The organism is Ensifer sp. ENS06 (assembly GCF_014852205.1).
Taxonomy (GTDB): domain Bacteria; phylum Pseudomonadota; class Alphaproteobacteria; order Rhizobiales; family Rhizobiaceae; genus Ensifer; species Ensifer adhaerens.
This window is the reverse complement of sequence record NZ_JACVBC010000006.1, coordinates 1-54,839: the sequence shown is the minus strand read 5'-3', so window position 1 is coordinate 54,839 and position 54,839 is coordinate 1. Positions and strand designations below refer to the sequence as shown.

Here is a 54,839-nt window from a genome sequence, read left to right as displayed (position 1 = left end):
TGGGCGCCGTCGTCACGCTGCATCTGCCGGGGACACCAGGCGATTTCCTGACCTTGCTCGCTGGCGGCGAGCTCGTTCACCAGCACCTGATCATTTCCGGCCACGGCGACGAGAACGGCTTCGTCTTTGGCGAATACATCGAGGAAATCGACACCTCGATGCTCATCGAGGGCAGCCTGCCGCCCGCCGTTATCGCCGAACATGCCAGGCTTGACGGCAAGATCGTGCTCAGCACTTGCTGCGAGACCGGTGGCAAGCGCTATGGCGATGCCTTTGTCAAAAAGGGAGGGGCGGCCCTCTACGTTGCGCCTGACGGCTCGCCGGAGGGAGCGGACGCGCCGCTTTTCGTGCATTGCTTCTTCCATGCGTTGCTGGCGCGCAAGCAAGAAGCAAGGGCGGCGCTGGAAAAAGCCCGCTCCTATGACCAAGCAGCAGCGATGTTCGTCGGCCATTGGGGGAGGCGCTGATCTCCGCCTGCGTCCGTGCGCTTGCTTTTGCTTGATCGGCACCTGCGCCCGTAGGATAGTGCGCCTTCGGCGCCGGTGCGTCTGACGGTGCGCCGAGGCGGTTCTGCCCCGCGGTGGTGCCGGTCAATCTGTCATCAACGGGGTGGTTCCGATGAGTGACAACGAGGTTGCCAGAAAAGTCAAAGTAAGGGTGAAGCCGAAGCTCGATCGGCCGAAGCTTTACAGGGTCATGCTGCTCAATGACGATTACACGCCGCGCGAGTTCGTAGTCGGCGTGCTCAAGGCCGTGTTCCATATGAGCGAGGAGGCGGGCTACCGGGTGATGATGACGGCCCACAAGATGGGGAGCTGCGTGGTGGTCGTCTGCGCCCGCGACATCGCCGAAACCAAGGCCAAGGAAGCAACCGATCTCGCCAAGGAAGCGGGTTTCCCGCTGCTTTTCACCACCGAGCCGGAGGACTAGCAGGCCTCATGAATGATGGGCGGCGGCCGGGGAAATGCCCGGCGGCCATCGGCCTGCCTCATGGCTTCCTGTGCAGGCGAAGCGGCTTGCTCGCTTCGCGCTCGATCGTGCCCTTGGCTTCGAGATCGAGCTGTACAGCCTTTAGCCACCAGCCCGCCTTCGCTCCGCCGGGGAAAAGGTCCTGTGGCAGCAACGGCAGCAGCTGCTCCTTCGCGTCCGCCACGGTCAGGCCCGGTGCTGAGGGCGGCAGCACCGCGAGCAGGGCTTCACGCATCGCCTCATATTTCACCCGGTCGACGCGGTACTTGTGGCCGGGCGAGACGATGTTTTCGATCTCGATCTTCTCAGCCTGGGATGCCATTGGCCTCGCCTTTCACATAGTCGATCTTCGGCGCCTTGAATCCCATCGCCGCCCAGGCGGTCAAAAGCCGCCACATGAAGCGGCCCGAATGTGTCTTGTAGCTCGGCAGCGTGTCGGCAAACTCGACGCCGGCCTTGCGATCCTTCGTCATCGTGCGCATTTCGAGCGGCGGCTGTTCGTCCGGGGCAAAACGCTGATTGTAGACGCTCAGCCAGTGACCGCCCTTGAATTCCAGGAACATGGCCGAGTTGCAGCAGCTGGCGATGACCCGGCGCGTCGGCGCTTCCGGCGTCAGCCGGTGTTCGCGCAGAAGGTCGCTGCCCCTGACGCAGCGGATCCGGTCCTTGCGGTAGAGCGCAAACCGCGTCGAGCCGTCGGCTTCCATGACCGGCGACGCCTCCGGCAAGGCCTCGAAACGCTCACCGGCGGTGCGGCAACTGGTGCAGTAGCAGGCGGCGCCGACGATCGGCTCGCCGGCGGCTTCAAAGGCAACTAACCCGCAGCGGCAGGCGGCAATGCGATGTCTTTCCTGTGGTTTGGCCATGGCCATCTCCTGATCCGACTTCACTAACTAGACTGGACCGTCCAGTTTGATTTGTCAATCCGACTGGCCTATTCTGTAAGCCAAGTGATTTGGTGAGATACGGCAGGGGGAGGGCAGGTTTGAGCAACGGCGCAAAGACGCGCATGGAGCGCACCCGCAAACTGATCGTGGCTGCAGCCAGTGATCTCTTTCTCAAGCACGGCTTTCTCGGCACTAACATGGACGAGATCGCCGCGACGGCGGAGGTGTCGAAGCAGACGGTTTATTCCCATTTCCAGAACAAGGAGGCGCTGTTTCTCGAAGTCGTGCGCAGCATGACGGGGGGAGCAGGCGACGAATTCCAGGAGCAGGTGGCCGATCCCGATGGCGACGAGCGGATCGAGGACTTCCTGCTCGACTATGCCACGCAGTTGCTGACGATCGTGATGACGCCGCGGCTGATGCAGGTTCGCCGTCTCGTCATCGCCGAGGTGGAGCGGTTTCCGCAGCTTGGCGAAGCGCTGCACGAGCGCGGGCCGATGCGCTCGATCCGGCGGCTGGCGGTCGCCTTCAGGCGCTATGGCGAGAAGGGCGACATTCGGGTGAAGGACGCCGAGGTCGCCGGCGGGTTCTTCAACTGGCTGGTCATGGGCGGGCCGGTAAATGACGCCATGCTGCTCGGAGACAGCGCCATTCCGACGCCGGAGGTGCTCCGAGCCCATGCGGCGGAGGCGGTGCGGATCTTTCTGGCGGCCCATAGGCCCGGGTGATGGATGGATACGGACTGCGCTGAGGCGCGCCGCCTTCACGGCAAGTGGGCGTCCCACCATTTGAGCACGCGCATCGCCTTGAGCGTCACCCATCGCGAAGGGGCGTCGACCCCGTCATCGACGTCGAACCACACCCGTCCGGCGGGGCGCCAGTCGAGTGGCCATGCGCCGTTTTCGAGCCGCCTCGAACGCAGATGGCCGATCGCTTCGCTGAGCCGTGGATCAGGTGCCGCACCGTAAAGGAGCGTCGCGGCGCGAAAGTAATCGAGCGCTCGCAGGATGTCGTATCGCCAGCGGCTCGGGTGGCAGAGGCACAGGAAGCGTTCGTCGGCGGCTTTGCCCGTGCTCAGGCGGCGGAAGAGATGGCGCTTGAGCAGATAGTCCTCGCCGGCCCGGCGCGCCGCCTTGGACTGTGGCGTGCCACCGGTCGCCCTTTCGAACGCAAGCAAGCCTTCGAGCACGTTGATGGTGGTGGCAAAGGAGGACCGGAGCGAACCGTTTGCCCGTTCGCAGTTCCAGCCGCCATCGGCCTGGGCCTCGCCGACGAGCCTGTCGACGATCCGCGAAACGTCGACGCCGAAATAGGCGCCGTCGGCAACGGTGCGGCCGTTGATGCACTCCTCGACTTCGCCTTGCCAATAGGGCTGGCCGCCTTCGTCCCAGCGCGAATTGGCGCCGATCAGGTCGACGGTTCGTCGGGCCCGATCGGACGAAGGGTCGAGACCGAACTCCCGCAGCTGCGACAGCGAAAAGCACGTTGCCGTCCAGGGCTGGCCGTGCTCGGTCCACTCGTGCGCGTCGAAACCGGCGGGAATGAAGGCGCCTGCCGCCCATTGCCCATCGTCATCCTGATGCGAGAGAAGCCTGGCGCCCCAGCCTTCGGTCTCCACCTTGGCCCGTTCGGCTTTCCATAGAGACTCTGGGGCGTCCAGCAGGTCGCGCATCACCTGCCAGCGAATTGCGGGATCCGATGCGAGAAGCCAGTCAATCACCGGGTCGGTCACGGGCGTGCTCCAGGCTTGTGCCATCGGGTCGATCTGACCCGTTTCGACTGCACAAGCTAGGGCGCGTTCCGGATTGGGGAAGCTAGTCGTTCTTCGAGCCGAACATCTTCTTCAGCATGTCGGCCATTGGGCCGGTTGCCGGCAGCTTCTTCGGCTGGGCGGAATTGCGCGCCTGGCGGATATGTGATTGCGCGCCCTGCTTCTTCGGGGCTTCAGCCTTTTCCGCCTCCGGCTTGCCGCCGGTCGCGAGCGCGATCTTGTTCAGAAGCTGGGAATCCTCGCCGCGCACCAGCATGTCGGCATTGTCGGCGATGGCGTCGAGCAGGGGCACCAGCCAGGCCTGGTCGGCCTTGGCGAAATCGCCGAGCACATGGGCATGCACCAGATCCTTGACGCCGGGATGGCCGATGCCGAGGCGCAGGCGGCGATAGTCCTTGCCGCAATGGGCGTCGATCGACTTGATGCCATTATGCCCGCCATGGCCGCCGCCGACCTTGATGCGCGCCTTGGCGGACGGCAGGTCGAGTTCATCATAGATGACGGTGATGTCCTTCGGCTGCAGCTTGTAGAAGCGCATGGCCTCGCCGACCGCTTCGCCGGACAGGTTCATGTAGGTCTGCGGTTTCATCAACAGAACGCGCTCGCCGCCGATGTCGCCCTCGGCGATCTCGGCCTTGAACTTCTTCGACCAGGAGGAAAAGCTGTGCCGGCGGTGAATGACGTCAACCGCCATAAAGCCGATATTGTGCCGGTTGGCGGCGTATTTCGAACCTGGATTGCCAAGCCCTACGATGATCAACATGGTGCTGCGCATTCATGATTTCGGGGTGATGCCATCCAAAAACACCGCACCCCCCGGAAGTCAACGCCTATTTCTCCGCCTGCAGGCTGGCATTGGGCTTGAGCCCATATTGCTTGAAGATCACATCCTGGGTGCCGTTGCCGATCAGCCGGTCGAGTTCGTATTGCATGGCGGCGACGATATCGCGGGGAAAGTCGCGATGGCAGGCGATGCCGTAAAGCTTGCCTTCCAGCACCAGCGCGGCCTCCACCGGTTTGCCTTCGCTGCGCATGCTTTCGAAGGTCTTTTCGGACGTCATCAAAAGATCGACCCGGCCGGCGAGCAGCTTTTTCAGGCTGGAGTCGAGATTGGCCGCATAGTCGATCTTGGGGAAGCGGTGCTCCTTGAGATAGGACGCCGAAAAATCCTCGCGCTGCGTGCCCACGGTATATTGGTGCGCGTCCTCCAGCGATGCCGGCGCGATGGCGGATCCGGCCTGCCGGACCATGACCATGTGGTCGATCAGCAGCGGCTCGACCCACTGGAAGTTTCGGTCGCGCTCGGCGTCGTGGCCGGTGGTGAAAACACAATAGGCGGGATCGGTCTCGGCCAGCATGAAAGCCCGCGCCCAGGGTAGAACCTCGATCGTATAGGGCAGCTTCAGGCGCTCCATGATGAGCTTGACCTGGTCGACGGCCGCACCGCTCGGGCCGGCCCCGGTCGAAAAGTTGTAAGGCGGATACTCCTCGGTGACGAACTTGATCGTCTGAGCCTCGGCCGTCGTTGCAAGACCAAGGAATAATGCTGCGATCAGCGCCTTCACATCCTTTCCTCCTCTTCTGCGTCCGCCTTGCGACGGATCTTTTCTATCCCCGGCCTGTGCCCGACCTTAGGCCCTAAAGCTCTCCCGCGCCCCAGGGAACCAGGTGGGTGAACTCATGCCCGCATGCTGGGTGCGGAAGCCGCTTTTGCCTCGGAGTCGCTTTCGAGCATGGCCAGCATCCGGTCGACCGGCATCGGCCGGCTGAAGAGATAGCCCTGGCCGCAATCGACGCCGAGCTTGCGCAGCAGCTGCCACTGTTCCTTCGTCTCGATGCCCTCGGCAACGACGGTGCAGCCCATCTGGTGCGAGATCGTGCGGATGCCCTTGATCAGCATGCGGCTCTTGCGGCGGATATCGGCGGTGCCGGAGCTCAGCGACCGGGTGAAGGACTGGTCGACCTTGACGATATCGACCGGGAAACGGTTGAGATAGCTCAGCGACGAATAGCCGGTGCCGAAATCGTCGAGCGCGATGCGGCAGCCGAATTCGTTGAGCTGCTTCAGCACCGAGTGAACTTCCGGATTGTCGAGCATCAGCACCGCTTCGGTGATCTCGACGACGATCCGGCTCGGCGAGATATGATGCTTCAGAAGCAGGGCCGCGAGCTTGTGCGGCAGCGTCAGTTCGAACTGCAGCGGTGAGAAGTTGACAGCGAGATAGGTGTTCTGGGTGCCGTCGAGCTCGGAGATCGCTGCCAGATGGCGGATTGCCTTTTCAAGGATCTGGTCGCCGATGCGGGCGATCATGCCGGTTTCTTCGGCGATGCCGATGATCTTGCCGGGCGCCATCAGGCCCTTTTCCGGGTGGTTGAGGCGCATCAGCGCCTCGAAGCCGGCGATCTGCCCATCGGCGAGGCTGACGATCGGTTGCAGCCAGGCTTCGAAGTGATCGTCCTTCAGGCCGGCTTCGATGCACTGCTCGATCTCGTGGCGCTCGCGCGAGGCGTCGAGCATGCCGGCGTCGAACACCTGCAGGCCATTCTTGCCGTCGTGCTTGCGCGCATACATCGCCATGTCCGCCTTCAGCAGCAGGTCGGAGGCGTTTTCGGCATGAGTCGGGTAGACGGCGATGCCGACGCTGGCGCTGACGAAAAGCTCGTTGCCGGCGATCGCCATCGGTTCGTGCAGCGCCGTGACGATGCGCTCGCCGATCTCGGCCGCAAGGTTCCCGGCGTTCGGATCGGAAAGCAGGATGGCGAATTCGTCGCCACCGAGCCGGGCCATGATGTCGCCGGGCGGCAGGGCGGCCTGTATGAGCTCGACCGTCTGGCGCAGCACTTCGTCGCCGGCGGCATGGCCGAAATTGTCGTTGATCCACTTGAAGCGGTCGAGGTCGATGAACAGGCAGCCGAGCTGCATGCCGCATTGATCGGCCTCGGTGATCGCCTCGTCGAGCGCGGCCTCGAAGCCCTGGCGGTTCAACAGACCGGTCAGGTGATCGGTGATCGCCTGGGTGTGGTTGCGGCTTTCCGCCTGCTTCAGCGCGGTCACGTCGGTCATGACCGAGAGCGACAGGCTGCTCTCGCCGGTTGCCTTCGTCTCCTGGATCAGCACGGTCATCGCTTCGCCATCCGCCTTGCGGAAGGGAACGGTCACTTCGCGGATGGCGTGATCGGCAACGGCGATCGTCTTGGCGTGGCTGCGATAGGTTTCGTGCCAGTGCGGATCGACGAAATCGATGAAGTCGCGCCCGACGACGTCGTCGCGGCTGTAGCCGGTGGCCAGCAGCCAATAGTCGCTGACGGCGAGCAGGCGCCCGTCGACATCCAGCGAAAACAGCATCGCCGGCGTCAGGTTGTAGATGTCGGTGACGCGCTCATGGGCGTTTTTCAGCTCGGTCTCTTCGCGCTCGAGGCGGTCCTGCATCTCGTTGAAGTTGGCGGCGAGTGCGCCCATTTCATCGTCGGAGGTCCAGTCGACGCGGTGGCGAGACCCGAGCCGGCGCGTAGCCTCGATCGCGGCGGTCAGGCGCATCAGCGGGCGCATCACCGTAAAGCGATTGCCGACGAGCGCAGCGGCAAAGACGATCGCGACCGCAAAAAGCAGGATGGCGAGAATCGCCAGTTCGTCCTTGCTGAATTGCGACAGCAGACCCGGCGTCGGGACCCTGACTTCGATGCGTCCGACCTCTTTCATGCCATCGACCGACTGATAGGAAATGGGCAGGATGAGGACCCGGTCCTTGGTGCTCGGCAACACGCCGCCCAGCGGCATCTGCGCGAGGATCGATCCGGACTGGTCGCGGATGGTGACGGAGAGGATGTCGGTGCCGTTTATCAGCGAACGGGCGATGTGCTTGATGGCGTCACTGTCAAAGTCCCAGATGGGCTTGCCGAGCGCCTCGGCGCTCGCGGCCATCAACAGTTCGATGTTGTGCAGGCGCTCGCGTGCAATGCGGTCGCTGGAGATGCTGAGAAAGAGTGCAAGCAGCGGGGCAATGAAGACGAGCATCGCGCCGCAGACAATCGCAATAAACCGGTTCTCCACGGAGTGCATCATCGCATGCACGCCTCAGAAGCAGCTGCCACCCATCTCATATCAGAATTCTCTTCAGACAAGCCCATTTTCCCCGTCAGAAGAACATCATCAAAATCTTAAATGTTGCTGAAATCGCTTCATGATAATTCGTGGGGCGCGGCATCGATGCGGCCGAGTGCCGGCGGGCAGCCGCCAATGCAAAAAGCCCGCCCCAAACGAATGGGACGGGCTTTCGATGAAGTGCGGCGGGACCGGCTTTTGCCGGTCGCCCAGAGGCCAATCAGGCTTCTGCTTCGCCTTCGGCTTCTTCCTTCACGCCACCGGCCGGTGCAACGATCGTTGCAATGGTGAAGTCGCGATCGGTGATAACCGGGGTCGCGCCCTTCGGCAGCTTGATGTTGGAGATGTGGATGGCGTCGCCGACCTTGAGACCGGAGAGGTCAACGGTCAGGAATTCCGGAATGTCGTTAGCCGAAACGTTGAGTTCGACGTCGTGACGAACGATGTTGAGAACGCCGCCAGCCTTGAGGCCCGGGGACTTCTCTTCGTTTTCGAAGTGAACCGGAACTGCAACGGTAACCTGGCTGTCCTTGGAGACGCGCAGGAAGTCGACATGCATCGTGAAGTCACGGACCGGATCCAGCTGGTAGTCCTTCGGCAGGACGCGGATCTTTTCGCCGTTGACGTCGATGGTTGCAACGGTGGTCATGAAACCGCCGGCGTGGATCTTCATCGTCACTTCCTTGGTGGAGAGCGCGATGGAAAGGGGGGCCTGCTTGTCACCGTAGATGACAGCCGGGATAAGACCGTTGCGACGAAGTTCACGGGAGGACCCCTTACCAACCCGTTCGCGCGTCTCGGCCTTGAGCTCGTAGGATGCGTGGCTCATGGATAGACCTTTCTGTGTCTAATGCTGGAGAGTTCGACCGCCATGCGGAAGAACTGAAGCCGCAAGGACTTCATCCGCGTTGCCTCCAAGGGTGTCTACGCGGACGGGCGCTCCATAGACGAGATCCCCCGCAAATGCAAGCTTTGCCGCGGTTTCAGCTCTTTTTACCGGTGAAACGTGCGAGCGCCAGCATGGCACCGCCGGCAATCAGCCCCCAGAAGGCGCCAGAAACACCGCCGAAGCTGACGCCGGACGCGGTCACGAGGAAGGTGATTGCGGCCGCCTCACGGGTCTTCGGGTCCGTAGAGGCGGCCATGGCGGAGCCGGCGAAGGCACCGACGAGGGCAAGGCCCGCCACAGCCTCGATCAGGATCGACGGCGCAAGGCTGACGAAGGTGGTGACGACGCCGGCAAGCAGGCCGAAGAGGATGTAGAAGGCACCGGCATTGATCGCCGACCAGTAGCGCCGGTTGCGATCCGGATGGGAATCGCCGCCGGCGCACATGGCGGCCGTGATTGCAGCCAGATTGACCGCATGGCCGCCGAAGGGGGCGCTCAAAATCGAAAAGACGCCGGTCGTCGCAAACAGCGGTCCCGGCTCCGGGTGATAGTCGTTGACCTTCAGCACGGCGATGCCGGGAATGTTCTGCGAGGCCATGGTGACGATGAAGAGCGGCAGGGCGATGCTGATCATGGCCGCGACGTTGAGCTGCGGGATCACGAATTCCACGGTCGGTACCAGCGCCGAGGAGAGGGCGGAAAAGGCGCCGGCCGGGATTTCGACGCCGAAGGTGATGACCAGCACGAAGGCGATCAGCGCGGCGGGCACCGCATAGAGCTTGTTGATGCTGCCGACGAGTGCCCAGGCGAGCAGGATCGGTAGGCCGAAAAGCGGATTGAAGGCGATCGCCTTGACCGGGGCAAAACAGAGGCTGAGCAGCACGCCGGCCAGCATCGCATTGGCGAGCGGCGCCGGGATGGAGGAGACCAGGCGGCCGAGCGGTTTCCAGAGGCCGGCGACGACGACGAGCAGGCCGCAGACGAGAAAGGCGCCGACAGCGGCATTAAAGCCACCTTCGACGATGCCGGCGCTCGCAAGCAATGCGGCGCCCGGCGTCGACCAGGCAATGCTGACCGGTAGCCGCGTCACGGCGCTGATGACGATCGCGCAAAGGCCCATCGAGATCGACAGCGCCATCAGCCCGGAGGCAGCCTGCGCTTCGCTGGCGCCGACGCCGATGAGCCCATGCAGCACGACGGCAAAGGAACTGGCGAAGCCGACGAAGGCGATCAGCAGGCCCATGAACAGGCTCTGGAGCGAAAAGTCACGAAGCATGGCGGCAACCGGCTGTTGTGAGGTTGAGTCGCGGCAATTTGATCCTTTCGCGTAGCACATTCGGGCGTTCTGTCGATATCGGCGGCGTGATCCACGGATCAAACTCGTTGACAGGCGCCGGCTCTCGAACCTTCGTCTGGCTGGACCTTCGCGGAAAACGACGGCTATAGTGGCCCCCGTGGATGCGGCCTGCTTGGGAGATCGGCCGTGACGACATTTCGCCGGACGACGCTTTCAGGGAGGAAGCCGATGGCTGCCGTCAGGGAACATTCGGACTATGTCTACAAGGTTGCGCACCAGCCGTCGGCGGCTGCCAGTTCGCCGATCGCCGCGTCGTGGCGCCGGTGCATGACGCTGCATGGGCTGGCACCCGAGGAGGGGCGTCAGCCGCTCAGACTGTCCGGCGCGGAGTTCGAGCTTGCCCGGCAGAGGTCGGCCGAGCTGATCCTGGAAGCGGGCGGTGAACTCGACCGGCTGTTCGCCACCGTCGGCCGGGCCGGCTGCTGCCTGCTTTTGACCGACGACAAGGGCGTGGCGCTGGAACGCCGCGGCGCCGTCGGCGACGATGCCGATTTTCGCGATGTCGGGCTCTGGTCGGGAACTGTCTGGAGCGAGGCGAGCGTCGGCACCAACGGTATTGGCACCGCGATCGCCGACGAGCGCGCCGTCGTCATCCAGCGCGACCAGCATTTCCTCAGCAGCAATATCGGCCTCAGCTGCACCACGGCGCCGATCCGCGACCATCTCGGCCGGTTGGCCGCGGCCATCGATATCTCCACCTGCCGCTCGGACGCCTCCGAAATGACCATGTCGCTCTTGTCGCAGGCGGTGCGCGACGCGGCCGCGCGTATCGAGGCAGGCCTTTTCCGTCGCGCCTTTGCCAGCGCGCGCATCGTGCTGGTCCCGGTCGATCGCGCCGGGCCGGCGCTTCTCGCCGTCGACCGCGACGACCTCGTGCTTGGTGCAACGCGTGCAGCCCGGCAATGGCTGGATCTCGACGACAAACGCATTGCCGCCGGAGTTCCGGCCTCTGACCTTCTGCGGGAAGATACGTCGGGTGATGCCGGCGAGCTTCCCGATGCGGAGCGTGCTGCGCTTCGACGGGTGCTCTCGCGCGCCAACGGCAATGTCTCCATGGCGGCCGAACTGCTCGGCATCAGCCGCGCCACGCTTTACCGCAAGATGAAGCGGCTTCAGGTCAACTGACCGCACAACATCTCGATCTGCCCCTCACTATGGCCCTCTCCCCGCATACGGGGAGAGGGGACGTGCCTTACGGCGGTCTTCGTGCTTGGGTGACTACGTTGATTGGGACGTGGGGGCTGCCGCTTGCCCCTTCTCCCCGCTCGCGGGGAGAAGGTCCCGGCAGGGGGATGAGGTGCAGCTTCCGATCGTGTCCGTTCCCGTTTGCTGCGTTGCAGCACAGTAGCTGGCGCCTGGCTGTCTCAATTCTGAAACAGATCGCGTCGCGGGCGATCACGCCTCACTATCGAAGACAACCGAACCGCTCCACGCTCCTCCTCACAGCTCCATTGCTGGGTCTCAGGGAGGAATGAGCATGCTGCATCAGAAGATCGTCGAAAGCCCGTTCAAACAGAAATACGGCAACTTCATCGGCGGGGAATGGCGCGAGCCGGTGGCCGGCCGCTACTTCGACAATACGACGCCGGTGACCGGCGGTGTGCTTTGCCAGGTGGCGCGTTCGGATGCCGCCGATATCGAGCTGGCGCTCGATGCTGCCCATGCCGTCCGCGAGAAATGGGGCCGCACCTCGGCCGCTGAGCGTTCCAACATCCTGATGAAGATCGCCGGCCGGATGGAGGACAATCTCGAACTGCTGGCGCGGGCCGAGACCTTCGACAACGGCAAGCCGATCCGCGAGACCATGGCCGCCGACATTCCGCTTGCCATCGACCATTTCCGCTACTTCGCCGCCTGCATCCGCGCCCAGGAAGGTTCGATCGGCGAGATCGACCACGACACGGTTGCCTACCACTTCCATGAACCGCTCGGCGTCGTCGGTCAGATCATCCCCTGGAACTTCCCGATCCTGATGGCCGCCTGGAAGCTGGCGCCGGCACTTGCGGCCGGCAACTGCGTCGTGCTGAAACCGGCCGAGCAGACACCGGCGTCGATCCTCGTCTGGGCGGAGCTGATCGGCGATCTCCTTCCGGCCGGCGTGCTCAACATCGTCAATGGTTTCGGTCTCGAAGCCGGCAAGCCGCTCGCCACCAGCCCACGCATCGCCAAGATCGCCTTTACCGGCGAGACGACGACCGGGCGGCTGATCATGCAATATGCCAGCCAGAACCTTATTCCGGTGACGCTGGAGCTCGGCGGCAAGTCGCCGAACATCTTCTTCGCCGATGTGCTCGCCGAAGACGACGACTACTTCGACAAGGCGCTCGAAGGCTTTGCCATGTTCGCGCTGAACCAGGGTGAGGTCTGCACCTGCCCGAGTCGGGCGTTGGTGCAGGAGAGCATCTATGACCGCTTCATGGAACGGGCGGTAAAGCGCGTCGAGGCGATCCGCCAGGGCAATCCGCTCGACAGCGCCACGATGATCGGCGCGCAGGCGTCGAGCGAACAGCTCGAAAAGATCCTCTCCTATATCGACATCGGCAAACAGGAGGGCGCCGAGGTCTTGACCGGCGGCGGGCGCAACGTGCTCGAAGGCGAGCTGTCGGAAGGCTTCTACGTCAAGCCGACCGTTTTCCGCGGGCACAACAAGATGCGCGTGTTCCAGGAGGAGATCTTCGGGCCTGTCGTTTCGGTCACCACCTTCAAGACCGAGGCCGAAGCGCTGGAGATCGCCAACGACACGCTCTATGGCCTCGGGGCCGGTGTGTGGAGCCGCGATGCCAACCGCTGCTACCGCTTCGGCCGCGAGATCCAGGCCGGGCGTGTGTGGACCAATTGCTATCACGCCTATCCGGCGCATGCGGCCTTCGGCGGCTACAAGCAGTCCGGCATCGGCCGCGAGACGCACAAGATGATGCTCGATCACTACCAGCAGACCAAGAACATGCTGGTGAGCTACAGCCCCAAGGCGCTCGGCTTCTTCTGATCGGATCTGCCTTCCCCGCCGCCCGGGGAAGGCGACAGGAGCGGGAGGGAGGGTGTTCTCCCCTTTCCCTCTCGCTCGATCAACGGCTGAGGCGTGCTCTCCACCCGCGCCTCAGCCGGCTTTTTGCAGAATGCTCTCGAACAGTGAGGCTCGCGAATGTCCACTGAACTCATAGGATCCAGCGGAATCGGCGAACCCCGCGTGCTTGCAACCGATGCGGCGCTCGGCTTCATCGCCGAAATCCGGCGGGATCACCCCGATATCCTGTTTCACCAGTCCGGTGGCTGCTGTGACGGCTCGTCGCCCATGTGTTACCCGGCCGACGACTACATCGTCGGCGACAACGACGTGAAGCTCGGCGAGATCGGTGGGGTGCCGGTCTATATCAGCGCCAGCCAGTTCGAGGTGTGGAAACACACGCAACTGATCATCGACGTGGTGCCGGGCAGGGGCGGCATGTTCTCGCTCGACAATGGGCGGGAAAAGCGGTTCCTGACGCGCTCGCGCCTGTTTGGCGGCGGCGAAGCCTGTGCCGTGGTTTTCCGTGGACGGTGAGCTGCGGAACTATGTCCGCTCCCGCATGACTTTTGCCGCCAGGTCCAGAAAGGCCCGCAGTTTTGGCTGTGTCTGGGCCTTGGCGGGGAAATAGATGAACAGACCTGGCGACGTCGGCAGATAGGCTTCGAGCACCCGTTCGAGGCGGCCGCTCGCAACGGCGTCGCGCACCGAAAGATCCGGCAGATAGGCAAGCCCGGTGCCGGCCTCCGCCATCTCCATGAGCATCTGAAAATCATTGACGGTGAGGGCGCCCGGAGCATCGACCGAGACGTCGCGCCCCTCGCGCTCGAACTCCCAGCGGTAGATCGTGCCGGATCCCGGATAACGATAGCGGACGGCTTCGTGGCGCGTCACGTCCTCGGGTGTCGACGGCCGCCCGTGCTTGACAAAATAGGAGGGCGAACCGACCACGGCCCACGTGATGTCAGGCGTCAGCCGCACGGCAATCATGTCGCGCTCGACCGCTTCACCGATGCGGATGCCGGCATCGAAGCCGTGTTCAGTGATATCGACGGCCGCATCGTCGATGGAGACTTCGACGGAAACGTCCGGATAGGCCTGGCGAAACCGCGGCAGGAGCGGCGTCAGCACCAGCGGGATGGCCATGCGCGGCACGGTCAGCCGGAGATTGCCCATCGGCCGGTCGCGAAAATCGCCGAGCAACTCATAGGCGTCGGCGATCTCGGTGGCGGCAGGACGTACGCGCTTCAGGAAGGCGAGGCCCGCCTCGGTCAGAGCAACGCGCCGGGTGGTACGCACGAAAAGCTGGAGGCCGAGACGGGCTTCGAGCGCCCTGATCGTCTGGCTGACGGCATTGGGCGTGACGCCGAGCGTCGCCGCTGCTGCGGTGAAGCTCTTTGCCTCTGCCACCGCCAGAAACTCTCTCAGTCCGTTGAAAGGGTCGTTCGCCATCCGTCGATTATGAAGCAGTTCTTCCAAGCCTATCAAGAGAGCGGTGGTTTTTCATAGCAATCCACTTCGGCATGATCTGTCCAACGGCAACCTGTCTTTCAGAGGATGGAGATCGACATGCAATATACGACGCTTGGAAATACCGGTCTGGTGGTTTCGCGCCTCGCCTTCGGGGCGATGACGTTTACTGCCGGCGACCGCAGCCTCGGCGCGGTCTACAAGACCGATGCCGAAGCTGCCGACGCCCTCGTCGGGCAGGCGCTCGATGTCGGCATCAATTTCTTCGACACCGCCGACGCCTATGCCTCCGGCCAATCGGAGCGGATCCTGGGTGCGGCGCTCAAATCACGTCGCGACGAGGTGGTGATCGCCACCAAGGTCGGTTTCCGCACCGGCACGTCGCTCAACCAGGCCGGTCTGTCGCGCCGTCACATTCTCCGGTCGGTTGACGAGAGCCTGAAGCGGCTCGCAACCGACTGGATCGACACCTATATCGTCCACAAGGAAGACCCGCATACGCCGCTTGAGGAAACGCTCGCAGCGCTCGACGCGGTCGTGCGCTCCGGCAAGGTACGCTATATCGGCTTTTCCAACTGGTCGGCCTGGAAGGTGGCAGCGGCCCTCGAAATCCAGAAGGCCAACGGACTGGCACCTTTCACCCATGGCCAGATGCACTATTCGCTGCTCGGCCGCGACGTCGAGCGTGACGTCATTCCGATGATGCAGCGCTATGGGCTGGGGCTGACGGTGTGGAGCCCACTCGCCTCGGGTTTCCTTTCGGGCAAGTACACCCGCGACAATCTCGGCGATCCGGACAACCGCTATTCCGGCTTCGACATCCTGCCCTTCGACAAGGAGCAGGGCTTCAAGCTGGTGGAGCGCATGCGCGGCATCGCCGGCGAACATGGGGCGAGTGTCGCCCAGGTGGCGATCGCCTGGCTGCTTTCGAAGAGGGCGGTGACCAGTGTGCTGCTCGGCGCTTCCAAGCCCCACCAGTTGAAGGACAATCTTGGCGCCGCCGATCTCGCTCTGACGGCGGCGGAGATCTCGGCGCTCGATGCCGAGACCGTGCCGGCGCCTGTCTATCCCAACTGGTTCATCGACAATCTCGTCGACCAGCCGCTGGCCCAGGCGTTCGGGCAGTAACCGCGTCCCGCAACGAAAAACGCCGGCGCGTATGGCGCCGGCGATTTGGAAATTCGGGCGTTCCGGACGACCTCAGTCGAAGAGGCTCGATACCGACTCTTCCTGGCTCGTGCGGCTGATGGCTTCGCCGAGCAGGCCCGCGGTCGAGATGACGCGGATGTTGTGGGCTGACTGGACGGCGGTCGTCGGCTGGATCGAGTCGGTGATGACCAGTTCCTTCAGCATCGACGAGGTAACGCGGGCAACCGCGCCGCCGGAGAGAACGCCGTGGGTGATGTAGGCGGTGACGCTGGTCGCGCCGTTCTTCAAAAGCGCCTCGGCCGCGTTGCAGAGCGTGCCGCCGGAATCGACGATGTCGTCGATCAGCAGGCAGTCCTTGCCCTTCACGTCGCCGATGACGTTCATGACTTCGGATTCACCCGGACGGTCGCGGCGCTTGTCGACGATCGCCAGCAGACAGTCGAGACGCTTGGCAAGCGCACGGGCGCGTACCACGCCGCCGACGTCCGGCGAAACGACCATGACGTTCTTCAGGTCGTAGTTTTCCTTGACGTCGCGCGCCAGGATCGGGATCGCATAGAGGTTGTCGGTCGGGATGTCGAAGAAGCCCTGGATCTGGCCGGCATGAAGATCGAGGGTCAGCACGCGGTCGGCGCCGGCTTCGGTGATCAGGTTGGAGACCAGCTTGGCTGAGATCGGCGTGCGCGGACCGGGTTTGCGGTCCTGGCGGGCATAGCCGAAATAGGGAAGCACGGCAGTGATGCGGCGAGCGGAGGAGCGGCGCACCGCGTCGATCATGATGAGCAGTTCCATCAGGTGATCGTTGGTGGGAAACGAGGTCGACTGGATGATGAAGACATCCTCGCCGCGTACGTTTTCGCCGATCTCGACGAAGATTTCCTGATCGGCGAAACGGCGTACCGTCGCTTTGCCGAGAGGCAGGTTGAGATAGTTGCAGATCGCTTCGGCCAGGAGCCGGTTCGAATTACCTGCGAAAACCTTCATTGACGGACCGCCTTGAGCTGGCGCGGTCACCGTCCGGTACTTTTCCGGCAGCGGTGTTTTCCGCGCAGATTCCGAGAGCCATTCCAATCGCGGTCATTCTTTGCGGATGGCCGCCGTTCAGAGCTGATCGGCCGCTTTTTAGCGAGACTGAACTTGAATGCAAGGGGAATGCTGCGCCGCGAAGGCCAATATCCTAAAAACTTTGTGTCAACCGGCTTGAGATTGCCGCCATTCGAGATAGGCGTCGATGGTTTTCGTCGCAATTCCCTGCATGGTTGTGTCCGGAACGCCACTCCACAAATCCGTGCCGCCGCCGGGAACCTGATCCTGTCCTTGGATGCGGTGCAGGCGGTTGCCACTGCCGTCGAGCACGTCCCAGACATAAACGACCGTCGTCTTGTCGCCGTCCTTCAGCGCCGAGAAATAGCCTTTGAGGATGTGCTCGCTGCTGGCGTCCGCCGAGCCCTTGATCGTCAGGCCGCGGGCGCGAGCGTCGGCACCGAGCTGTTTGGAAAGCGGTGTCACCGCCTGGACCGGAGCGCCGATGATCGGCAGGAAGCGGATCGTGCCGCTCGCGGCTGCACTTGCCTTCGGCAGGGCGGCGACGGTCGGCTGGCTCTGGATTTCTTCGGCCGCGGCCGCCGCCTGCTGAACGGGCGTGTGCTGTATTGGCGCCTGCTCCACCGGTGCCTGGCGGCTCTCGATCGTGTTCTGGACGGGCTCGGAACCGGCGGCAAGCCGGCTTGCCTGTCCCTCGAAGGTGCCGGCCGGATCGGTGTAGGTCGCGTCGCCGGTGGCATAGGCCGTCGGTGTGTTCGACGGAGCCGGCTGAGGCGAATAGGCGGTGGTCTGGCTGACGGGTTCGCGCTGCACCGGCGCCATCGCCGTCTGCGTCGACATGGCGTCGAGGTCGGATTGCGTCACCGGCGGCGAGCGGAAAGTTCCCCCGCCGACGTCAACCTGTGGCGTCAGCATCTCGGTGCTGTTGCAGGCGGCGAGCGCAATGGCGAGGCCAAGAGCTACGATGGGCGTGGTGAGCTTTCGCATGTTCAAACCGTCCGTCCGTTTCTTCGCGGCAGTTTCCTGAAACGTCTCCTGTCGTCTGCCAGTACGAACGCAAGTCTAGGCGGATTTCCCTAAGCAGAAATGAAGTCCAGGCCGTAACGCGACAGCGCGCGCGGCGTGTCTGTCGTGGTGAGGTAGGTCTGGCCAAGCGTCATGGCGGTGCCGCTGTCGGAATCCATGATGATCATGTGCACGAACAGCGACATGTTCGGCTCGATCTCCTGGGGATTGCCGAGGTGGAACATCTGCTGCTCCATCCAGGAGGGGGAAAAGCGGGCGCCGAGCGAATAGCCGCAGGCGTTCAGCCGGTGGCGGGCAAGGCCGCGTTCGTCCATGATCCTGGCGTGCACGTCGAAGACGGTGCCGAAGGTGTTGCCGGGGCGAAGCACCATCTCGATCGCCTGGATGGTTTCGCGGCAGGCGCTGTAGAGTTCGCGATGGCGATTGGTCGGCTCGCCGATGACGACGGTGCGCATCATCGCCGCATGATAGTGAGCACTGACGCCGGCCCATTCCAGCGTAAGCTGGTCCTGGCTGTCCAACAGGCGCCGTCCGGACTTGTAGCGGCAGAGCAGCGCATCGGCGCCGGAGCCGATGATGAACTCGTTGGCCGGATAGTCGCCGCCGCCGGCAAGGATCGTTCCCTGCATCGCGGCCAGAATGTCGGCCTCGCTGCCGCCAGGACGAATGAGGGGCAGGGCGGCATCGAGCGCGTCGTCGGCAAGGCTTGCGGCCTTTTCGACATGGGCGATTTCCGCCTCGCTCTTGATCAGGCGCAGGCGGCCGACCAGATGCGAGGCGTCGATCAGCTCGCCAAAGGTCTGTAGCTGCCGGTCGATCAGCCGCGCGGCGCGGCCGGTCATGCCGTGGGTGTCGTATTCGATGCCGATGCGGCAGCCGAGCAGGTCGAGTTCGCTCAAGAGGTTCTTGAGATCCATGGTCGGGTCGGCATTGGCCCGGTCGACCCAGATCTCGATACGCTCGATGTTCGATGTATGACGGGCCTGGCGCAGGTCGGCCGAGCGCGTCAAAAGCACCATCGAGCCGTCCTTCTTGACGACCAGCGTCTGGAAGAAGCAATAGCCGAAGGTGTCGTAGCCGGTCAGCCAGTACATGCTCTCCTGGGCGAAAAGCAGCACCGCGTCCAGCTTCTCCTCGCGCATCTTCTCCGTCAGCCGCTCGAGACGGCTTGCATATTCTTCCTGGGCAAAGTGAAGCGCCATGTCAGGTCCCTCGTATGCAAATGGCGGAAATCTGTCGGCCGTAATCCGGTTCCTGCCTGTGGGTCGTGCGCCGATAGGAGAAGAAACGCTCCTCGTCGGCATAGGTACAGATGTCGAGATTCTCGGCGGCAACGCCCGCTTCGACCAGCCGTTTGATCGTCAGCCCTGGCAGGTCGAACATGGCATGGCCGTCGCGCTCCGAAGGCCGGAAGAAAGTGGCGTAGCTTTCGTTCGCCGCGACGAAGCGTTCTACGAACTCGGAGCCGACCTCATAGTTCCGACGGCTGATCGACGGGCCGAGGCAGGCGACGATGCGCTCGCGCTGCGCGCCGAGCGAAACCATCGTGTCGATGGTGCTTTCGAGCACGCCGCCGAGCGCGCCCTTCCAGCCGGCATGCGCGGCACCGATGACGTTGGCTTCGGCATCGGCAAAGAGGATGGGCCCGCAATCGGCCGAGAGCACGCCGAGCACGATGCCCGGCGTTGCCGTCACCAGCGCATCGGCCTCGGGGCGGGCGCCGTCGTAGCTTTCGTCGATCACCACGGCGTCTGGGGAATGGACCTGGTGCACGGTCGCCAGGCGCTCTGGCGAGGCGCCGAACCAGCGGGCGACGCGGGCGCGGTTCTCGTTGACATGGGTACGCTCGTCCTTGGAGCCAAGCCCGACATTGAGGCCGCGATAGATCCCTTCGGAAACGCCGCCCGTTCGGGTGAAATAACCATGGGCGATTGCCGGTCCGGCCTTCTCGCTGAAAAGCGAGCTTTGCACAGGAGAGAGCGCGGCGTCATGCTGCATTGGTATATTCGCCTTTGCTTTATCAGGAAAATCAATGGGTTTGGGGGCGCGCTCCGGCCCGGCGACTGGCTCTTGATTTGCCGGCGCGATGTTGACCCGCGACGGCAGGGCTGTCAATTCCCGAACGGCAGGGGTGCCGTCGGGTGGAGGTTCAAGCCTTCGGTTTGCGGAACGGCGAGAGCGGCACCGGCGGGCTGCTGACGGCCAGGACCTTGAACAGTTCGCCCATCTTTCCGGCGCCTGCGCCGGCAAGCCTCTCGACATCCTGGCGGATGGTTTCCTGCGTCAGCGCATCCTTGTCGCGGCCAAGGGCCGCGGCGCGTTCCAGAAGACCGAGACCGACCAAAAAATCGCCCTGGTGGGCAAGACCGTTGATCTGCACATCGTCCGTCTTGGCGCGGCGGGCGAGTTGCTCGAAATCGACGTGGCTGGTGAGATCGGCGCGGCCGGGGCTGGCGAGCGGCGGATCATATTCGTGATCGCGCACGGCCTGCAGCGTATCGCCATAGCCGGTGGCCATATGGCCATAGTCGATGATCACGGCGGTGCCGCCGCTGATCTTCAACCGTTCGCAGAGGGCCGACATGACAGCGTCGCGGGCGGGAGCAATCTCGAAGATCGTGCCTTCGGCAACACCCTGCGCCGGCGTCGGAAGAAGCTCGGGATCGATGCCGGCAACGCCGGCGGCAAAGGTCAGTTCGTCCGTGGCATCAAGCCCGACCATGCGCTCGCGGAAGCCTTGCGCCGTGCGCACGAACTGCCGGATCGGAATGGCGTCGAAAAGCTCGTTGGCGGCAAGCAGCAGGAAGCCTTCCGGCAGGGTCTCGAAGCTCGTGTGCCATTCGACCTTGTGACCATGGGCGGCGAGCGTTTCCGACTGCACCTTGCGCAGCCGTTCGCTGGTTTCGACGAGATGCACGCCGGCGGAAGCATAGAGATCGGGTGCCAGGCGGCGCACGACGCGCAGCATGTCGGCCATCATCGTGCCGCGGCCGGGGCCGATTTCAGCAATCACGGCACCCTCAGGCTTGCCGTGCTGCTGCCAGGCATGGACGAGGAAGATGCCGATCATCTCGCCGAAGAGCTGGCTGATCTCCGGCGCCGTGGTGAAGTCGCCTTCCTTGCCGAAGGGCTCGTGCACGCGGTAGTAGCCGTGCTCCGGATCCGCCAGGCAAAGCGAGAAATAATCGGTGACGCTGATCGGCCCGTGGGTCTTGATCAGCGCCTTGATCTTGTCCGCAAGTGGTGTCGTCATGCCTTCGTCCAATTCGCGGGGCGGCGGCCGGAATCGCCGCGCGCCCTTGCCCCATCCGCTCTCAGGTGGCTGCGCGCCGCGCCCGGGCAATGGCCCAGATGCCGGCGAGCGCCATTGGCAGCGACAAAAGCATGCCCATGGTCAGCCAGCCACCGACAAGATAGCCGATCTGCGCGTCCGGTTCGCGGAAGAATTCGACGAAAATGCGGCTCAGGGCATAGCCGAGCACGAAGATGCCGGTGACGAGCCCCGGGGATTTCAGCGCGTGACGGCGATAGATGAACCAGGCGAGGACGGAGAGCAGGACGATACCTTCAAGGGCGGCCTCGTAGAGCTGGCTCGGGTGGCGGGCGAACGGACCGCCGGTCGGGAATACGATCGCCCAGGGCATCGACGAGAGGCGGCCCCAGAGTTCGCCGTTGATGAAGTTGGCGATACGACCGAAGAACAGGCCGATCGGGACGACGGCGGCGACAATGTCGAACAGGCTCCAGATGGCGATCTTGTTCTTGCGCGCAAACAGGATCATGGCGAGTGTCGTGCCGAGGAAGCCGCCGTGGAACGACATGCCGCCGTTCCAGATTTCCAGCGCGCGGATCGGATTGGCGAGCACTGAGCCGAGATCGTAGAAGAGAATGTAGCCGATGCGGCCGCCGAGCACGATGCCGCCGGCGGCCCACAGCAGGAAGTCGTCGAGCTGCTGCAGCGTGATGGCCGGCTTGTCGTCCCGCCAGAGCGAGGCGTTCATTGCCAGGCGCCGGGCGTAGAACCAGCCGAGCAGAATGCCCGCCACATAGGCGAGCCCGTACCAGTGGATGGCCAGCGGGCCGATCTGGACGATAACGGGGTCGATTTCGGGGAAGGGGAGGATGGCGAGGCGGGTCGCTAATGTTTCCAATTTATTGTTCTCGTGCCGGGCCGGTTGTTTCGGCGGACCATGGCGAGCGATTTCACCTCGGTCAAGGGCGGCAATGCGCGCCCCGGACACAGGGTCGTGAAGGGAGCCGTGATGGCGCGCGTGATTTTTCTTGCATCGCGCGGCCGGTGACCCTACCTGAAACCCATGGACCGCATCGCGCCTTTAGAGGCGATGGCTGATATGGAGATCGCGACGATGAGCACAGGCACCAACCGCATCCTGGATGACTTTGCCAAGCTGATGACCGATGCTGCCGGCGCCGCTCAAGGCGTGCGCCGCGAGGTTGAAACGGCCTTCCGGGCGCAGGCGGAGCGGGCGCTGAATTCGCTCGACGTCGTCAAGCGCGAAGAGTTCGAAATGGTCAAGGAAATGGCCATCAAGGCGCGTGAGGAAAACGATGCGCTTCTGGCCCGTATTGAGGCTCTCGAAGCGCGTCTCGTCGATACGGGCAAGTAACGCGATTCCCTTGAAATAACGGCATTTCAGCGTTTTTACTTCGCCCGCGGACCTCATCTGCGGGCGTTTTGCTGTGGTTCAGCCGCATAGGTCTGAAACGGCATGATGGGTGGTTAATAAAACCTGAAAAGTTTTCCACCTGTGGACACTGCCAAAAAACCCTTATGGCAGAGTCAGTTAAGCTCAACCGCTTCATTCACATGACAACGTGGACGCGATTGTTCACGGCTATTTTTGGGCCGAGGGGCTGGCAGCCTGACTCCGCCATTATACACTGATTTTAAATGATGATTCGAAACGAACCACGTAAGCTCCGGGCAGGGTAAGTCAGCCAGGATGGATGTGAGTTCAGCAATCATACGTGTTTGTAATCGGTGTTGGGTTTGCGGCGTTGCGTCTTGTGAGCGTGATGACGCATGCCCGTGCCACACCTATGCAGGGTGATGCATGAGCCTTTTGGAAATGGAAGTCGAGCGCCAATCCAACCCGGTCGATATGATCGAGTTCGTGGCTGCCAATAACGACTGGTCGTTCGAACGATCCGGCGAAGACGAAATCGCCATGACGGTCGAAGGCAAGTGGGCGGACTACCACGTTTCCTTCTCCTGGATGGAGGAATTCGAGGCGCTGCACCTGGCCTGTGCCTTCGACATCAAGGTGTCGGAAAGCCGGGTCAACGAAGTCATCCGTCTGCTCTCCCATATCAATGGGCAGGTGCTGATGGGCCACTTCGATCTGTGGCGCCAGGAGGAAGTGGTGATCTTCCGCCAGTCGCTGCTGCTCGCCGGCGGCGCCGAGCCCACCAACCAGCAGGTCGAAGTTCTGCTTTCGAGCGCACTCGACGCTTGCGAATCCTATTATCAGGCGTTTCAATTCGTCGTCTGGTCCGGCATGGACGCGCAGCGCGCCGTCGATGCCGTCCTGTTCGAAACGGTTGGAGAAGCCTGATCATGACGAACGCCGCTTCCGGTCCCATCGTGCTCGTCGGCGCCGGCAATATGGGCGGCGCCATGCTTTCGGGCTGGCTGAAGAGCGGCGTTAAAGGCGCAGACGTTCTCGTCGTCGATCCCGGCCCGCCGCCGGCCATGGCGCAGCTGATCTCCGACAACGGCGTGACGCATGCGACCTCGGTACCGTTGGGTGTCCAGGCGGGTGTGATCTTCCTTGCGGTCAAGCCGCAGGTGATGGACGCCGTCTTGCCGCCGCTGAAATCTCTCGTCGGCCCGGATACCGTCATCGTTTCGGTTGCTGCCGGCAAGACGCTTTCCTTCATCGAAGCCCATCTCGGTGCCGCGGCGACCGTGCGCGCCATGCCGAATACCCCGGCCATGATCGGCCGCGGTGTCACCGGCGCCTTTGCCAATGCCCGCGTCAGCGATCAGCAGCGCGCTCAGGTTCATGGTCTCCTGAAGGTCAGCGGTCCGGTCGAATGGGTCCGCACCGAAGCCGAGATCGATGCGGTCACCGCCGTTTCGGGCAGCGGTCCGGCCTATGTCTTCTACCTCGTCGAATGCATGGCCGAGGCGGGCCGCAAGGCCGGCCTTGAAGCGGACCTCGCCATGCGGCTCGCGCGGGAAACCGTCGCTGGGGCTGGCGAACTTTTGCACCAGTCGCCTGACGAAGCCGCGCGGCTGCGCCAGAACGTGACCTCGCCCGGCGGCACGACGGCTGCGGCACTGTCCGTGCTGATGGCCGACGACGGCATGCAGCCGCTGTTTGACAAGGCGATCGCTGCGGCGCGCAAGCGCGCGGAAGAACTCGCAGGCTGAATATTGAATGCGGCTGGCCCCATGTTGGGCCGGCATGGCGCCTGGCCTAAGGGTTTCGCGCCGGGGAAGCGCCGGCGCAGGCCCCATGATCGCGGCTTGGCTGGCGATTGACGAGACTTCTCCAGATTGTGCCGATCACGCGGCGGCAGAGGTCGCCGATCGCAATGCTGCGTTGACGGCGAGCCCAGGAATGCAGCTCATAACTCATCGGCAGACTGCTGCTCGGCTGCTTGCCCATTTCCGTTACCCCTCAAGCTTCGCTGTCTGAGTTCCGGTCCAAGCTACAGCCTGTCGCTCGCGGCGATAATCCATGTTAAATTCCGTTTATCTGTGACGAAATGGAATAGATGGATGGATCGACCGGAAGCCATGGCGGTGTTTCTCGCTGTCGTCGAGGAGGGAGATTTCTCGGCGGCGGCGCGACGGTTGCGCATGACGCCATCGGCGGTCAGCAAGATCGTCGGCCGGCTGGAGGCGCGCCTTGGCGTACGCCTGCTGCAGCGCTCGACGCGCAGCATCAGCCTGACGAGCGAAGGCAGCGCCTATGCGGAATCGAGCCGCCGCATCCTCGGCGACATGGAAGATGCGGAGGTTGCGATCCAACCGGGGGCGGTGCCGCGCGGGCGGTTGCGGGTGAGCCTGCCCAGCGCCTTCGGTCATCGCCTGATCGTACCCATGCTGCCTGATTTCATCGAACGGTTTCCGGAGATCGACCTGGAACTCGATTTCAGCGACGCGGTCGTCGACCTCATGAACGGTGAGGCGGATGTTGCGCTGCGGGTCGCGGAACAGAGCGACAGCACGCTGGTGACGCGGCGGCTCGCACCAAACCGTCGCGTCATCTGCGCTGCACCCGCCTATCTCGAGCGGCACGGCGCGCCGCAAACGCCTGACGACCTGCAGCGGCATGTCTGCCTTGCCATCACCGCCCGCGGCCGTCTCAACGTTTGGGAATTTCAGGATGGCAACGGCCGGCGTGCGATCCGTGTTCGTGGCTCCGTCGAGGCCAACAGCACCGAAGCGCTCCGACGGCTTGCGCTCGCAGGCATCGGCATCGTGCGCCTTTCCGAACTGCTCGTGGGCGGAGATATCAAGGCGGGATTGCTCGTGCCGCTTCTGACCGGCAGCAACTACGCCGAGGCAGAGCCGATCACGGTCGTCTATCCGCACCGGCGATTCTTGCCGCCACGCGTGCGTGTTTTCGTCGATTTCCTTGCCGAGCAGTTCGCGCGCCGCCCATGGGAGGAGGCCAGATTTCGCGGGGAGCCCGCCGAGGCCGCCGTGCTTCCGAAATCTCGCCTGATGCTTTAATCCACCTCCTCGGATGAGATTTCACATAGGGAATGACGATGGCTGAAACTATTGAATTTGCTGATTTCGAGCGCGTGGACATTCGCGTGGGCACCATCGTCGAGGCCGAACCGTTTCCGGAAGCGCGCAAGCCGGCCATCAAGCTGAAAATCGATTTCGGCCCGGAAATCGGCATAAAAAAGTCATCAGCGCAAATCACGGTGCATTATCGTCCGGAGGATCTCGTCGGGCGGCAGGTGCTGGGCGTGGTCAATTTTCCGCCGCGCCAGATCGGGCCTGTGCGCTCTGAAGTGCTGACGCTGGGCTTTGCAGACGAGGCCGGTGCGATCGTGCTGGCTGCCACCGAACGGCCGGTCCCCAACGGCAAGAAATTGATGTGATCCCCATGAACATTGCTTTCGAAGTGATCCCCGAGCGCGTCAAGGTGTCCTGCCTTTGGCGCGCCGCCGATGCCGCGCGCGACTGGCGCGCAAGTCATGTGCTGTCTCTGCTCGATCCCGAATTGCCGGATGCCAACGTGCCCGTGATTGCGGACGCCAGCCACCGGGTCGTGCGCATGCGCGACCAGGAAAACCCGACCGCCACCCAGCATTTCCCGGATCTGGTGCTCGAAGTTTTTGAGGCGATGCGCCCGGCGGCTGAGCATGCTGAGAGCCGCATTCTCGTGCATTGCCATGCCGGCGTCAGCCGCTCGACGGCCTTTGCCTATGGTCTGATTGCGCATCAACTCGGCGCGGGGCGAGAGGACGAAGCCTTCCGGGCGCTCTTGACGATCACCCGCAAGCCCTGGCCGAATCGCCGCATCATCGAGATCCTCGATGCCGCCCTTGGCCGCGGCGGCCGACTGCTCGCGCCGCTCGATGTCATGCGCGCCCGTCATCCGCGCCGTATCGACGCCTGGCACCGTTTCAACGAACGACGCGGCCTGACGTCGATCTACCAGCGCTGACGGGCTCAACTCTCCGGCAACAGCATCTCGGCGTAGCGCTTGAGTGAGCGGTTGTAGCGGGGGAGGTGCCGTGACAGGCTGGCGAGCGCGAGCGCGGCCGCCTGTTGCGCCTGGCCAGTATCGACGAGGCAGAGCGCCAGGAAGGCGACGACCGCATCGTCGAGTTCGTCCGATGGCTTGTCCCGCTCGGCGGTGAGCAGGGCGACACCTTCTTTGGCGCGGCCGAGATTGCGCAGGGTGCTGGCGAGCTGGATGGTGGCCCGTCGGCGGCGAATTCCCTGAAGACCGGTTTCCAGCGCCTGCCGGTAGAGCGGCTCCGCCTTCATCTCATGGCCGGTCGAATCCTGCGCCGAGGCTCTTTCGAACAATCCGATGGCATGTCCTGCCGGCAGTTCGGCGGCAAGGGCATCGATGCGGGCGATAAAGGCTTCGCTATCTGTCGGGTCGAAGGTTGCCCAGAGTTCGGCCAGCCGTCGCTCCCAATCAGCCCAATCGATGGCGTCTACCATGGCCCGTTCCCCTTAGCCCATTCGCGGCCAGAAGTGGCCCGCCCGCGCGGGAACGTCAAGCCGGGACGCGCACCGTTGCCCTGAGGCCGCCGAGCGGGCTGTCGCCAAGCGTGACGTTGCCCCCGTGGCTGCGGGCGATATCGCGGGCGATCGCCAGCCCGAGGCCGGTGCCGGAACTGTCGAGATTGCGGGCTTCGTCGAGGCGGAAGAACGGCTTGAACACATCCTCGCGCGAACGTTCGGGAATACCTGGGCCGTCATCGTCGACGGTGATGGTGAGCCACTTGGCACTGTGGCGCGCATCGATCTTGACAGTGTTGGCGTAGCGGTAGGCGTTCGAGGCGATGTTGGCGACGAGACGGGTGAAGGCGTTTGGCCGCACGCGGATATCGTCTTCCCCCTCGACGGATGTGGTCAGGGTCTTGCCGAGCAGTTCGGCTTCAGCGGCGAGCCGGGTCATCAGGTCGCTGAGTTTCAGCTGGCCGACGTCCTCCTCCGCTTCGCTGCGGGCGAAGGCCAGATAGCCTTCCAGCATGTTCTGCATGTCATCGACGTCCTGGTTCAGGCCTTCGAGATCGGGGTTGTTGCCGGCAAGCGCCAGCTGCAGCTTGAAGCGGGTGAGGATGGTTCGAAGATCGTGGCTGACGCCAGTCAGCATCGCGGTGCGCTGCTCGATCTGGCGTTCGATGCGCTCGCGCATCTGGATGAAGGCGAGGCCGGCGCGGCGGATTTCATCGGCGCCGCGCGGCGCGAAGTCGTCGATCTTCTGGCCCTTGCCGAAGCTTTCGGCCGCCTTGGTCAAGGCCAGGATCGGGCGGATCTGGCCGCGCAGGAAGAGCACCGCGATCGTCAGCAGCACCAGCGAGGCCGCCACCATCCAGACGAGGAAGATGTGGGTGTTGGAAGCATAGGCCTGGTTGCGCCGGGCATAGACGCGCAGGATGCGGCCGTCATCGAGCTTGATGCGGATCTCGACGAGCTTGGAGTTGCCGACCGTATCGATCCAGAAGGGGCGGCGGACCTGGTTGGAAATCTCTTCGCCGAGGATCTGGTCGAGGATTTCGAAGAAGGGGCTGGGGCGCGGCGGCGGCAGTTCGCCGGGCGGGTCCACGGAGATGCTGAGATCGAGCTGATCGCGGGCGATGCGGATGATCTCGGAGATGTCGCGGTCGGCAGGGAAGGTGTCGATAAGATCGACGATCGCGGCAATGTCCCCGGTGACGGCGGCCGACAGGCGCTGCGTCACCAGCTGCCAGTGGCGCTCCATGAAGATGAAGGCGACCACCGACTGCAGAAGCACCATGGGAATGATGACGATCAGCAGCGAGCGGGCGTAAAGCCCCATGGGCAGGCGACGGCGCAGCCAGCGGGTGAACCGCCTCCAGGCATTGTCGTTCGCCCCGGATGCGCCGTGCTCTATGCCGTCAAAGCTTGCCATGGTTTGCCGCGCTCATCGGAAAGGCTGCCATTTCAGTCCACGCTCAGCCGGTAGCCGATGCCGCGCACCGTCTGCAGCCAGACGGGGTTGGACGGGTCGTCCTCGATCTTGCGGCGCAGGCGGTTGATCTGCACGTCGATCGTGCGCTCGCCGACTTCGGCATCGTCGCCGATCAACTCGTGGCGCGGGATGGTTTCGCCGGCACGTTGCGAAAAGAGTGTCATGATCTCCTGCTCGCGGTCCGTCAGGCGGATGTGATCGGCGCCACGACGCAGCTCCTTGCGCACCACCGAGAAGGTGTAGGGACCGAAGATCACCTGGTCGACCTTGGGGGCCTGGGCCGGCTGGTTGCGGCGCAGGATGTTGTTGATGCGCAGCACCAGTTCGCGCGGGTCGAAGGGCTTCGACAGATAATCGTCGGCGCCGGCCTCGAGACCCTCGATGCGGGAGTTGGATTCCGCCAGCGCCGTCAACATCAGGATCGGCACGGTCTTGATTTGCCTGAGGCTCTGGGTGAGCGAAATGCCGCTTTCGCCGGGCATCATCACGTCGACGATCAGAAGGTCGAAGTCGAGGCCGACGAGCTTGCGTCGGGCTTCGTCCGCATCGGACGCGGTCGTCACGCGAAAACCCTGTTCGACCAGGTAGCGGTTGAGCAGATCGCGGATGCGCCGGTCGTCGTCAACGACCAGAAGGTGAGCCGCATCGTCCGAGACAGTCGCTTTTGTCGTCATTCCACGCTTCCCAAGTTGCAGGTCAGACCCGCGCTACGGCGGGCGTCAGTCTGCGGCGTTGTTCTTCATCCCGGCGAGAAAGCGCTTGACCGTTTCGCGCGCGCCCGGACCGGTTCTTGCCAATGCATCGGCTATGCGGCGGGACTGTGGCTCGGCAAGCGCACGCGCCAGTGCCTGGCCTTCTTCCGTCGTGTAGAGCATCCGCTGGCGCCGGTCTTCAGGGCCGGTTTCCTGGCGAATATACCCGGAGTCGATCAGTTGCTTCAGCACCCGGGCAAGGCTCTGCTTGGTAATCTTCAGCGTGTTCAGGAGGTCGGCGACTGTCATGCCCGGCTCGCGGTCGACAAAGTGCACGACGCGGTGGTGCGCCCGTCCGAAGCCGCTCTTTTCCAGGATCGCATCCGGGTCGGAGGTGAAGTCGCGATAGGCGAAGAAGAGCAGCTCGATGATCTCGAAATCGATCGTATCGTCATCGGCGGCGGCATCGTTCAGATACCGGGTGTTCTCTTTGGATTGGCCGGCCACGCGGTCATTTCCTTTCAGCCTGATTGCAACTTGCGAAACATTCGAAAAAATATGTCAGCTTTGTTGACATATTTTTACCATAGCATTAGCGTCCATGCTCGGTAAGCGAGACATTTGGCGTTGGCAACATCTGAAAGGATATGCCGTGCCGTTCCGATCGCAAATCCAAAATCACGAAATTGAATTTTCCCTCAATCAGTTTGCCGATAGACTGAAAGCAGGGCGATAATCAACTAAGAATGGCGCGCATGCGCCGGAGGATGACACCATGGCAGCGGTTCCTTTTGATCAGTTGGACGGACAGATCTGGTTCAACGGCGAGTTCGTCGCGTGGAAGGATGCCAAGATTCACGTGCTGACCCACGGCCTGCACTATGCCAGCGCGGTCTTTGAGGGCGAGCGCGCCTATGGCGGGCGCATCTTCAAGCTGACCGAGCACAACCAGCGCCTGCATCAGTCCGCCGAAATCCTCGGCTTCAAGATCCCTTATTCGGTGGAGGAACTGGACGCAGCCAGCGTCGAGCTTCTGAAGCGTCAGGGCTTCTCCGAGGCCTATGTGCGGCCGATCGCCTGGCGCGGCAGCGAGAGCATGGGCGTTTCGGCGCAGAACAACCGCATCAACGTCGCCATCGCCATCTGGCAGTGGGGCAGCTATTTCAACCCGGCCGAAAAGCTCAAGGGCATCCGGCTCGATATCGCAGAATATCGCCGCCCGGATCCGCAGACGGCACCTTCGAAGTCGAAGGCCGCCGGCCTCTACATGATCTGCACCATCTCCAAGCATGCGGCCGAGGCCAAGGGCTATGCGGACGCGATGATGCTGGATTACCGCGGCCGCGTGGCCGAAGCGACCGGTGCCAACATCTTCTTCGTCAAGGACGGCGTCATCCACACGCCGGTGCCGGATTGCTTCCTCGACGGCATCACCCGTCGCACGGTGATCGAGCTTGCCAAGCGCCGCGGCTATGAAGTGGTCGAGCGGGCGATCATGCCGGAGGAACTGTCTGGTTTCAGCGAATGCTTCCTCACCGGATCGGCCGCCGAAGTGACGCCGGTTTCCGAAATCGGTCCTTACCGCTTCACGCCGGCGACGATCTGCGAAACGCTGATGAACGACTACATGAAGGAAGTCTATCCGGTTGCCGCGGCAGCCGAGTAACGGCATCCGGAATGCTCTCGAAAGCAGAAAAGGCGGCCCCCGGGCCGCCTTTTGTCTTGCTACGGATATGATCGCAGAGTTAGGCGGTCTTCCCCAAGAATTGCCCGACGATTCCGCTCAGTACGCCGCCGCCGACAAGGCCGCCGATGGCTTGCATGGCGAGACCGGTCGCGGCTGCTTCTCCGCCGAGCATCTGAATGAGGAACCCGCCGCCAAGGCCTCCAATGGCGCCGACGATGGTCCGTGCGACGACACCGAATGCCTGCTGCTTCAACACTGCGCTGGCCGCGTTCCCGCCGGCGGCCCCCGCGATCAATTGGGTAATGATAGGCATTAATGCTTCCATTGATCCCTCCGTGTCGTGGCTCGTCGTGGACGCGCCACTAAAAGCCGATGAGCCGGCATCAATAGGTTGAAGCCTATTCCGGATTATTGTCAATTTGAGTGAAATGACGTTGCGGCGCCCGCTTCGTAGCCAATTGAAATGGCTCGATTTTAGGCAGAGGCAACCTCTTACAGGCAAAGCGGGAAAACGAAGCCGGCGGCGGGGGCGGCTGGAGGGAATGACCTTGCCGCGCATGATTCGTGCCGTCGGGAGAGCGAGGGAGGGTAATGCAGGCACGTCGGGAACCCCCGGCAACCGAACGATTGCCGGGGGTCTCGATTGTTAGCGATAGACGTAGACGATGCGTCGCGTTGCCGGCTCGACCAGAACGGGCTGGCCGTTGATGCTGACATAGTCGTAGCTGTAGTCGGGAACGCGTTGAACGGCCACGGTCTGTGGCAGTTCGGCACCGACGACGACTTCACCATCGAGATAGACGGTCTCGCCGGGGTTGGACGTGACGTAGGTCCGCACATTTTCCGGCGGCACGATCGGGTCGATCTGTTCGACCGGGCCGATCAATTCGTCGCCGCTGCTGACGATCACGGGGTCATTGGGCTGCACTTGGTAGGTGACGGCCGGAATGGCCAGGTCGGACCGGCGCTCCTGGACCACGACGGCAGAACCGCCAAGATCCGTCGTCAGATACTGGGAATAGACCCAGCCGCGCACGCCGCCGACGTCAATGCGGCACCACTTGCTGCCTTCGATGCAGCCGTCGATAACCGCGGTGCTACCGCGGGTCGCAAGGCCGACTGTCGGATATTGAGGGCCCGGACCTGTGCGGATGTTAAGGTCCGTCACCGTGGTCGCGGTCATGGCTGCAAAGGCGGACGGCGTACCGATCGCCAACACCAAACCCGCGGCCGCAGCGGCTCGCAACAGGGGGCGGGTAAGCTTCACCATCGTGTTTCTCCTTATATTGACGAGGGCCAAACGCCAGCAAGCGCGCGGATGTTCCCCCGGGAACGTCACGAAATGTGACGCTGTGACATTCTCCAGCCGTTGCCGAGGGCAGGACACGCCAGGAGAGCAGGCAACGGGAGAGGGACAAAATGCAGAATGCTCAGCCGGATCAGAACAACGTCGCCGCGCGCAGCCTCAAGCCGGTCGTTCGGATCGTCGTCGCCGCGGAGATCGCGATTTCGGCGCTGCTGATGACTACCGTGCAGTGGCCGGCACCCCAGCAGCTGTCTGCACCGCAAATAGCCTCGCTTCGCTGATTGGCGCTGTCACCGCCGCCAATTGCCGCTATAGGAAGATGACGAGATCCTAGAGCGCGTTGCGATCTTCCAGATTCGCTTCCTACGCTTTAGGTTCTGGATTTGTCGCATGTCGTTATCGCAATACCGCTCCCAAACTTTTGCGCGACATGCTCTAGAGAGGCAGACGCGCATGTTACAGGCGGGCATCATCCCGGTTACCCATTTCGAGCAGAACTGCACCGTGCTGTTCGACAGCGAGACCAAGGAAGGCGTGATCGTCGATCCCGGCGGCGACGTCGATCTCATCCTGCAGACCATCCGCGAAAACGGCATCACGCTGAAGGCGATCTGGATCACCCACGGCCATATCGACCATGCCGGCGGCGCCAAGGAACTGAAGGACGCCCTCGGGCTCGAAATCATCGGTCCGCACAAGGACGACCTGCCGCTGCTCGAAAGGCTCGAAAGCCAGGCGGAGCGCTTCGGTCTGGCGATGAAGGTTCAGAACGTCATTCCCGATCGCTGGCTCGAAGAAGGCGACACCGTCTCCTTCGGCGACCATGTCTTCGAAGTCCTGCATTGCCCGGGCCATGCGCCGGGACACGTCGTCTATTTCAACCGGGCGCAGAACTTCGCCCATGTCGGCGACGTGCTCTTCCACGGCTCGATCGGCCGCACCGACCTGCCCGGCGGCAATCACCAGCAATTGCTCGATTCGATCCGCGACAAGATCCTGCCGCTCGGCGATAGCGTCGGCTTCATCTGCGGACATGGCCCGGGCGGCCAGATCGGCGAGGAGCGCCGCACCAATCCTTATCTGCGCGGGCTCTGAGCCCCCGCACACGCTCACGAAAAAAGCCCATGTCTCTATCAAGACATGGGCTTTTCGATTCTTACGCCGAACCTGATTAGCCGGCGGTGCAGAAGTAGCTGCGGCCGTCGTAGCCGCGGAAGGTGCCGCTATCCGGGTTGAACGAGCGGTAACGCTGCGCGCAGTAGCGGTACCAGGACGGGGTCCAGGGCTCGAGCGAGCGGTAACCGCCACCATAGCTGTCAACGACGACAGGGCGTGCCTGGTAGACCGGGCGAGGGCGGTAGGCCGGACGTGGCTCGTAATAGTCGTATTCCGGTTCCGGATCGATGTAGACGCGCTCGTTGTAGCCGCCGTTGTAACGCGGCTGCGAAGCGATCGCGCCGCCGATCAGAGCGCCGGCAACGAGACCTGCTGCACCAGCTGCCCATGCATCGTCATTGTTGTGGTGATGCCTGCCGCCTGCCTCGGCGGCGCCAAAGGTCGGGATGACCATAGCGGCTGCGGCGATCGAGAGAACGGCGGCTTTGATGAACTTGTTCATTTGGCTTCAATCCTTCGCATGGACCGGATCAACCCGGCCTTCATGATGGAGGAAGGTTAACGCGGCCAAACTGAACCGAGCCTGAACAAAAAAACCCGGCAAGAATGCCGGGCTTCAACTGGAATCTGTCAGCAGATAACGGCGTTAGCCGGCGATCTGCAGGTTGACCGCCTTCGGGCCTTTGCCGCGGCGATCCGGTTCGGTGTCGAAGCTTACCTTCTGGTTTTCCGTCAGACCGGTCAGGCCGGAAGCCTGGACCGCGGAAATGTGTACGAAGATATCTGCACCACCGTTGTCAGGCTTGATGAAACCAAAGCCCTTGTCGGTGTTGAAGAATTTTACAGTGCCAGTTTCGGCCATGCGTCAGGTCCTTTTCTCTCCACCCGTTTGACGGACGGGTAGCATTGCAATGTGCCCGGATGGGCGTTGGCAGGCAGTTCTCGACGTTTGAGGAAAGGGTCCTGGTTACCGCAGCCAGCCATTGGAAGGGCCGCATCTCTGCTTCCCATCGGTCTGGCCGCCCGGAGTTTTTGCGTCTCCGGCCCGCTTTTATTTCAAGATCTTCCCATGTTCGCAGATTGCCCGAACGAAAGTAAGATTGATGGGTTTATTTTGAATTGGCAAGCAAAACTTTTCGGGATTGGTATTGCGTCTTGTCATTGCTCAAAAATCGGTCATTTGCGGCTTTGTGGGGCGTTGCGCAAAATATATCGCAAGCTGTTGAAATCACAGCTTTTTGAAAACAATTGCTGCAAAATTGAGTGGTTTTCGCCGATTTCTCGTGCGCGGCGCGTAAAGCAGGCCAATCGCTTAGGATGCGTGCCGTCGGCAACTCCCTGATATGTTTGAGGCTTCTCACGTCGGCGGTTTCTTACGTAGATTTCTTGCAGAAAATCTAGAGCTATCGGGCCGGGTCGAAAACGCAGGGCAAAGCTACGCCTTCGTTGCGAAGCAACGGGCCTATTGCCTGAACAACAGCAAGTAAAGCCTCAGTCCAGCGTCTTGGCGGTGGGGTGCCTATAGTTTCTTGAGGAGCCCTCAGGCAGGTGCTGCGGCGCGGCGGCCCTTCGTCAGTTCCGGCACGATCTCTACCGTCAGCATGGCGGCAAAGATGATGGCGCAGCCGGCATAACCGATCGGGGTGATGACTTCGCCAAGCAGGAGAACGCCGAAGAGGGCGGCAAAGAGTGCTTCGCTCGATAGGAAGATGGCAGCCTGCGGCGCCGTGGTGTAGCGCTGCCCGACGACCTGAAGAATGAAGGCAAGGCCGCTCGAAAAGATGCCGGCATAGAGGATCTCGAAGAGCGCGCCCTCTATGGCAGCGAAGCTCAGCGGCTCGGTCGTGACGGCGAGGGCGAAGCCGAGCACGGCGCAGACGGCGAATTGCGTCATCGACAGCAGCATCGGCCGGCCGCTGCTTGGGGCAAACAGGCCGATGAGCAGCAGTTGCACCGCCCAGAACAGAGCGCAGACCACGGTCAGGTAGTCGCCACCCGTCAGCGTCGACAGCGTGCCGCCGCTCAAGAGGAAAATGCCGAACAGCGCCATCGACGCCCCCGGCCAGATCACCCAATGCGGCTTGCGGCGCAAGAAGATCACCGTCAAGACCGGGACGAAGACGACGTAGAGACCGGTGAGGAAGCCGGAATTGGTGACGCTGGTGTCGAGCAGGCCGAATTGCTGCGTCACGGCGCCGGCAAAGAGCGCCAGGCCGATGAAGATGAAATTGCGCACGGTCGTCAGCTTGATCGGTTCCGCCGCGCGTTTCGTTTCGATGATGGCCAAGGGCATGGCGACCAGTGTCGCGATCGCAAAACGAAGCGCGATGAACCACAGCGGGCTGATCGCATCCATTGCCGTCGACTGTGCAACGAAGCCGGCGCCCCAGATGGCGCCTGAAATCAAAAGCAGCAGATTGGCCTGAATGCGCGGCATGTCGTTCTCTCCTCGGACAGGCGCGTCTAGCAGTTGCGTTTTCGCCGGGCAAGGCTCATCGTCGCCACGGTTGGGCGGAGTTGTTGTCGATGGAAACGGCCGGAGACACGGTGCCGGGAGAGGGCGCCGAGGAGGGGGCTCAGCTCCTATCACCCATCGGAGATCGGCGACCATGAGCGATGCCGGCTATTCCGGCACGCCGCTCGGGCCCAAGCTGGGGCTGAAAGACGGGCAGCGGGCCCTGCTTCTTCGGGTTCCAGCCGGGCTCGATGCGATCAGCGGTTTTTCCGGCTTTCGGGCCAGCGAGACCGAGATCGGCACCGTGGCCGCGCGCGACATTGACTATGCGCATGTGTTTGAAACGGAGCGATCGGCTTTGGAAGAGCTCGCGCCGAAGCTGGCTGCGAGATTGAAGCCTGACGGCATGCTGTGGGTCTCCTGGCCAAAGAAGGCGTCGAAGCGGCCGACGACACTGACCGAGGACGTTTTGCGTGAAATCTTCCTGCCGCTCGGCCTTGTCGACGTGAAGGTTTGCGCGGTCGATGCCGTCTGGTCCGGGTTGAAATTCATGTTCCGGCGCGAGGTTCGCGATCGGCTATCGTGAACGTGCGGCGCGCGCCGGCTATTGCGTCGCCGCCTTTGAGACCCTGAGCACGGCGCCGTCTTCCTCGTCCGTCACCATCAGCAAGGCGCCGTCGGGTGCCACGACGACGTCCCGGATGCGGCCGAATTCGCCGTCGAACAGCCGCTCCTCGGAGCCGATCGCGCCGCTGTCGTCGCGTTCGAGCCGGGCGAGCAACTGGTACTTCAGCGCCGCCACCAGAAGATCGCCATCCCATTCGGGAAACATCTCGCCGCGATAGACGGCAAGCGCGCCAGGCGCGATCGAGGGATCCCAATAGAAGAGCGGCTGATCGAGGCCTTCTTTCGCCGTGCCTTCGCCGATCTCGGCGCCGGAATAGTCCTTGCCGTAGGTAATGACGGGCCAGCCGTAATTGTGGCCGGGCTTCGGATTGTTGATCTCGTCGCCGCCGCGCGCGCCGTGCTCGACCGTCAGAAGCGTGCCGTCCTTCGGATCGAAGGCGATCCCTTGAGGATTGCGGTGGCCCTTCGACCAGATCTCCGGCAGGCCGCCGGTGCCGCCGCCATAAGGGTTCGATCCGGGAACGCTGCCGTCGGCATTGATATGCAGGATGGCGCCGGCATGATCGCGCGGGTCCTGCGCCCGGTCGCCTTCGCCGCGATCGCCGATGCCGAAGAAAAGGCTGCCATCGGGAGCGATTGCGATGCGCGAGCCGAAATGCTGGCCCTTGCCGGTAAACTTGCTCATCCGGAAGAGCTCCTTGACGTCGGTAAGCCCGGTTCCGTCGGCGGCGAGCTTTGCCCGTAGGACGACGGTGCCGTAGCCGCCTTTGCCGTTGGCGGCCATCGTCAAGTAGAGCGTCCGGGTTTCTGCAAAACGGGGATCGAGCGCGATGTCGAGCAGGCCGCCCTGGCCACGCTCGGCGACCTCGGGCACGCCCGTCAGCGGTTTCGAGAGCTTGCCGTCGCGCAGGATCCGCAGCCGACCCGGCCGCTCGCTGACGATCAGGCCGCCATCGGGGAGTGCCTCGACGGACCAGGGGTGTTCAAGCCCGGTCGCGAGCGTCTCGACACGCACGCTACCGTGCTCGCTCGGAAACTCGCGGGCATCCTGTGCCCCGGCGCTCGGAGGAGCAAACGTTGCCAGCGCAACGGACACGGCCAGGATTCCGACCGCACGCGACCGTTTGCCCGCCCGTCCCGATGTTCCAGCGCCCGTATGCCCCATTCCGTTTCTCCCGCACCGACTCGTTCAGCAGGCAAGCTGGGGCGATCGACGGAGCGGTTCAAGTCACATCCGATCAAAAGCGGTTTATTTCGAGATCGAGCCCGTCGTCAGCGGTACCGGACGCTGTTCGCCGATAAGTTCTGCATCGACGATGTAGCGCATCGGTCCCTGCTCGATCGCGTCGAAGGGCCAGCAGGTGGCGAGCGCCAGATGGTGGCCGCTGGCGGACGCGTTGATGCCGCTTTCGTCCCAGCGGGCAACCCGGCTTTCGCCGGCCCTAAACAGGAAGCGGCGGCCGTCCTTGCGGGTCAGCACCAGAAGGTCGCCGGGGTTGACCTCCTTCAGCCAGCGAAAATGCGTGTCGCGATGGGCGGCGATGACCGAGGTACCTTCGTCGCCGGGGAGCGGCGTCGTCGTCAACCAGGCGGGCCCGAAGGCCAGCGCTTCGCCGCTTGCGCCTTGGAGCACGATCGCCGAGCGGTTGATCCGAGGCGCCGAGATTTCCGCGGCCGTCTGGAAATCGGCCCAGGGCCAGGGCTTGCCATCCGGGTTGCCGTGCAGCTGCGCCTCGAAGGTACGCTTCAGAAGCACCTGCGAGACCTCGGCCTTGGCCTTCATGTAGAAGCCCTTGCCGATCAGAAGCAGACCGGCAAGGGCAATGAGCGAGATGATCGCGAGCACGATCGTTTCGACCGCCGAGAGGCGGGCGAGAAAGCCCGGCCGTGGCTCGGACTGATCCTTGTCAGCGGCCACGGCGGCGCACTCCGGCAAGCACGACGGCGGCGATCGGCGCCCGCCAGTAGACAAAGGTCGTGCCGGCAAGCAGAGCGAAGACGAGCAGCATCAGGCCGATCAGGATCTGCTTGTCGGCCTCCGTTGCCGTCTGCGGCAGGGCGACCTGGTTGTTGGCTTCCGCGAGCAGACCTGCCGCCCGCGCCGTCGGTGCGGCCAGCATGCGGTCGGCCGTGACCATCGCAAGCTTGGTTCGGCTTTCGAGCGCGGCGTCACGTTCGTCGACTTTGCCGGGGACAGTCTCGACAGGGGCTTCGCCGAAGACCTTTCCGAAGTCCCAGCCGGCGGGGAGATTGAGCGGCAGCTTCGTTTCGCTCAGGTTCTCGCTGGCGGGCCGCGACGGCGTCGCGTCGACGGCAACGAGGCTGGTCACGCGGGAGACCAGATGGTGGGCAAGTGCCACCGTCTCGATCCGCTTGTCGAGGGTCGCGGGGTCGGCGATCGTCGACGCGCTCGCTTCGAGGTCGTCGATCTTGCGGCGCGCCCAGAGCTTGGCGATGCCTTCGCCGGTCGAGGCCTTGGCGATGTCCATCTCCACCCGCCAGGGCTGGTCGCCGGCCTTGCCGAGGATCTGCAGCTTGCCTTCGGGTGCGGTGCCGTCGAGTTCGGCCGTCAGCACCACAGGCTCGCCGCGATAAAGATCGGGCATCGGGTTGGGGGTGATGTCGCTCGCCGAGGCGCCCTCGAAGCTCGCGGCGATATCGGTCATTGCGGGGCTCTCGAGCTTGGTGAAAAGCTCGCCCATGCGCGCGGCGACCTCGCTCTCCGAGCCGATCAGCGTGAAGGTGCCGCGGCCATATTCGGCCGCCTTGGTCATGAAGTGGCTGTTCGGAGCAGAGCCGATGCCGACGGTGAAGACGCGAGCCTCGCCGCGGTTCTTCTGGATCTCCTCGAAAAGCTGCGTCTCGTTGCCGATCGCGCCGTCGGTCAGGAAGACCACCTGGCGAAGCGCGCCGGGCTGTACCGATCCTTGCGTGCGGAGGGCCGCTTCCAGCGCTGGCAGCATCTCGGTGCCGCCATCGGCTGTCAGGCCGCGCACATAGGCGATTGCGTCCTCCCGCTTGTCCGGTGTCGCTTCGACCAGCTCGGGAAAGTGCACCGACATGGTGTCGTCGAAGCGGATGACGTTGAAACGGTCCTCGGGCTTCAGTCTGGAGATCGCGAGCGCCAGGCTCTCCTTGGCTTGCTCCATCGACGGGCCGGCCATGGAGCCGGAATTGTCGATGACGAAGACGATCTCGCGCTTGACCGGCTTGGCGTCAGCCTCGTTTGCTGCTGCCGGCGGGGTGACAAACGAGAGCAGATAGGTCTTGCCGCCGACCGTTTCGCGGAACAGGCCGGCATAGGGGCTCTTGCCCTCGATCGCCTTCCAGGTGAGCTCGAAGTCGCGATCGGCAGGCACGCTGTCGCCCTTCAGCGTCACGCGGCGGCTGAGATCGTCAAGATTGGCGATATCGACGTCGTGGTAGCCTGATTTCACTTCGCCGAGCGGGAAGCCGGCCTTGAGGTTCACCGTCAGTGTGACGGGGTTGATCCTGGCGTTCTCTTTGGGGTCGAGGACTGGCGCTTCGATCTTCTCGCGGTCGGGGACCGGGTCGCTGACGGCATAACCGGTGCGGCTGTCGAGATCGACGGTCTGAACGATCGGCTGCGGGTTGTAGCGCGGCGCCACGACCATGGGGAAACGCAGCGAATAGAGGCCGTTCGATTGGCGGACCGCGCTCTGGTACTCGATCTGCACGACGACCGTTTCGCCGGGACCGATATTGGCGACCTGGTTGGTGAAGATGTTCGGGCGCTGCTGTTCGAGAAGCGCTGCCTTCTTGCCCTCGGCCTTTGCCTGCTCGTAAATCTCCCTGGCCGCCTCACGCGCCTTGATCTCACCCTCGATGAAGCGGTCGCCGATCTGCATCTTCAGCGTGTCGACGGCCGAATCCTCGGGCAGGGGAAAGACATAGGTGCCCTCAACCCAGCCCTTGCTCGGGTTCTCGAAGCGCTGGGTGACGCGGGTGCGCATGATCGGGCCGTTGACGTCGATCTGAACGTCGGTCGCAAGGCGCGGCGCCTCGACGAAATAGCCCGGCTCCTTCGACGGAAAGAGCAGGGCGCCGGTGCCGATGTCGTTGGGGCGAACGTAGCCCGCCAGCTGCCGCGGCTTGGCATCAGCAGTTTGCGCGGTCGCCTGGGTCATCAGGCCGATGAACATCAGGATGCAGGCGGCAAGGGCCGCGAGCGCCAGGTACATGCCCCAGCGTGCTTCGTTCTGCCGTGTCTTCATGGAAGCGATTTCGTCGTCGAGAAACATTGCATAACCCCCGTAATGCGAATGTGTTCGGATCATCGAAGGAAATGCCCGGAAACCGGCTGTTGCTGGACGGAATTGCGGCGTTCCGCGACAGTTGTGGTGGCTAAATTATGGCATTTGAAAAATTGCGGGATTGCGCTGATTTTTTTGAATAAATCGCGATCACCAACCGTTTCTGACCGTTACGTTTCGTGGCCGTTCGAACGGGTGCCACAATCCGTTTTGTCGGCGCTCGACGGACGGTGATGCATCGCTCGGTATCGCGACCTCCGATCGACGATGCTGATCGCATTCATGAAACTTTGTCATGGTGACGCTTTTTGCCCGCGTTTCCGGCGTTTTTGCCTATCCGGCGCTTGCAAGACCGGGCGTCTTTCGACATAGACCTAACCGCTATGGAGCCTGCCTTTTCGTTCCGTAGCGATCACCTCGTCTCGAAACGATCAGGACCTTCACCCATGGCCTTCCTTGCCGATGCCCTTTCCCGTGTAAAGCCTTCCGCCACCATCGCCGTTTCGCAGAAAGCCCGTGAGCTGAAAGCGAAAGGCCGCGATGTCATCGGCCTTGGCGCCGGTGAGCCGGACTTCGACACGCCCGACAATATCAAGAAGGCCGCCATCGACGCGATCAACCGCGGCGAGACGAAGTACACGCCGGTCTCCGGCATTCCGGAACTGCGCGAAGCGATCGCCAAGAAGTTCAAGCGCGAAAACAAACTCGACTACACCGCCGCTCAGACGATCGTCGGCACCGGCGGAAAGCAGATTCTTTTCAACGCCTTCATGGCGACCCTGAACGCCGGCGATGAAGTCGTGATCCCTGCACCCTACTGGGTTTCCTACCCGGAAATGGTGGCGCTGTGCGGTGGTACGCCGGTGACGGTTTCGACCAAGCAGGAAAACAACTTCAAGCTCAAGGCCGAAGATCTGGACAAGGCGATCACGCCGAAGACCAAGTGGTTCATCTTCAACTCGCCGTCCAACCCGTCGGGTGCCGCCTACAGCCATGCCGAGCTGAAGGCGCTGACCGACGTGCTGATGAAGCACCCGCATGTCTGGATCCTCACCGACGACATGTACGAGCACCTGACCTATGGCGACTTCAAGTTCGCGACCCCGGTCGAGGTCGAGCCCGGTCTCTATGACCGCACGCTGACGATGAACGGCGTCTCCAAGGCCTATGCCATGACCGGCTGGCGCATCGGCTACGCCGCCGGCCCGCTGCAGCTGATCAAGGCCATGGACATGATCCAGGGCCAGCAGACCTCGGGCGCCACCTCGATCGCCCAGTGGGCGGCCGTCGAGGCGCTGAACGGCACGCAGGACTTCATTCCCGAAAACAAGAAGATCTTCGAAGGCCGCCGCGATCTCGTCGTGTCGATGCTGAACCAGGCCAAGGGCATTTCGTGCCCGACGCCCGAAGGCGCCTTCTACGTCTATCCGTCCTGCGCCGGCTTGATCGGCAAGACCGCGCCGTCGGGCAAGGTCATCGAGACGGACGAAGACTTCGTGTCGGAACTGCTGGAATCCGAAGGCGTCGCCGTCGTCCACGGTTCGGCCTTCGGCCTCGGCCCGAACTTCCGCATCTCCTATGCGACCTCGGAAGCCCAGCTCGAGGAAGCCTGCCGCCGCATCCAGCGCTTCTGCGCCGCCTGCAAGTAAGCGCGGGCGACCGTCTTTCAAAAAAAGAACCCGCCGGCAACGGCGGGTTTTTCGTTCGTAAAGCGATTCAACCGTTGGTCATCCTGATTCAAGTCAGCCGGCTAAGGCCTTGAAATCAGGGCTCATTCTCAGGCGCCGGGAACCTCATCGTCGCCAACGATGCCACCCTCGCTTTCGAGGATCGAGAGGCGGCGGGCCTCGGAGCGGGTGAACTTCAGCCGTACGCCGATGCCGCGTTCGCCCTCCGGCAGAAACACCGCGCCGGCATTTTCGAGCGCATGCTTCAACGAGAGGATCACGGCGTCGCCGGGTTTCTCCAGCTTGCGCTCGAACTTGAGGATCGTCTCCTCGTCGACGCCGGAAAAGCTCGAAAGCATTTCGCGCGAAATTTCGATCAGCGCCCGGGCGGCGCGGCACTGTGGACCTGTAATCATCGTCACCTCCAGTTGCGGTGAGGATGCGCGAAGGGTGGCCGAGGGTCAACAACAAGCAGATAGCCCGCGGCGTTTCGACCGCGGGCCATCTGCTTGTTGTTTGCTTGCGGCGCGCTGGCGAGCATCATCGGCGTGCGCTTGCATCCGGACCGCTGGGGCCGCCCTCTATTTGCCCCGCATCGCCTCGATGAGGCCGGAGGCCTCGTCGCTGCCAAAGCCGGCGGCGAGGCGCTTTTTTGCCAGCCTTTCGATCGGCTCCATGAAGGTCGGATCGATGCCCAGGCTGCGGCTTGCGGCAACGATGTTGGTGATCGCCACCGATTGCATTGAGAGGTTCGACATCACGTCGCGGCCGTGGTCGCCGCTGTCGATCCGTTCGGCATAATCAGGCAGCGCCGTCATCATCGCGGCAAGCCAGGGCTCGACCAGCGGCAGGAACTGCTTCGCGGTGAAGCCGACGCTGCCGGCGAGCGCCGTTGCGTGCAGATAGCCGCCGAAGAGACCGTACATCGCCGACAGCAAGGCGAGGTCGCTGACCGCGGCGAGAACAGGATCCTCGCCGAGATAGTGGCTCTGGCCGAAGGCGGCCAATTGCTCCCTGGTTTTTTCGAAAGCATCGGCGCTACCACTATAGAGAATGAAGGCATCCGGTGTGCCGATCATCGGCGGCGTCGCCATGATTCCTCCGTCGAGATAGCGTGCGCCGTACGCTTCAAGGCGGGCCGCGACCGCCCGGACTTCATCCGGGCGACCGTTGGTGAGGTTGATGACGGTCTTGCCTGCGAGCATGGGGCCGACATCTGCCAGCGTCGTTTCGACGGCGGCGTAGTCGGTGAGGCATAGGATGAGGATATCGCTGGCCGCAATGGCTTCGGTGACCGTTGCTGCCCGGCGAGCGCCGCGGGCAACCAGCGCGTCGGCCCGCGCGGGCGTACGGTTCCAGACGGTGGCGGTGTTGCCCGCGTCGATGAGGGTTTTGGCAAGTGCCGTGCCCATGGCGCCGAGGCCGATGATGGAGATGGATTTGGATTTGGATTTGGACATCGTGTTTCTCCGCTCCTGGTTCCCCGCTCTGGCCCGCTTCAGGCTGCCGGCGACAATTGCTGGCCGAGGCCACCGTCGACGGTGAGGCGGGCGCCGGTGGTGAAGGTGGCATCGAAGGCGAGAAACAGCACGGCGCGGGCGACTTCGTCCGCCGTGCCGTTGCGGCCCATCGGGGTGATCGCATCGCCGAGCGCCTTGAACTCGGCACGTTCGGCGTCGGTGACGCCCGCCACGCCCTTGGTCGGCGTATCGATGAAGCCGGGGCTGACCGAGTTGACCCTTATGCCGCGCGGCAGAAGCTCGGCGGCAAAGACGGAGGCAAACGAGATCAGCGCCGCCTTGCTGCCACTATAGACCGCCATTCCCGGATGGCCGCCGACATCAGCAACCGACGAGGTAAAGACGATCGAGCCGCCGTCGCGGATCAGCGGCGCCAGCCGCTGAACGGTGAAAAAGGCACCCTTGGTGTTGATGGTGAACTGGCGATCGTAGGAGGCCTCCGTCACCTGGTCGAATGGCTCGAGCAGCGATGTGCCGGCGTTGACGTGCAGGAGATCGATCGAACCCAGCTTCTGCCCGACCGTCGCCCCGAGCACAGCGATCTCGCCGAGATCGGCGACATCTGACTTTACCGCATGAACGCGGTCGCCGAAGCGCGCTGGATCCGGGCGAGGTTCTCTTCGTTGTTTCCGGTCAGAAGCACCTCGGCACCGCCGTCGACGAGCCGCTCGACCGTCGCCAGACCCATGCCATGCGTGCCGCCGATGACGACGGCTTTCTTGTCTTGATAGATACCCATTGTCTTTTCCTTCGATATCAGGCTTCGATGAGGAAGAGATAATTTCGTGGACGATATTGCGTAAGACGGGCAAACGTGGATGTATCGTCCACGTTTGTAGACATTGGAGGCCCGCGATGCGCAATCTCAACGACTTCATCGTCTTTGCCCATGTGGTCGATCACAAGGGGTTCGCGCCGGCGGCGCGGGCGCTGAACGTGCCGAAATCGACGCTGAGCAAGCGCGTGGCCGAGCTGGAAAAGACGCTTGGCGTCCGGCTGATCAACCGAACTTCGCGTCGCTTCACCGTGACGGAGATAGGCGAGGATTTCTACCGGCATGCCTCGGCGATGTTGATAGAGGCGGAGGCGGCAGAAGCCATCGTCAAGGGGCGCCTTGCCGAACCGAGCGGAACGGTGAGGATCACCGCCTCTGTGCCGACGGCTCAGATGATGCTGGCGGGGCTGCTGCCGCCGCTGGCGCAGGCCTATCCCAAGATGCGGGTGATGCTGCACGCGACGGACCGTTTCGTCGATGTGGTGCAGGAGGGCTTCGACATCGCGGTGCGCGATCACTTCGCACCGTTGCCCGATTCCGGCATGGTGCAGCGGCGGGTGGCAAACGATGCCATCCTGCTCGTGGCAGCGCCCGCCTACCTGGAAAATCGCGGGCACCCGCGCGAACCGAGCGACCTTTCGCGCCACGACGGGCTGCTGGCCTCCCTGACCTCGGAGGGATGGACGATGCGCAACGACGCGGGCGTGGTCGTCAGGGTGCGCCCCATGCCGCGGTTCCTCGCAGACGAATCCAACGTGTTGCTCGAGGCCGCCGTCTCCGGTCTTGGCATCACCGCGCTACCGAGAAAGATCTGTCGGGCGGCAATCGAGGCTGGAAGTCTTGTGCGTGTGCTTGCCGATTGGGAAGCAGGCAGCGTGACGACGACGCTGTTGATGCCGCATCGGCGCGGGCAACTGCCGTCGGTTCGCGCCGTCGTCGACTTCATCGTCACGCATCTGCCAGGAGAGTGAGGCTGGGCGGCAGCGAAGGCGCATGCTCGAAAAGAAAAGGCCCGCTCGGAGCGGGCCTTCGAAGCTTGTCTCGATCGGTCGTTTAGCGCTCCGCGAGCGCCGGTTCGCCCTTCTTCTCGCGCACGAGGTTCATGAAGCGGCGGAAGAGATAGTGGCTGTCCTGCGGGCCGGGGGAGGCTTCCGGGTGGTGCTGGACCGAGAACACCGGCTTGCCGGCGACGCGCAGGCCGCAATTGGTGCCGTCGAAGAGCGAAATGTGAGTCTCATCAACACCCTGCGGCAGCGACTTCGAATCCACCGCGAAGCCGTGGTTCATCGAGACGATCTCGACCTTGCCGGTGGTGTGGTCCTTGACCGGATGGTTGGCGCCGTGGTGGCCCTGGTGCATCTTTTCGGTCTTGCCGCCGAGTGCCAGCGCCAGCATCTGGTGGCCGAGGCAGATGCCGAAGACCGGGATGTCGGTCTTGAGCAGGTCCTGGATGACCGGCACGGCGTATTTTCCGGTTGCTGCCGGGTCGCCGGGGCCGTTCGACAGGAAGATGCCGTCCGGCTTCTGCGCCAGCACTTCGTCGGCGCTGGTCGTGGCCGGCATGACCGTGACGCGGGCGTTGAGGCCGGCAAAGAGGCGCAGGATGTTGCGCTTCACGCCGTAGTCGAGCGCGACGATATGGTAGGCGGCATCGGTTTCGCCGAGCGTCGAATAACCTTCGTTCCAGACCCACGGCTGCTCGTCCCAGCGCGACGACTGGCCGGAGGTCGCGACCTTGGCAAGGTCGAGGCCCTCAAGGCCGCTCCAGGCCTTGGCTTCCTTCTTCAGCGTCTCGATATCGAAGACGCCCGAGGGGTCGTGGGCGATGACGGCGTTCGGCATGCCGTTTTCTCGGATCCAGGCAGTAAGCGCGCGGGTGTCGATACCGCAAAGGCCGATGATGCCGCGGGCCTTCAGCCAGGCGTCGAGGTGCTTGGCGGCGCGGTAGTTGGACGGCTCGGTGATGTCGGCCTTGAAGATGACGCCGACCGCGCCGTGGCGTGCTGCCGGCGTCAGGTCTTCGATGTCTTCGTCATTGGCGCCGATGTTGCCGATGTGCGGGAAGGTGAAGGTGACGATCTGGCCGAGATAGGAGGGGTCCGTCAGAATTTCCTGGTAGCCCGTCAGCGCCGTGTTGAAGCAGACCTCCGCCTGCACTTTGCCGGTCGCGCCGATGCCCTTGCCCTCGATCACGGTGCCGTCGGCCAGAACGAGCAGTGCGGTTGGTTTTTCAGTGGTCCATGCGGGTGTCGCGGTCATCGTTCCTATCCCGTTGCGGCGCGAAGCGGGGGCTTGAAAGCCCGGCAGTCGATCGCCATTTCTTTGCTCAGGCATGGACGCGCGGAAACCCCGCGGAAAAGTGCTCTCATGCCGATGTTGTGCAGGTGCGGGAAAATACCCAAAGCGCTTAGCCGGGTCAACCGGCCGCTGTGAATTGTCGGGAAATAAAATTCCTTACAATTCAAGCGGTTGCGTATTCCGTTTGATTGCGCCTGTCACACTGGTTTAAGACGACGACAACAATGATGGTTTCGAACCGGTTCCGGGCAGAGCACCGCGGGCCGGTTTTGACATGGAGTATGGACATGCGCGACCTGTTCGCTAACGCACTGAAGGAAGCCCTCAAAGCCAAGGACGCACGGCGTACCTCGACCGTGCGGCTGATCCAGGCGGCGATCAAGGATCGGGACATTGCCAATCGGGGCCTCGGCAAGGACCCGGTCAGCGATGACGACATCCTGCAGATCCTCGCCAAGATGATCAAGCAGCGCGAAGAATCGGCTCGTATCTACGACGACGCCGGCCGGCCGGAGCTTGCCGCGCAGGAGCGTGAGGAAATCGTCATCATCAACCAGTTCCTGCCGGCCCAGCTTCCGGAGGCAAAGGTGAAGGAACTCTGCGCCTCGGTCATCGCCGAAACCGGCGCACATGGCCTGCGTGATATGGGCAAGTGCATGAACGTGCTCAAGGAGCGCTATCCCGGCCAGATGGACTTCGCCAAGGCCTCCGGCCTGGTGAAGGAACTGCTCAAGTAGCTCCGCTCAAGTCAGTGCCGCCGCCCGTTGCGATAAGACGGGCGTCGCCACCTCGGCTTTCGCCGGAAACGTCGCTTCGAATGCGCGATCGATGAGCGCGAACTTCTCCGCCTGGTAATCCCAGTATTCACGGATGAAGGCTTTGGACAGCCAGACCGCGCCGCGTCCGGGCGACCGCTCCCACCCCATATTGCCCAAAAGGGCTGCCTTGTCGAAGATCCGCTTGAGGTGGGTCTTGGAGATGATGAAGCGTTCGCTGAGATCGCTCGGCGAAACCGGCCCGATGGCGAGGCGCTCCGCCTCGGGGTCGAAGGCGCCGATGCGGGAAAAGAGATCGTCCATCACCACGCCCCCGGAATTGACCCAGGTAAAGAGATCGAAGGTCGGGCCTGGACGACGGACCGTGTCGTTGCCGACAAGCGCGTGGGCGACGGCGGCCTGCAGCCGGCCGAACTGGTCCTGCTCTTCGCTTAGGCGTGCCAGCCGCGACTGGCCATCGAAGGCGTCGAGGATGGCCAGATGGGACTGCATCCATTTCCAGACATAGTCGAGTGCTGCCTCGGTAGGCTCCAGCGGCCGGCTGCGCTTGTCGGGCTGCACCGTGATGTAGCGGGCGAAGCGGTAGGTAACCATTTCCTGCACGAAGGATGCCGCGGTGTTGCGGCTGGCTATCCCGTGCATGACGGCATAGTTGATGAAACGGCCGCTGTAGAGGCCGCTCGAGGGATCATCCGGATCGCGGTCGTGATAAAGTGCAAGCCCGGATTGGGCCATCAGCCAGCGCTGCTGCGAGGCAAAGATCGAGGCGAGCCGCGGGTTTGCCGCATACATCTCCACCATGCCGCGCGCATAGCTCAGCACCGCGCCGAAGAAAGCCGGACTGGAGGCGAGCACTTTGACGGAAATGGCCATGGCAAGTGATCCAATTCGAGACGGCGAATTGATCCTTTTCGTCAAAGGGGTGTCAAGTGCTACTTTTGGTCTTCAGAAAATATTCATACACAACTTTTGTTTGTGCGTCCGGCGTGCGATTCCCGTTTCGCTCCTGTGAATAGCGTGCAAGCAGGATCACTGTTGTAGCGCCCGCCGGCCATGCCGCCTATATGGAGGATCGACCAGAGGTATCCATGCGCTTTTCACAGTCCTTTCTTGACGAGATACGCGATCGCGTTCCGATTTCGGACGTGATTGCCAAGCGCGTTAGCTGGGACCGGCGCAAGACCAACGTCTCGCGCGGCGACTATTGGGCCTGCTGCCCCTTTCACGGCGAGAAGTCGCCGAGCTTTCACTGCGAGGACCGCAAGGGCCGCTACCATTGCTTCGGCTGCGGTGTCTCGGGTGACCACTTCCGCTTTCTGACCGATCTCGAAGGCCTGAGTTTTCCCGAAGCCGTGCAGCAGATCGCCGACATGGCGGGCGTTGCCATGCCGCAACCGGATCCGCAGGCAGAGCGCCGGGAGAAGGAACGTACAAGCCTGCTCGACGTGATGGAGCTGGCGACCGCGTACTTCGAGGACCAACTCCAGACGGCCAACGGCGCCAAGGCGCGCGCCTATCTGCGCGAGCGCGGGCTGACGGGGCGCACGATCGAGACCTTTCGTTTGGGCTACGCGCCCGACAGCCGCAACGCGCTCAAGGAACATCTCGCCGGCAAGGGTGTCGGCAAGGAACAGATCGAGGCCTGCGGCCTCGTTGTGCACGGGCCGGACGTGCCGGTTTCCTACGACCGGTTCCGCGACCGCATCATGTTCCCGATCCTGTCGTCGCGCGAGAAGGTCATCGCATTTGGCGGCCGCGCCATGTCACCGGACGCACCGGCCAAGTATCTGAACTCAAACGAGACCGAGCTCTTCCACAAGGGCAACGTGCTCTACAATTTCGCCCGCGCGCGCCGTGCTTCGCAAGGAGCCGCACGTGACGTCGGGCAGGACGATGCGGCCGGAACGATCATCGCCGTCGAAGGCTACATGGACGTGATCGCGCTGCATCAGGCGGGCGTCGAAAACGCCGTTGCGCCGCTCGGCACGGCGCTCACCGAAAACCAGCTCGATCTCTTGTGGAAGATGACGTCGCAGCCGGTGCTCTGCTTCGACGGTGATGGGGCGGGCATTCGTGCCGCAAACCGCGGCGTCGACCTGGCGCTGCCGCATCTGAAGCCCGGTCGTTCGGTCCGCTTCGCCATGCTTCCGGACGGCAAGGATCCCGACGACCTCGTGCGTCAGGAGGGCCGTGGGCCCTTCGACAAGGTGCTCGCCAACGCCCGTTCGCTCGCCGAGATGGTCTGGCAGCGCGAGGTCCACGGCGGCGCTTTCGACACGCCGGAAAAGCGCGCCGAGCTCGAAGCACGGCTGAAGCAGGTGACATCCGTGATCGCCGACGAAAGCGTGCGCCGGCACTATGGCCAGGACATGCGCGACCGGCTTCACGCTTTCCTGCAATCATCAGGGGCAGGGCGGGGCGAGCGGCGCCCGTTTGAACGCGGCGGCCGGCAGGGCGGTGGCGGCGGAGCACGCGGCGCCGGTCAGCCACGGGGGCCGAATGCGAGCGGGCCGACGGCAATTTCCGACCGGCTGGCGCGCTCGACACTGGTCAGCGGACAGCAGGTGGCGCCGCTTCTGAGAGAGAGCGTTCTGGCACTCACCATCGTCAACCATCCGCAATTGCTGTTCGACGAATATGACGAGATCTCGACGATCGAGTTCGACCACCGCGAGCTGCAGCGCTGCTGGGCGGCGGTGCTGAACGCTGCGGCTGCGCAAGGGCCGCGGTTGAACCGCGAGGATCTGCTCGAACAATTGCAGGCGGAGGGTTTTGGTGCGCTGATTACCGCGATCGACCAGCAGATCCGCTATGCGCGGCTCTGGACCGCGACAACGGCGGCCGCGCCCGAGGACGCCCGCGAAGGCTATCTGCAGGCGCTGGCACTGCACCAGCGCTCGAAGGCATTGCACTGGCAGGTGCGCGAGCTCGAACGCGAACTGGCCCATGCGACCGAGGAGGGCGACCTCGAAGCCGTGCCACAGCTTTTGCGCACGCTTCAGGAAGTGCAGCACGAAGTGACGCGGCTTGAAAACCAGGAAGCGATCATCGAGGGCTTCGGCGTGCTTTCAGGCCGCGTGAAGGGGCCGGCGGCGCGCTAGCTGCTGGGTTTTCCCCGCAGCGAAAGCAGGCCTGCTCTCGGCGAAGTCTCGACTATTCGCGCCAATGATCGGCCACCCATGGCGATGGGCGAAGGTAGTGCCGGAGATAGCGAAACGCATTCTTCTCGTAACGGTCGGATGCAAACAGCCCGAGGATATGGCCAAGCGGGGTGGAGACCTTGTCCTTCTTGCCGAAGCGGCCTTCGATCGCATGCTGCGGCAGGAGGTTGCGCGGGAACAGCACGACGCGCGCGTCCTTGGGCAGTCGGGGTGCCAGGAAAAAGTTGAGCGGGAACGGCCGGCGGCAGTCCTGCCGGAAATGCAGAACCCAGCGGCGGGGGAAAAGTTTGGTCCCGCCCGGCGCATTGCGCGTGACGAAGCGCTGCTCGAAACGGTATTCGTCGGCAATGCCTTGCGGGTCGGCGCGGAACTTCTCCTGCAACGGCACCAGCTTGCCGACTGGATAGCGAAACAGCGAGGTCTGGCCGAGGCGCTCGAACGGCGTCGTCTGGTTGCGGGCGAGGATGACGTCGTCCGGTTCTCCCTCCTCGAAGAAACCATCGAGCGATCCGACGATAACCAGGTCGAGGTCCAGGAACAGGACGGGGCCTTTGAGATTGCCGAGCTTCGGCCCCCACAGCCGCGACTTCTGCCAGATGCCGGGCGTGTTCTTGGGCATTTCGCCGATGTCCAGCGGCGGCAAATCCTCGCACAGGATTTCCGGACGCAGGCCGTCGCGATTGTCGGTAAAGCAGGTGAAGGTGAAGGGCGGGGTGATGTTGCGCGCCACCATGGCGTAGAGCCGGTTGATGAACGGTGCGCCGTACTTCGTACCCCAGTTGATGCAGATGATCTGCTTGACGCCGCCGCTCGCCGCTAGAATATTTGCCATAATCACGTCCCGATTTCTGCGCGCCACTAAAGTACCGATGCGTTATCAAGGTCAAGCTGTCGGGGCAATCCCCGGTGAAGCGCAGCAGGGCCTGCGGGGAAAAACAGCCCTTGTCTCTTCAGTTGCGGCAAGGGCTATGGCATTGCCTGCGCATCTGGCCATGATGGCCTAAGCTGATTCCCGAAGGAGATGTGATGGAGTTCGTCGAAAGGGCGACGCCCTCAAGAAGCGCTGCCAGCAAGCTCTTCGACGAAGCCGGCCAGGCACCGCTCGACGTGCTGAAACGCGTCTATGGCTATTCCGCCTTTCGCGGCAAGCAGCAGGCAGTGGTCGAGCATGTGACCGCTGGCGGCGATGCCGTCGTTCTCTTTCCGACCGGCGCCGGCAAGTCGCTCTGCTTCCAGATCCCGGCGCTCTGCCGGCCCGGTTTGGGTGTCGTCGTCTCGCCGCTGATCGCGCTGATGCGCGATCAGGTGGAGGCGCTGAAACAGCTTGGCGTCAATGCGGCTGCGCTGAATTCGTCGCTGACGCGCGAGGAGGCGATTGCGGTCAGGCGCCAGATCCACGACGGCACGCTCGACCTTCTCTATGTGACGCCGGAGCGGACCGTCACCGACGGCTTCGTCGATCTCATAGGCAATGCCCGAATCGCGCTTTTTGCCATCGACGAGGCGCACTGCGTTTCGCAATGGGGCCATGATTTCCGCCCCGAGTACCGCGCGCTCGGATTGCTAGCCGAGCGCTATCCCGGCGTGCCGCGCATCGCGCTCACTGCCACCGCCGATCCGCACACCCGCGACGACATCGTCGAGCGGCTGGCGCTCAGCAATGCCGAGGTGTTTACCACCAGCTTCGACCGGCCGAACATCGCCTATGAAATCGTCGAGCGCGACCAGCCGCGCCAGCAATTGCTGCGCTTTCTCTCCCGCTTCAAAGGGGCCTCCGGCATCGTCTATTGCCTGTCGCGCGCAAAGGTCGAGGACACGGCCGAATGGCTGAACGCGCAAGGCATCCGGGCGCTACCCTATCATGCCGGCATGGACCGCATGCTCCGCGACAGGCATCAGGACGCCTTCCTGAAAGAGGAGAGCCTTTGCCTCGTTGCGACCGTCGCTTTCGGCATGGGCATCGACAAGCCCGACGTGCGTTATGTCGCGCATCTCGACCTGCCGGGATCGGTGGAGGCCTATTACCAGGAGACCGGCCGCGCCGGTCGTGACGGGCAGCCCTCTGAGGTCTGGATGGCCTATGGCATGGCCGATGTGCTGCAGCGCCGCCGGATGATCGACGAGGGTGGAGCGGCGGATGACATCAAGCGCATCGAGCGCGGCAAGCTCAATGCGCTCTTGGCGATCTGCGAGACGGCCGGCTGCCGCCGCCAGGCGATCCTTGCGCATTTCGGCGAGGCCCATCCCGGCCGTTGCGGCCATTGCGACACCTGCCTGAAGCCGGTCGAGACCTGGGACGGGACGGAAGCGGCGATCAAGGCGCTGGCCGCGGTCTATCGCACCGGCGAGCGCTTCGGCACCGGCCACGTGGTCGATGTGCTCATGGGCACGGTCAACGAGAAGACCGAGCGCTTCGGCCATGTCGACATGCCCGTCTTCGGCGCCGGCAAGGACCTGCCGGCTCGCACCTGGCAATCGGTCTTCCGGCAATTGCTGGCGGCGGGCCTGATCAGCGTCGACCATGCCGCCTTCGGCGCGATGAAGCTCGAGGCGGAGGCGCGTGCGGTGTTCAAGCGCGAGCGCCAGGTGTTTTTCCGCAAGGACCGCCCGACCTCGGGCAAGGCGGCGCGCGGCGCCAAGTCGGGATCGCAGCGCGAACGGGCCGATCTGGCCGGGTCCGATCTCGAACTTTTCGAACTGCTGCGCGCCGAGCGCTTCTCGATCGCCAAGGATCTGAACGTCCCGCCCTATGTCGTCTTCCCCGATGCGACCTTGATTGCGCTTGCCAAGGAACGCCCGCGTGACCTCGACGAACTGCTCGACATTCCCGGTATCGGCGAAAGCAAACGCGAACGCTACGGCGAGGCATTTCTGGCGGTCATCGACGGGTATCTCGACGGGTGATGGCGGTGGGCCCCGCGTCTCCGTCGTCGGAAAATGTCTGTGGCGAAGCGCTTCGCGACACAATATTTCCGGCCCGCCATCGCGCCTTGAAATGGCCTGTCGTTTTTACGCTGGATGCGGCCGAGCGCCGGATTTTGCTGCAAGTCAAAAGCCGTCATGATACTCGTCAGGCACGCGATGTTTTCTTGAAGCGAGAGCGCCATGACTTCAGCCTTTCTCACCCATCTCCGTTCAGAACTCGAAGGCCTGAAGACGGCCGGGTTGTACAAGTCGGAGCGTGTGATCACCTCGAAGCAGGCGGGCGAAATCAAGGTCGCCTCGGGCGAGCGGGTGCTCAACTTCTGCGCCAACAACTATCTCGGCCTTGCCGACAACGCGGAGCTGGCCGAGGCCGGCAAACAGGCGCTCGACCGTTACGGTTACGGCATGGCCTCGGTGCGTTTCATCTGCGGCACGCAGGAGGAACACAAACAACTGGAGGCACGCATTTCGTCCTTCCTCGGCCTGGAAGACACGATCCTCTATTCCTCCTGTTTCGACGCCAATGGCGGCCTGTTCGAAACGCTGCTCGGCGAAGAGGATGCGATCATCTCCGACGCGCTCAACCACGCCTCGATCATCGACGGCGTGCGGCTGTCGAAGGCCAGGCGCTTCCGCTACGCCAACAACGACATGGCGGCGCTGGAGGAGGAGCTGAAGAAGGCCGAGGGCAGCCGCTTCAAGCTGATCGCCACCGATGGCGTGTTCTCGATGGATGGCATCATCGCCAATCTTAAGGGCGTCTGCGATCTCGCCGACAAATATGGCGCCATGGTCATGGTCGACGACAGCCATGCGGTCGGCTTCGTCGGGAAGAACGGCCGCGGCTCGGCCGAACATTGTGGCGTCGAGGGCCGGATCGACATCATCACCGGCACGCTCGGCAAGGCGCTCGGCGGCGCTTCGGGCGGCTACACCTCGGCCAAGGCCGAAGTCGTCGACTGGCTCAGGCAGCGCTCGCGCCCTTATCTGTTTTCCAACACCCTGGCGCCGGTCATTGCCGCCGCCTCGCTGAAGGTGTTCGACCTGATCGACAACGGCGATGCCTTGCGCGAACGGCTCTATGCCAATGCGGCGCTGTTCCGCACCGAGATGACCAAGCTCGGCTTCACGCTGGCCGGTGAGGGCCACCCGATCATCCCGGTGATGCTCGGTGATGCCGCACTCGCCCAGGAGATGGCGGCGCGCATGCTGAAGAAGGGCGTCTATG

The 54,839-nt window shown here is 63.2% G+C and carries 56 protein-coding genes and 1 pseudogene (1 of these 57 running past the window's edge); 24 read left to right on the top strand and 33 right to left on the bottom strand.

Annotation, left to right across the window (positions count from 1 at the left end; all coding sequences use genetic code 11):
- Both IB279_RS21220 and clpS read left to right on the top strand, forming a co-directional pair.
- Positions 1-467 carry the 3' portion of a hypothetical protein gene (locus IB279_RS21220; protein WP_112772267.1) on the top strand. Its footprint begins 100 nt before the window's first position, so the window shows 467 of its 567 coding nt (coding positions 101-567); its start codon lies off the left edge, out of view; it ends in the stop codon at positions 465-467.
- A gap of 151 nt (positions 468-618) precedes the next feature.
- Positions 619-930 (top strand): ATP-dependent Clp protease adapter ClpS, encoded by a 312-nt coding sequence (gene clpS, locus IB279_RS21215; protein WP_034788786.1) that lies wholly within the window; start codon positions 619-621, stop codon positions 928-930.
- A 58-nt stretch (positions 931-988) separates the two neighbouring features.
- Here clpS and IB279_RS21210 read toward each other — a convergent pair whose 3' ends face one another.
- Positions 989-1,291, bottom strand: a complete 303-nt coding sequence (locus IB279_RS21210) for a DUF6958 family protein (RefSeq protein ID WP_060606726.1) — start codon at positions 1,289-1,291, stop codon at positions 989-991.
- Entirely contained in the window at positions 1,275-1,835 is a 561-nt protein-coding gene (locus IB279_RS21205) for a GFA family protein (RefSeq protein ID WP_226020610.1), read from the bottom strand. Before IB279_RS21205 ends, IB279_RS21210 begins: the two co-directional genes overlap by 17 nt.
- Before the next feature lie 119 nt (positions 1,836-1,954).
- Here IB279_RS21205 and IB279_RS21200 point away from each other — a divergent pair, with 119 nt between their 5' ends.
- Positions 1,955-2,584 (top strand): TetR/AcrR family transcriptional regulator, encoded by a 630-nt coding sequence (locus IB279_RS21200; RefSeq protein ID WP_234824508.1) that lies wholly within the window; start codon positions 1,955-1,957, stop codon positions 2,582-2,584.
- Positions 2,585-2,619: 35 nt separating this feature from the next.
- On the opposite strand, the gene IB279_RS21195 is transcribed toward IB279_RS21200, so the two are convergent.
- The 6 genes from IB279_RS21195 to IB279_RS21170 form a co-directional block, all read right to left on the bottom strand.
- Positions 2,620-3,612 (bottom strand): squalene cyclase, encoded by a 993-nt coding sequence (locus IB279_RS21195; protein WP_112772266.1) that lies wholly within the window; start codon positions 3,610-3,612, stop codon positions 2,620-2,622.
- A 58-nt stretch (positions 3,613-3,670) separates the two neighbouring features.
- Positions 3,671-4,390 carry an aminoacyl-tRNA hydrolase gene (gene pth, locus IB279_RS21190; protein ID WP_112772309.1) on the bottom strand — a complete coding sequence of 240 codons (720 nt, stop codon included), beginning with the start codon at positions 4,388-4,390 and terminating at the stop codon, positions 3,671-3,673.
- Between the two features lie 67 nt (positions 4,391-4,457).
- Complete coding sequence (locus IB279_RS21185) at positions 4,458-5,192, bottom strand: ABC transporter substrate-binding protein (RefSeq protein WP_034788770.1); 735 nt, start codon at positions 5,190-5,192, stop codon at positions 4,458-4,460.
- A gap of 113 nt (positions 5,193-5,305) precedes the next feature.
- Positions 5,306-7,690 (bottom strand): bifunctional diguanylate cyclase/phosphodiesterase, encoded by a 2,385-nt coding sequence (locus tag IB279_RS21180; protein WP_089045004.1) that lies wholly within the window; start codon positions 7,688-7,690, stop codon positions 5,306-5,308.
- 259 nt (positions 7,691-7,949) lie between these two features.
- Positions 7,950-8,558 carry a 50S ribosomal protein L25/general stress protein Ctc gene (locus tag IB279_RS21175; protein ID WP_034788765.1) on the bottom strand — a complete coding sequence of 203 codons (609 nt, stop codon included), beginning with the start codon at positions 8,556-8,558 and terminating at the stop codon, positions 7,950-7,952.
- Between the two features lie 154 nt (positions 8,559-8,712).
- Positions 8,713-9,894 carry a benzoate/H(+) symporter BenE family transporter gene (locus tag IB279_RS21170; protein ID WP_192339788.1) on the bottom strand — a complete coding sequence of 394 codons (1,182 nt, stop codon included), beginning with the start codon at positions 9,892-9,894 and terminating at the stop codon, positions 8,713-8,715.
- Positions 9,895-10,143: 249 nt separating this feature from the next.
- Here IB279_RS21170 and IB279_RS21165 point away from each other — a divergent pair, with 249 nt between their 5' ends.
- The 3 genes from IB279_RS21165 to IB279_RS21155 all read left to right on the top strand — a co-directional run bounded on the left by IB279_RS21165 (position 10,144) and on the right by IB279_RS21155 (position 13,516).
- Positions 10,144-11,100 carry a helix-turn-helix domain-containing protein gene (locus tag IB279_RS21165; RefSeq protein WP_112772264.1) on the top strand — a complete coding sequence of 319 codons (957 nt, stop codon included), beginning with the start codon at positions 10,144-10,146 and terminating at the stop codon, positions 11,098-11,100.
- 352 nt (positions 11,101-11,452) lie between these two features.
- The gene (adh, locus tag IB279_RS21160; protein WP_034788758.1) at positions 11,453-12,961 is read left to right on the top strand and encodes an aldehyde dehydrogenase; all 1,509 of its coding nucleotides are present in this window, start codon (positions 11,453-11,455) and stop codon (positions 12,959-12,961) included.
- A gap of 156 nt (positions 12,962-13,117) precedes the next feature.
- The gene (locus IB279_RS21155) at positions 13,118-13,516 is read left to right on the top strand and encodes a DUF779 domain-containing protein (protein ID WP_112772263.1); all 399 of its coding nucleotides are present in this window, start codon (positions 13,118-13,120) and stop codon (positions 13,514-13,516) included.
- 9 nt (positions 13,517-13,525) lie between these two features.
- Here IB279_RS21155 and IB279_RS21150 read toward each other — a convergent pair whose 3' ends face one another.
- Positions 13,526-14,431, bottom strand: coding sequence for a LysR family transcriptional regulator (locus IB279_RS21150; protein WP_112772262.1), 906 nt, complete (start codon positions 14,429-14,431; stop codon positions 13,526-13,528).
- Positions 14,432-14,548: 117 nt separating this feature from the next.
- Between IB279_RS21150 and IB279_RS21145 the strand changes: the two genes are divergently transcribed.
- Entirely contained in the window at positions 14,549-15,577 is a 1,029-nt protein-coding gene (locus tag IB279_RS21145; protein WP_112772308.1) for an aldo/keto reductase, read from the top strand.
- 72 nt (positions 15,578-15,649) lie between these two features.
- Here the strand turns inward: IB279_RS21145 and IB279_RS21140 are convergent, their stop codons facing one another.
- The 6 genes from IB279_RS21140 to lgt all read right to left on the bottom strand — a co-directional run bounded on the left by IB279_RS21140 (position 15,650) and on the right by lgt (position 21,819).
- On the bottom strand, positions 15,650-16,582 hold the full coding sequence (locus tag IB279_RS21140; protein ID WP_034788749.1) for a ribose-phosphate pyrophosphokinase: 933 nt from the start codon (positions 16,580-16,582) through the stop codon (positions 15,650-15,652).
- Positions 16,583-16,789: 207 nt separating this feature from the next.
- Entirely contained in the window at positions 16,790-17,629 is an 840-nt protein-coding gene (locus IB279_RS21135) for a hypothetical protein (protein WP_060518713.1), read from the bottom strand.
- 89 nt (positions 17,630-17,718) lie between these two features.
- Complete coding sequence (locus IB279_RS21130) at positions 17,719-18,870, bottom strand: Xaa-Pro peptidase family protein (RefSeq protein ID WP_060606752.1); 1,152 nt, start codon at positions 18,868-18,870, stop codon at positions 17,719-17,721.
- Between the two features lies 1 nt (position 18,871).
- A complete protein-coding gene (gene pgeF / locus IB279_RS21125; RefSeq protein ID WP_112772261.1) occupies positions 18,872-19,666 on the bottom strand; it encodes a peptidoglycan editing factor PgeF in 795 nt (264 codons plus the stop codon).
- Positions 19,667-19,817: 151 nt separating this feature from the next.
- The gene (locus IB279_RS21120) at positions 19,818-20,921 is read right to left on the bottom strand and encodes a class I SAM-dependent methyltransferase (protein ID WP_034789036.1); all 1,104 of its coding nucleotides are present in this window, start codon (positions 20,919-20,921) and stop codon (positions 19,818-19,820) included.
- 61 nt (positions 20,922-20,982) lie between these two features.
- The gene (gene lgt / locus IB279_RS21115; protein WP_034788738.1) at positions 20,983-21,819 is read right to left on the bottom strand and encodes a prolipoprotein diacylglyceryl transferase; all 837 of its coding nucleotides are present in this window, start codon (positions 21,817-21,819) and stop codon (positions 20,983-20,985) included.
- 216 nt (positions 21,820-22,035) lie between these two features.
- Here lgt and IB279_RS21110 point away from each other — a divergent pair, with 216 nt between their 5' ends.
- The 6 genes from IB279_RS21110 to IB279_RS21085 all read left to right on the top strand — a co-directional run bounded on the left by IB279_RS21110 (position 22,036) and on the right by IB279_RS21085 (position 26,325).
- The gene (locus IB279_RS21110; protein WP_034789034.1) at positions 22,036-22,296 is read left to right on the top strand and encodes an accessory factor UbiK family protein; all 261 of its coding nucleotides are present in this window, start codon (positions 22,036-22,038) and stop codon (positions 22,294-22,296) included.
- 447 nt (positions 22,297-22,743) lie between these two features.
- Positions 22,744-23,244 (top strand): YbjN domain-containing protein, encoded by a 501-nt coding sequence (locus IB279_RS21105; RefSeq protein WP_034788736.1) that lies wholly within the window; start codon positions 22,744-22,746, stop codon positions 23,242-23,244.
- A 2-nt stretch (positions 23,245-23,246) separates the two neighbouring features.
- Positions 23,247-24,065 carry a pyrroline-5-carboxylate reductase gene (gene proC / locus IB279_RS21100; protein ID WP_112772260.1) on the top strand — a complete coding sequence of 273 codons (819 nt, stop codon included), beginning with the start codon at positions 23,247-23,249 and terminating at the stop codon, positions 24,063-24,065.
- A 351-nt stretch (positions 24,066-24,416) separates the two neighbouring features.
- Entirely contained in the window at positions 24,417-25,376 is a 960-nt protein-coding gene (locus IB279_RS21095; RefSeq protein ID WP_112772259.1) for a LysR family transcriptional regulator, read from the top strand.
- Between the two features lie 38 nt (positions 25,377-25,414).
- Positions 25,415-25,756 (top strand): tRNA-binding protein, encoded by a 342-nt coding sequence (locus tag IB279_RS21090; protein WP_034789031.1) that lies wholly within the window; start codon positions 25,415-25,417, stop codon positions 25,754-25,756.
- A 5-nt stretch (positions 25,757-25,761) separates the two neighbouring features.
- Complete coding sequence (locus IB279_RS21085; protein WP_090298491.1) at positions 25,762-26,325, top strand: protein-tyrosine phosphatase family protein; 564 nt, start codon at positions 25,762-25,764, stop codon at positions 26,323-26,325.
- Between the two features lie 5 nt (positions 26,326-26,330).
- Here the strand turns inward: IB279_RS21085 and IB279_RS21080 are convergent, their stop codons facing one another.
- From IB279_RS21080 to IB279_RS21065, 4 genes are read right to left on the bottom strand one after another with little or no spacing between them, the layout of a single operon-like run.
- A complete protein-coding gene (locus IB279_RS21080; RefSeq protein ID WP_112772258.1) occupies positions 26,331-26,834 on the bottom strand; it encodes a tetratricopeptide repeat protein in 504 nt (167 codons plus the stop codon).
- A gap of 55 nt (positions 26,835-26,889) precedes the next feature.
- Complete coding sequence (locus IB279_RS21075; protein ID WP_112772257.1) at positions 26,890-28,272, bottom strand: ATP-binding protein; 1,383 nt, start codon at positions 28,270-28,272, stop codon at positions 26,890-26,892.
- Positions 28,273-28,304: 32 nt separating this feature from the next.
- The gene (locus IB279_RS21070) at positions 28,305-29,006 is read right to left on the bottom strand and encodes a response regulator (protein ID WP_043618070.1); all 702 of its coding nucleotides are present in this window, start codon (positions 29,004-29,006) and stop codon (positions 28,305-28,307) included.
- Between the two features lie 45 nt (positions 29,007-29,051).
- Positions 29,052-29,531 (bottom strand): MarR family winged helix-turn-helix transcriptional regulator, encoded by a 480-nt coding sequence (locus tag IB279_RS21065; protein WP_192339786.1) that lies wholly within the window; start codon positions 29,529-29,531, stop codon positions 29,052-29,054.
- Between the two features lie 268 nt (positions 29,532-29,799).
- On the opposite strand from IB279_RS21065, the gene IB279_RS21060 reads away from it, so the two are divergent.
- The gene (locus tag IB279_RS21060) at positions 29,800-30,690 is read left to right on the top strand and encodes a branched-chain amino acid aminotransferase (protein ID WP_034788707.1); all 891 of its coding nucleotides are present in this window, start codon (positions 29,800-29,802) and stop codon (positions 30,688-30,690) included.
- Positions 30,691-30,769: 79 nt separating this feature from the next.
- Here IB279_RS21060 and IB279_RS21055 read toward each other — a convergent pair whose 3' ends face one another.
- Together IB279_RS21055 and IB279_RS21050 are read right to left on the bottom strand one after the other, a co-directional pair.
- Positions 30,770-31,036 (bottom strand): hypothetical protein, encoded by a 267-nt coding sequence (locus tag IB279_RS21055; RefSeq protein ID WP_034788698.1) that lies wholly within the window; start codon positions 31,034-31,036, stop codon positions 30,770-30,772.
- 321 nt (positions 31,037-31,357) lie between these two features.
- Positions 31,358-31,981 (bottom strand): DUF1236 domain-containing protein, encoded by a 624-nt coding sequence (locus IB279_RS21050; protein WP_192339784.1) that lies wholly within the window; start codon positions 31,979-31,981, stop codon positions 31,358-31,360.
- A gap of 149 nt (positions 31,982-32,130) precedes the next feature.
- Between IB279_RS21050 and IB279_RS21045 the strand changes: the two genes are divergently transcribed.
- A complete protein-coding gene (locus tag IB279_RS21045; protein ID WP_089044992.1) occupies positions 32,131-32,298 on the top strand; it encodes a hypothetical protein in 168 nt (55 codons plus the stop codon).
- Between the two features lie 172 nt (positions 32,299-32,470).
- The gene (locus IB279_RS21040) at positions 32,471-33,112 is read left to right on the top strand and encodes an MBL fold metallo-hydrolase (RefSeq protein WP_060581775.1); all 642 of its coding nucleotides are present in this window, start codon (positions 32,471-32,473) and stop codon (positions 33,110-33,112) included.
- A 76-nt stretch (positions 33,113-33,188) separates the two neighbouring features.
- Here IB279_RS21040 and IB279_RS21035 read toward each other — a convergent pair whose 3' ends face one another.
- Both IB279_RS21035 and IB279_RS21030 read right to left on the bottom strand, forming a co-directional pair.
- Positions 33,189-33,635, bottom strand: a complete 447-nt coding sequence (locus IB279_RS21035) for a BA14K family protein (RefSeq protein ID WP_034788692.1) — start codon at positions 33,633-33,635, stop codon at positions 33,189-33,191.
- A 144-nt stretch (positions 33,636-33,779) separates the two neighbouring features.
- Entirely contained in the window at positions 33,780-33,995 is a 216-nt protein-coding gene (locus tag IB279_RS21030; protein WP_034788690.1) for a cold-shock protein, read from the bottom strand.
- Between the two features lie 207 nt (positions 33,996-34,202).
- Here IB279_RS21030 and IB279_RS21025 point away from each other — a divergent pair, with 207 nt between their 5' ends.
- On the top strand, positions 34,203-34,475 hold the full coding sequence (locus tag IB279_RS21025; RefSeq protein ID WP_127889314.1) for a hypothetical protein: 273 nt from the start codon (positions 34,203-34,205) through the stop codon (positions 34,473-34,475).
- A 198-nt stretch (positions 34,476-34,673) separates the two neighbouring features.
- On the opposite strand, the gene IB279_RS21020 is transcribed toward IB279_RS21025, so the two are convergent.
- On the bottom strand, positions 34,674-35,570 hold the full coding sequence (locus IB279_RS21020) for a DMT family transporter (protein WP_060606774.1): 897 nt from the start codon (positions 35,568-35,570) through the stop codon (positions 34,674-34,676).
- A 172-nt stretch (positions 35,571-35,742) separates the two neighbouring features.
- Between IB279_RS21020 and IB279_RS21015 the strand changes: the two genes are divergently transcribed.
- Complete coding sequence (locus tag IB279_RS21015) at positions 35,743-36,174, top strand: hypothetical protein (RefSeq protein ID WP_192339782.1); 432 nt, start codon at positions 35,743-35,745, stop codon at positions 36,172-36,174.
- An 18-nt stretch (positions 36,175-36,192) separates the two neighbouring features.
- Here the strand turns inward: IB279_RS21015 and IB279_RS21010 are convergent, their stop codons facing one another.
- The 3 genes from IB279_RS21010 to IB279_RS21000 all read right to left on the bottom strand — a co-directional run bounded on the left by IB279_RS21010 (position 36,193) and on the right by IB279_RS21000 (position 40,477).
- A complete protein-coding gene (locus IB279_RS21010; protein WP_192339780.1) occupies positions 36,193-37,380 on the bottom strand; it encodes a PQQ-dependent sugar dehydrogenase in 1,188 nt (395 codons plus the stop codon).
- Positions 37,381-37,464: 84 nt separating this feature from the next.
- Positions 37,465-38,133 carry a class GN sortase gene (locus IB279_RS21005; protein ID WP_060539226.1) on the bottom strand — a complete coding sequence of 223 codons (669 nt, stop codon included), beginning with the start codon at positions 38,131-38,133 and terminating at the stop codon, positions 37,465-37,467.
- Positions 38,123-40,477 carry a marine proteobacterial sortase target protein gene (locus tag IB279_RS21000; RefSeq protein ID WP_192339778.1) on the bottom strand — a complete coding sequence of 785 codons (2,355 nt, stop codon included), beginning with the start codon at positions 40,475-40,477 and terminating at the stop codon, positions 38,123-38,125. The genes IB279_RS21005 and IB279_RS21000 overlap by 11 nt, the downstream gene beginning before the upstream one ends.
- A 458-nt stretch (positions 40,478-40,935) precedes the next feature.
- Between IB279_RS21000 and IB279_RS20995 the strand changes: the two genes are divergently transcribed.
- Entirely contained in the window at positions 40,936-42,138 is a 1,203-nt protein-coding gene (locus tag IB279_RS20995) for a pyridoxal phosphate-dependent aminotransferase (RefSeq protein ID WP_112772253.1), read from the top strand.
- A 128-nt stretch (positions 42,139-42,266) separates the two neighbouring features.
- Here the strand turns inward: IB279_RS20995 and IB279_RS20990 are convergent, their stop codons facing one another.
- The 3 genes and pseudogenes from IB279_RS20990 to IB279_RS20980 form a co-directional block, all read right to left on the bottom strand.
- Positions 42,267-42,572, bottom strand: a complete 306-nt coding sequence (locus tag IB279_RS20990) for a hypothetical protein (protein WP_060518687.1) — start codon at positions 42,570-42,572, stop codon at positions 42,267-42,269.
- A 165-nt stretch (positions 42,573-42,737) separates the two neighbouring features.
- Entirely contained in the window at positions 42,738-43,658 is a 921-nt protein-coding gene (locus IB279_RS20985; RefSeq protein WP_256439285.1) for an NAD(P)-dependent oxidoreductase, read from the bottom strand.
- Positions 43,655-44,415: pseudogene (locus IB279_RS20980) on the bottom strand (SDR family oxidoreductase). Before IB279_RS20980 ends, IB279_RS20985 begins: the two are co-directional and overlap by 4 nt.
- A gap of 116 nt (positions 44,416-44,531) precedes the next feature.
- Between IB279_RS20980 and IB279_RS20975 the strand changes: the two are divergent.
- Positions 44,532-45,422: a LysR substrate-binding domain-containing protein gene (locus IB279_RS20975; RefSeq protein ID WP_060606786.1), complete on the top strand. Its 891-nt coding sequence runs from the start codon at positions 44,532-44,534 to the stop codon at positions 45,420-45,422.
- 82 nt (positions 45,423-45,504) lie between these two features.
- Here the strand turns inward: IB279_RS20975 and carA are convergent, their stop codons facing one another.
- Complete coding sequence (carA, locus tag IB279_RS20970; protein WP_034788670.1) at positions 45,505-46,710, bottom strand: glutamine-hydrolyzing carbamoyl-phosphate synthase small subunit; 1,206 nt, start codon at positions 46,708-46,710, stop codon at positions 45,505-45,507.
- 326 nt (positions 46,711-47,036) lie between these two features.
- On the opposite strand from carA, the gene IB279_RS20965 reads away from it, so the two are divergent.
- A complete protein-coding gene (locus IB279_RS20965; protein WP_034789028.1) occupies positions 47,037-47,486 on the top strand; it encodes a GatB/YqeY domain-containing protein in 450 nt (149 codons plus the stop codon).
- Between the two features lie 6 nt (positions 47,487-47,492).
- Here the strand turns inward: IB279_RS20965 and IB279_RS20960 are convergent, their stop codons facing one another.
- Positions 47,493-48,398, bottom strand: a complete 906-nt coding sequence (locus tag IB279_RS20960; RefSeq protein ID WP_234824507.1) for a hypothetical protein — start codon at positions 48,396-48,398, stop codon at positions 47,493-47,495.
- 215 nt (positions 48,399-48,613) lie between these two features.
- Between IB279_RS20960 and dnaG the strand changes: the two genes are divergently transcribed.
- Positions 48,614-50,626, top strand: a complete 2,013-nt coding sequence (gene dnaG / locus IB279_RS20955; RefSeq protein ID WP_112772251.1) for a DNA primase — start codon at positions 48,614-48,616, stop codon at positions 50,624-50,626.
- A gap of 52 nt (positions 50,627-50,678) precedes the next feature.
- Here dnaG and IB279_RS20950 read toward each other — a convergent pair whose 3' ends face one another.
- The gene (locus tag IB279_RS20950; RefSeq protein ID WP_210338234.1) at positions 50,679-51,518 is read right to left on the bottom strand and encodes a glycosyl transferase; all 840 of its coding nucleotides are present in this window, start codon (positions 51,516-51,518) and stop codon (positions 50,679-50,681) included.
- Positions 51,519-51,712: 194 nt separating this feature from the next.
- Here IB279_RS20950 and recQ point away from each other — a divergent pair, with 194 nt between their 5' ends.
- Entirely contained in the window at positions 51,713-53,590 is a 1,878-nt protein-coding gene (recQ, locus tag IB279_RS20945) for a DNA helicase RecQ (protein ID WP_112772250.1), read from the top strand.
- Between the two features lie 201 nt (positions 53,591-53,791).
- Positions 53,792-54,839 (top strand): glycine C-acetyltransferase (locus tag IB279_RS20940; protein WP_192339776.1); only part of this gene is annotated, 1,048 nt, incomplete at its 3' end.

What these genes read in the sequence shown, in the direction of transcription:
- IB279_RS21075 (WP_112772257.1), bottom strand. Translation starts at nt 28,272, where the DNA reads ATGGCAAGCTTTGACGGCATAGAGCACGGCGCATCCGGGGCGAACGAC.
- adh (WP_034788758.1), top strand. Translation starts at nt 11,453, where the DNA reads ATGCTGCATCAGAAGATCGTCGAAAGCCCGTTCAAACAGAAATACGGC.
- IB279_RS21130 (WP_060606752.1), bottom strand. Translation starts at nt 18,870, where the DNA reads ATGGCGCTTCACTTTGCCCAGGAAGAATATGCAAGCCGTCTCGAGCGG.
- IB279_RS20960 (WP_234824507.1), bottom strand. Translation starts at nt 48,398, where the DNA reads ATGGCCATTTCCGTCAAAGTGCTCGCCTCCAGTCCGGCTTTCTTCGGC.
- IB279_RS21080 (WP_112772258.1), bottom strand. Translation starts at nt 26,834, where the DNA reads ATGGTAGACGCCATCGATTGGGCTGATTGGGAGCGACGGCTGGCCGAA.
- recQ (WP_112772250.1), top strand. Translation starts at nt 51,713, where the DNA reads ATGGAGTTCGTCGAAAGGGCGACGCCCTCAAGAAGCGCTGCCAGCAAG.
- clpS (WP_034788786.1), top strand. Translation starts at nt 619, where the DNA reads ATGAGTGACAACGAGGTTGCCAGAAAAGTCAAAGTAAGGGTGAAGCCG.
- IB279_RS21210 (WP_060606726.1), bottom strand. Translation starts at nt 1,291, where the DNA reads ATGGCATCCCAGGCTGAGAAGATCGAGATCGAAAACATCGTCTCGCCC.
- IB279_RS21090 (WP_034789031.1), top strand. Translation starts at nt 25,415, where the DNA reads ATGGCTGAAACTATTGAATTTGCTGATTTCGAGCGCGTGGACATTCGC.
- IB279_RS21105 (WP_034788736.1), top strand. Translation starts at nt 22,744, where the DNA reads ATGAGCCTTTTGGAAATGGAAGTCGAGCGCCAATCCAACCCGGTCGAT.
- IB279_RS21205 (WP_226020610.1), bottom strand. Translation starts at nt 1,835, where the DNA reads ATGGCCAAACCACAGGAAAGACATCGCATTGCCGCCTGCCGCTGCGGG.
- IB279_RS21095 (WP_112772259.1), top strand. Translation starts at nt 24,417, where the DNA reads ATGGATCGACCGGAAGCCATGGCGGTGTTTCTCGCTGTCGTCGAGGAG.
- proC (WP_112772260.1), top strand. Translation starts at nt 23,247, where the DNA reads ATGACGAACGCCGCTTCCGGTCCCATCGTGCTCGTCGGCGCCGGCAAT.
- IB279_RS21045 (WP_089044992.1), top strand. Translation starts at nt 32,131, where the DNA reads ATGCAGAATGCTCAGCCGGATCAGAACAACGTCGCCGCGCGCAGCCTC.
- carA (WP_034788670.1), bottom strand. Translation starts at nt 46,710, where the DNA reads ATGACCGCGACACCCGCATGGACCACTGAAAAACCAACCGCACTGCTC.
- IB279_RS21035 (WP_034788692.1), bottom strand. Translation starts at nt 33,635, where the DNA reads ATGAACAAGTTCATCAAAGCCGCCGTTCTCTCGATCGCCGCAGCCGCT.
- pth (WP_112772309.1), bottom strand. Translation starts at nt 4,390, where the DNA reads ATGTTGATCATCGTAGGGCTTGGCAATCCAGGTTCGAAATACGCCGCC.
- pgeF (WP_112772261.1), bottom strand. Translation starts at nt 19,666, where the DNA reads ATGCAGCATGACGCCGCGCTCTCTCCTGTGCAAAGCTCGCTTTTCAGC.
- dnaG (WP_112772251.1), top strand. Translation starts at nt 48,614, where the DNA reads ATGCGCTTTTCACAGTCCTTTCTTGACGAGATACGCGATCGCGTTCCG.
- IB279_RS21070 (WP_043618070.1), bottom strand. Translation starts at nt 29,006, where the DNA reads ATGACGACAAAAGCGACTGTCTCGGACGATGCGGCTCACCTTCTGGTC.
- IB279_RS21040 (WP_060581775.1), top strand. Translation starts at nt 32,471, where the DNA reads ATGTTACAGGCGGGCATCATCCCGGTTACCCATTTCGAGCAGAACTGC.
- IB279_RS21150 (WP_112772262.1), bottom strand. Translation starts at nt 14,431, where the DNA reads ATGGCGAACGACCCTTTCAACGGACTGAGAGAGTTTCTGGCGGTGGCA.
- IB279_RS21110 (WP_034789034.1), top strand. Translation starts at nt 22,036, where the DNA reads ATGAGCACAGGCACCAACCGCATCCTGGATGACTTTGCCAAGCTGATG.
- IB279_RS21155 (WP_112772263.1), top strand. Translation starts at nt 13,118, where the DNA reads ATGTCCACTGAACTCATAGGATCCAGCGGAATCGGCGAACCCCGCGTG.
- IB279_RS20965 (WP_034789028.1), top strand. Translation starts at nt 47,037, where the DNA reads ATGCGCGACCTGTTCGCTAACGCACTGAAGGAAGCCCTCAAAGCCAAG.
- IB279_RS21015 (WP_192339782.1), top strand. Translation starts at nt 35,743, where the DNA reads ATGAGCGATGCCGGCTATTCCGGCACGCCGCTCGGGCCCAAGCTGGGG.
- IB279_RS21135 (WP_060518713.1), bottom strand. Translation starts at nt 17,629, where the DNA reads ATGCGAAAGCTCACCACGCCCATCGTAGCTCTTGGCCTCGCCATTGCG.
- IB279_RS21165 (WP_112772264.1), top strand. Translation starts at nt 10,144, where the DNA reads ATGGCTGCCGTCAGGGAACATTCGGACTATGTCTACAAGGTTGCGCAC.
- IB279_RS21175 (WP_034788765.1), bottom strand. Translation starts at nt 8,558, where the DNA reads ATGAGCCACGCATCCTACGAGCTCAAGGCCGAGACGCGCGAACGGGTT.
- IB279_RS21060 (WP_034788707.1), top strand. Translation starts at nt 29,800, where the DNA reads ATGGCAGCGGTTCCTTTTGATCAGTTGGACGGACAGATCTGGTTCAAC.
- IB279_RS21055 (WP_034788698.1), bottom strand. Translation starts at nt 31,036, where the DNA reads ATGGAAGCATTAATGCCTATCATTACCCAATTGATCGCGGGGGCCGCC.
- IB279_RS21085 (WP_090298491.1), top strand. Translation starts at nt 25,762, where the DNA reads ATGAACATTGCTTTCGAAGTGATCCCCGAGCGCGTCAAGGTGTCCTGC.
- IB279_RS21000 (WP_192339778.1), bottom strand. Translation starts at nt 40,477, where the DNA reads ATGTTTCTCGACGACGAAATCGCTTCCATGAAGACACGGCAGAACGAA.
- IB279_RS20950 (WP_210338234.1), bottom strand. Translation starts at nt 51,518, where the DNA reads ATGGCAAATATTCTAGCGGCGAGCGGCGGCGTCAAGCAGATCATCTGC.
- IB279_RS21020 (WP_060606774.1), bottom strand. Translation starts at nt 35,570, where the DNA reads ATGCCGCGCATTCAGGCCAATCTGCTGCTTTTGATTTCAGGCGCCATC.
- IB279_RS21145 (WP_112772308.1), top strand. Translation starts at nt 14,549, where the DNA reads ATGCAATATACGACGCTTGGAAATACCGGTCTGGTGGTTTCGCGCCTC.
- IB279_RS20975 (WP_060606786.1), top strand. Translation starts at nt 44,532, where the DNA reads ATGCGCAATCTCAACGACTTCATCGTCTTTGCCCATGTGGTCGATCAC.
- IB279_RS21050 (WP_192339784.1), bottom strand. Translation starts at nt 31,981, where the DNA reads ATGGTGAAGCTTACCCGCCCCCTGTTGCGAGCCGCTGCGGCCGCGGGT.
- IB279_RS21025 (WP_127889314.1), top strand. Translation starts at nt 34,203, where the DNA reads ATGTTCGCAGATTGCCCGAACGAAAGTAAGATTGATGGGTTTATTTTG.
- IB279_RS21180 (WP_089045004.1), bottom strand. Translation starts at nt 7,690, where the DNA reads ATGATGCACTCCGTGGAGAACCGGTTTATTGCGATTGTCTGCGGCGCG.
- IB279_RS21170 (WP_192339788.1), bottom strand. Translation starts at nt 9,894, where the DNA reads ATGCTTCGTGACTTTTCGCTCCAGAGCCTGTTCATGGGCCTGCTGATC.
- IB279_RS21030 (WP_034788690.1), bottom strand. Translation starts at nt 33,995, where the DNA reads ATGGCCGAAACTGGCACTGTAAAATTCTTCAACACCGACAAGGGCTTT.
- IB279_RS21120 (WP_034789036.1), bottom strand. Translation starts at nt 20,921, where the DNA reads ATGACGACACCACTTGCGGACAAGATCAAGGCGCTGATCAAGACCCAC.
- IB279_RS21140 (WP_034788749.1), bottom strand. Translation starts at nt 16,582, where the DNA reads ATGAAGGTTTTCGCAGGTAATTCGAACCGGCTCCTGGCCGAAGCGATC.
- IB279_RS21195 (WP_112772266.1), bottom strand. Translation starts at nt 3,612, where the DNA reads ATGGCACAAGCCTGGAGCACGCCCGTGACCGACCCGGTGATTGACTGG.
- IB279_RS20995 (WP_112772253.1), top strand. Translation starts at nt 40,936, where the DNA reads ATGGCCTTCCTTGCCGATGCCCTTTCCCGTGTAAAGCCTTCCGCCACC.
- IB279_RS21010 (WP_192339780.1), bottom strand. Translation starts at nt 37,380, where the DNA reads ATGGGGCATACGGGCGCTGGAACATCGGGACGGGCGGGCAAACGGTCG.
- IB279_RS20990 (WP_060518687.1), bottom strand. Translation starts at nt 42,572, where the DNA reads ATGATTACAGGTCCACAGTGCCGCGCCGCCCGGGCGCTGATCGAAATT.